Consider the following 55,192-nt stretch of genomic DNA (forward strand, 5'->3'; position numbering starts at 1 on the left):
GATTCAGGTTGAATCTATGCTGGAAGTTGCAGATAATAGCGGTGCAAGACGAGTTCAGTGCATTAAAGTACTGGGTGGCTCTCATCGTCGTTATGCATCAGTTGGCGACATTATTAAAGTAACGGTTAAAGAAGCCATTCCTCGCGGTCGTGTTAAAAAAGGCGACGTGATGAATGCGGTAGTTGTACGTACCAAAAAAGGCGTTCGTCGTCCTGATGGTTCGGTATTACGTTTTGACGACAATGCTGCAGTATTGTTGAACCAAAATAAAGCGCCGATTGCAACTCGTATTTTTGGACCGGTAACTCGTGAACTACGTGGTGATCAGTTTATGAAAATTGTATCACTAGCACCAGAAGTATTGTGAGGTAATCCATGTCAAAATTACGTAAAGGCGATACAGTTATCGTGATTGCTGGGAAAGACAAAGGCAAGCAAGGTACTGTACAAGCTGTAAAAAACGATCGTATTAAAGTTGAAGGCATTAACATTGTCACTAAACATCAGAAGCCAAATCAGGCAACTGGCGTTGAAGGCGGCATTCTTAAGCAAGAAGCTTTTCTGCATATCTCAAATGTCGCAATCTTAAATGCGCAAACCCAAAAAGCTGATCGTATTACTTATCAGTTCGGCGAAGACGGCAAGAAACAACGCCTGTATCGTTCGAACGGTGAAGTAGTGGCGACTGCGTAAGACACTAAGGGTGTAATGGTAATGGCAAGATTAAAATCTTTATATAACGAAGAATTAAAACAGCAAATCAAAGAAGAACTTGGTTTGGCGAATGTGATGCAAGTGCCAAAAATCACTAAAATCACACTAAATATGGGTGTAGGCGGCGCGTCTCAAGACAAGAAATTGCTTGAAGGTGCTGTGGCTGATATGACTGCTATTGCTGGTCAAAAACCTGTAGTCACCAAAGCGCGTAAATCAGTTGCTGGCTTTAAAATTCGTGAAGAATGGCCAATTGGCTGTAAAGTAACGCTACGCGGTGAGCAAATGTACGAATTTTTAGATCGTCTCATTGCCATTGCAATTCCTCGTATTCGTGATTTCCGTGGTTTTTCTCCTAAAGCCTTTGACGGACGTGGTAACTACTCATTGGGTATCAAAGAACAAATAGTATTCCCAGAAGTAGACTTTGATAAGATTGATCGTATCCGTGGTATGGATGTGACAATTACTACGTCAGCTCAATCTGATGAAGAAGGTCGTGCGTTGCTTAAAGCTTTCGGCTTCCCATTTAAATAAGGTAAAGACGTTATGGCAAAGAAGAGCATGATTAACCGCGAATTAAAGCGCGAAAAAATGGTTGCTAAGTACGCTGATAAGCGTATCAAGCTAAAAGAAACTATCAGTGATATGACTGCAAGTGACGAAACTCGTATGGAAGCGATGCTAGAGCTACAAGCTTTACCACGTAACGCATCACCAGTACGTCTGCGCAATCGTTGTGCTATCACGGGTCGTCCTCACGGTTACTTCCGCAAGTTTGGCTTATCACGCAATATGCTGCGTGAGCGTGTCATGCAAGGCGATGTGCCTGGTGTTCGTAAAGCAAGCTGGTAAGGGGTAACTATATGAGTATGCAAGATACCGTTGGGGATATGCTAACCCGTATTCGTAACGCACAAATGGCTAATAAAGTATCGGTAGCAATGCCGAACTCTAAGCTACGCAAATCAATCGCTGATTTGTTGGTTAACGAAGGTTATGTTGCTAGCGCTGTTGTTACTGAAGAAAACAACAACAAAGCAACTTTGACCATCGTATTAAAATACTTCGAAGGCAAAGCTGTAATCGAGACGATTCAACGTTTTAGCCGTCCTGGTTTACGTCAGCATCGCGGTAAAGACGCTATCCCTACTGTTAAGCAAGGTATGGGTGTTGCTATTGTATCAACTAGCCAAGGCATCATGACTGATCGTGCTGCACGCGCTGCTGGTATCGGTGGTGAAGTCGTCGCATTTGTAGCGTAAGCTACACGACGATAAAGTCTATTTGACGCTGTTAGGCTTCTTTCAATGTGGTAATGATAAATTATTTAACATTGTTAGGTGTCTAACGCGGTCAACTATGCTAAACTAACACGCTTTTTAGCCTGTTAGTTTTTTCGCTAATATAAAGAAGTTAATTTTCTAAGGAATATTCCTATGTCTCGTGTGGCTAAAGCCCCAGTGACGCTGCCAAACGGCGTAAGCGTTACTTTGAACGATCGGCAGGTCGAAGTTAAAGGCAAGAACGGCAATATGTCTTTACGCCTGCATGAATTGGTCGAGCTGAAACAGGAAGATGATGCAATCATTTTCTCACCTACAGTCGATTCAAAAGAAGCGATGATGCATACTGGCACCATGCGCTCTTTACTAAATAATTTAGTAATAGGCGTTAACGAAGGCTTTGAAAAACGTCTTCAGTTGATTGGTGTTGGTTACCGTGCTCAAGCTGCTGGTAATAAAGTAACGCTAAACGTTGGTTACTCACATCCAGTAGAATATACGTTACCTGAAGGTGTATCAGCTGAAACACCAACGCAAACTGAAATCGTTTTAAAATCAAACGATAAGCAGCAGCTTGGTCAAGCAGCAGCCGATATCCGCGGTTTCCGCCCACCTGAGCCTTACAAAGGTAAAGGTATTCGTTATAGTGACGAGCATGTGATTCGCAAAGAAGCCAAGAAAAAATAAGGTGAGTTGAAATGTTTGATAAAAAAGCAGCTCGTCTACGTCGAGCTAAGAAAACCCGCGCACATATCCGTTTTTTGGGCGTTCATCGTCTAACGGTTAATCGTACGCCAAGACACATCTATGCCCAGATTATCTCTCCGAACGGTGGTGAAGTGATTGCTCAGGCATCTACCTTAGACAGCAGCTTGCGTTCAGGCGCGACTGGTAACGCTGATGCAGCGACGTCTGTAGGCCAAATGATCGCAGAACGCGCAAAAGCAGCTGGCATTACTAAAGTTGCATTTGACCGTAGTGGTTTTAAATATCATGGTCGAGTAAAAGCTTTAGCTGAAGCTGCTCGCGAAAACGGATTGGAGTTTTAATCATGGCTAGAAATGATAAAAATGATAAAAATGAACAGACTGACGGTCTAGTAGAACGCTTAGTTACCGTTGATCGCGTTGCAAAAGTTGTTAAAGGTGGTCGTATTTTCTCTTTCACTGCGTTGACCGTAGTGGGTGATGGCAATGGTCGTGTTGGTTTTGGTCGCGGTAAAGCACGTGAAGTGCCAGCTGCTATTCAAAAAGCACTAGAAGCTGCCAAACGTAATATGATTACTGTTGAGCTAAATGATGCAACTTTGTATCATCCGATCAAAGCACGTCATGGTGCTAGTAAAGTCTATATGCAACCTGCATCTGAGGGTACTGGCGTAATCGCTGGTGGCGCAATGCGTGCTGTATTAGAAGTTGCTGGTGTCAAAGATGTTTTGACTAAATGTTATGGTTCTACCAACACTGCTAACGTTGTTCGTGCAACGTTTAACGGTTTACGTGATATGTCAACTCCAGAAAAGATGGCAGCAAAACGTGGTAAATCTGTAGACGAAATCTTGGGTTAACTTAGACTAGGTGAGTTACGATGAAAAAAATGAAAGTCACTCAATTCAAATCGGGTGCCCATCGCCTCAAGAGCCACAAAGCATGCTTGAAAGGATTGGGTTTACGCCGTATTAATCATTCTGTTGTAGTAGAAGATACTCCTTCAACTCGTGGTATGGTCAATCGCGTTAACTACTTGGTAAAAGTGGAGGAAGCGTAATGGGTCTTAGATTAAATGAATTATCACCAGGTGTTGGCGCAAAGAAAACTGCCCAACGTCGTGGTCGTGGTATCGGTTCAGGCCTTGGTAAAACTGGTGGTCGTGGTGTAAAAGGTCAGAAATCTCGTTCAGGTTCTAGCATACGCTCAGGATTTGAAGGTGGTCAAATGCCTTTATATCGTCGTCTACCAAAATTTGGTTTTACCAGTAAAATGGCTATGACGACTGCTGAAGTTCGTCTGTCTGAACTGAGCCAAATTGAAGGCGATGTCGTTAGTATTGAAACTTTGAAAGCTGCTAACCTTATCCGTCGTGACATGAAGCGTGCGCGCGTTATGTTGTCGGGTGAAGTCACTAAAGCTTATACTTTTAAAGGTATCAAAGTGACTAAAGGCGCTAAGCAAGCAATCGAAGCTGCTGGTGGTAGCATCGAGGAGTAGTAACGTGTCAAAGCAATCAATGTCATCGACTGGTATACCGCTTAATCCTTTTGCCTTTATACGTAAGTATGATGAGCTATGGACGCGTTTGTTATTCTTAATCGGCGCATTGATTGTTTATCGTTTTGGGTCGCATATCCCAGTACCGGGTATCAATCCGGTTAACTTGGCTGATCTGTTTTCGCGCAACGAAAATACCATCCTGAGCATGTTTAATATGTTCTCAGGTGGTGCACTAGAGCGTATGTCCATCATGGCACTTGGTATTATGCCATATATCTCAGCATCGATTATTGTACAGATGATGTCTGCGGTATTGCCATCGCTTGAAGCTCTCAAAAAAGAGGGTGAAGCGGGACGACGTAAGCTAAACAAGTATACCCGTCAAGGGACACTTGCATTAGCTCTAGTACAGTCATTAGGGATGTGTGCTGGCTTAATCAGCCAAAATCTTACTTTATCTTCTGGTCTGACTTTCTATATTCCAGCGGTTACTTCATTGGTAGCTGGTGCTATGTTCTTAATGTGGCTTGGTGAGCAGATTACAGAGCGCGGCGTAGGTAATGGTATCTCAATGCTCATTTTTGCGAGTATTGTGGCTGGTACGCCAGGTATGATTTCGCAGTCTATTGAACAGGTCAACCAAGGTCAAATGAACTTGATTGTCCTCTTTATCTTTGCATTGTTAGGTGTCGCGGTTACTGCGGGTATCGTCTATATTGAACGTGCTCAGCGCCGTGTTCCTGTCAATTATGCGCAAAAACAACAGCAAGGTCGCAAGATTTACGCTCAGCAGCAATCACATTTGCCGTTGAAACTAAATATGGCAGGGGTTATTCCTGCTATTTTTGCTAGCTCATTGCTATTGTTTCCTGCAAGTTTAGGGCAGTGGGTTGGTCAATCGCCTGATCCTACCTTGACGCAAAAGATATTGCAAAATATGGCATTGGTGTTGTCCCCAGGACAGCCGCTGTATCTCGTTCTATTTGGTGCAATGATTATCTTTTTCTGTTACTTCTACACGGCATTGGTATTTAGTCCGCGTGAAGTGGCTGAAAACCTTAAACGTAGTGGTGCGTATATCCCAGGTATTCGCCCAGGACAACAAACTCAGCGTTACCTCGATCATGTATTAAACCGATTGACCTTTATTGGCGCGATGTATATGACGGTTATTTGTTTAATGCCAATGGTCGTGCAGTCATCGTTTGGTGTGCCGTTTCAACTTGGTGGTACGTCGTTACTGATTATGGTGGTTGTGGTAATGGACTTCATCTCGCAGATTCAAGCGCATTTGATGACCCATCAATATCATGATCAGACGTTAATTCAATCGCCCACTCAACCTTAAATGAGCGGTACGATATCTCAAAGGAGTATGCTATGAAAGTTCAAGCATCAGTTAAAAAGATTTGTGGTAGCTGTAAAGTTGTGCGCCGTAAAGGCCGTGTACATATTATTTGTACCGCAGAACCTCGCCACAAGCAACGCCAAGGTTAATAATTTAAGCAAGTCAGTCTTAAATGATTGGCTTGCTTATTAAATTAATACTTGAAAAATGACGGCGGATGCGATATCATCCGCCACTTGCCGTAGTTTATGCAAAATCTTTTATGAAATGATCAATGAATAGATTGGTTTACCAACTCGAAGCAGCGATAATAATTATAAAAGCTTTAGTATTGACAGCAACAAATCTGAAAAATAACACCTTGTTTTAATGAATAAGGGTATTTTTCTTTAATGGAGAGAAATCAATGGCTCGTATTGCCGGCGTAAACATTCCGGATAATAAGCATGCTGTTATTTCACTAACTTACATCTTTGGTGTAGGTCGTACCACTGCTCAGAAAATCTTAGAAGCAGTTGGCATTGCCCCTAGTACTAAAGTCAGTCAGTTAGATGATACACAGTTAGATGCTATCCGTGCACAAGTTGCAGAATACATGACTGAAGGTGATCTTCGTCGTGAAGTGTCAATGAATATCAAGCGCTTGGTTGATCTTGGTTGTTACCGTGGCATCCGCCATCGTCGTAACTTACCAGTTAGAGGTCAAAACACCAAGAACAACGCTCGTACTCGTAAGGGTCCGACACGCCCTCTCAAAAGATAATTAACTTAGGAAGCTAAAAGATGGCAAAAGACACTCGCAGTCGCAAAAAGGTGGCTCGTCGTTCAGTATCGGAGGGCATTGCCCATATCCATGCGTCTTTTAATAACACCATTGTTACGATTACCGATCGTCAAGGTAATGCATTGGCTTGGGCCACTTCAGGTGGACAAGGCTTCCGTGGTTCACGTAAATCTACACCATTTGCAGCTCAGGTTGCAGCTGAAGTCGCTGGTAAAGCGGCTCAAGAATATGGTGTTAAGAACATCGATGTTTTGGTCAAAGGACCAGGACCGGGTCGTGAGTCTGCGGTAAGAGCACTAGGTGCATTGGGTTATAAAGTCAACAGCATCTCTGATGTAACCCCAATCCCACACAATGGTTGCCGTGCGCCGAAAAAGCGCCGCGTCTAATATTAAAGACGAAGCTTTTTATAATAGAAGCTTATAGGAGACATAACAATGGCCCGTTATATTGGACCAAAACTCAAATTATCACGTCGTGAAGGCACTGACTTAGGTCTTAAGTCTGGTGTTAAACCATACGACGTAAAAACGAAAAAATCGGCTCGTCCACCTGGTCAACATGGTGTTAGCCGTAACAAAAGTTCAGAATACTCTCTACAGTTACGTGAAAAACAAAAAGTTAAGCGTATCTACGGTGTACTAGAGCGTCAGTTTGCAAACTACTACAAAGAAGCTGCTCGTAAGCGTGGCGCTACTGGTGAAAACTTGTTAGCAATGCTTGAGAGCCGTCTTGATAACGTAGTATATCGTATGGGCTTTGGCTCTACGCGCGCTGAAGCACGTCAGTTAGTTAGCCATCGTACTGTTATGGTGAAGAAAGCTGGCCGTGATGAGTTTATTCGTGTGAATATTCCATCAATTCAGTTGCAAGATGGTGATGTCATCGCTATCCAAGAGAAGTCTCGCGAGCAATTACGTATTAAAAACGCAATTGAGCTGGCTACCCAACGTGGTATTCCAGAATGGCTAGATGTTGATCACAGCAAGCTGCAGGGCACGTTTAAAAAAGCGCCTGATCGTATTGATCTACCTGCTGAAATCAACGAAAGCTTGATCGTTGAGCTATACTCTAAGTAAGTAACGTACTGCTCGATGCTATTCACATGGCATTGAGCAATTAACGTTAATTAAACCAGTTTAATAAATCGAGGTGACATCATGATGCTAAATGCAACTGAGTTTCTAACGCCGAACGCCATCAACGTGGATACGGTTAATGAAACGATTGCGAAAGTCACGCTCGAACCGTTAGAACGCGGCTTTGGGCATACCTTGGGTAATGCCTTACGTCGCATCTTGTTATCTTCATTACCTGGCGCTGCAGTCATTGAAGCTGAGATTGATGGTGTTGACCATGAATACTCAACGCTTGAAGGACTACAAGAAGATGTGCTTGATTTGCTTTTGAACTTAAAAGGCTTAGCAATCACCCTTCATGACCAAAATGAAGTATTTTTGACCTTGGATAAACAAGGTCCAGGCACTATTACTGCTGCAGACATCACGTTACCGCACAATGTAGACATCATCAATCCAGAATTGGTATTGGGTACATTGAGTGACCGTGGTCATCTAAAGATGCGTTTGCGCGTAGTAATGGGTCGTGGATATGAGCCAGCAAACCAGCGCCGTGAAGATGGTGATACTAAAGCGATTGGACGCTTGAAGCTTGATGCAAGTTTTAGTCCTGTGCTTCGTGTTGCTTATCAGGTTGAGAACGCACGTGTAGAACAACGTACCGATCTTGATCGTCTTATCATTGAGCTTGAAACAAATGGCACTATAGATCCAGAAGAAGCAATTCGTAAAGCAGCCACTATATTACAACAACAGATTTCTATCTTTGTTGACCTAGAAGCTGAAGAAGCGCCTGAGCCTGTGAAAGAAAAAGAAGAGGTTGATCCGGTGCTATTACGCCCTGTGGACGATCTTGAACTAACGGTTCGCTCAGCCAACTGCTTAAAAGCTGAAAACATTTACTATATCGGTGATTTGGTACAGCGTTCAGAGACTGAACTTCTAAAAACCCCAAATCTTGGTAAGAAATCATTGACAGAAATCAAAGACGTACTAGCGTCTAAAGATTTGGAGCTTGGTATGCGCCTAGATAACTGGCCACCAGCTGATTTACGTGTTGATGATCGCTTTTCTTATCGTAGCCGTTAAACTTTAAGGATTTTTGACTATGCGCCATCGTAAGAGTGGAGTCAAGCTGGGTCGTACCGGCAGTCATCGTAAGGCAATGTTTCAGAACATGACCAACTCATTATTTGAGCATGAACTGATCAAAACAACTTTACCAAAAGCAAAAGAGTTACGTCGCGTTGCTGAGCCATTGATCACTATGGCTAAAGAAGACAGCGTTGCTAACCGTCGCTTGGCATTTAGCCGTATGCGTAGCAAAGCTATGGTAGGCAAATTATTTGGTACTCTTGGTCCTCGTTACCAAGCTCGTCCAGGTGGTTATTTGCGTATCGTAAAATGTGGTTACCGTGATGGTGACAATGCGCCTATGGCTTATGTAGAATTGGTTGATCGCGACTAATTTTATAATAACCAAAATATGTACATAAAAAAGCTCCAATTCAATTGGAGCTTTTTTTCGTTTAAATTTTTGTATGATCGTTAGGGAAGTGCATATTTAAACACTTACAGTATGTCTATATCTACAGCAATGAGCTTACATCAGCAGCACCTTGCCGAATGATTTCTGGCTGGCTACTGGTCATATCGACGATGGTCGTAAGTTTGGTGGTTTTAATGCCAGCATTAATGAGCCCATCTATCTGATTGCCTAATAATTCTTCGATCTCGAAAGGGTCATCTAATATATAATCACGATTCGGTAGTATTAATGAGCTGGTTAAAATAGGTTCATCCATCGCTTCTAATAAAGCTTGGGCAATAGCATTACTTGGAACACGAATACCAATGGTTTTTTTCTTTGCATGTGCCAGCTTCTTAGGTACATCTTTAGTCGCGTTTAAAATAAAGGTAATTGGTGCTGGTGTATGCGCTTTGAGCTGTTTAAATTGGACATTGTCTACTGCAGCATAATTAGCAATCTCACTTAGATCACGGCAAAGTAGGGTGAATTGATGTTTATCATCAAGTGCGCGTATTTGTTTTAGTTTCTCCAAGGCATCTTTTGCGCCCAAGCGACAGCCGAAAGCGTAACTGGTATCAGTCGGATAAATAATCAATTGATCTTTACGTAATAAATTCGCTACTTGCTCAATCAGCCGTGGCTGTGGATTTTCTGGATGAATATAAAATACTTGCATAATAATTCCTTATTTTATAATTATTAGAATTTGGTTATTGGGCAGATGGTGATGATAAAAATTTGTTTAAGATGAACTTTGCTTTTTGTACTTAACGTTAAAATACGGCTTTATTAAGTAGTATAGCGTAAAGTAAATATAAGTTTATGGGCAAGGCGTTAACGTAAGTATAGAATCGTTAACAATAGCCAGTCGTATAATAATTTTTGATAACAATAACAAAAAATCTTATATTGTAGGTTTTAGCTCAGATACGGCGCAGATAGTGAGTAAGGCTTGTAGCAAGGTTTTAGCATCAGATGGTAGGGTATCTGGCTTAGTAATATATGCTTTAACTTGTTGATAAACATCTTGAGCAAAAGTACTGCCACTGGTATCAAAATCTGCATATAAATTGTCTTGTGATACCTGAAAAGGTCGTCCACAAGCTAACGTAAACAAACACTCTATAGCTTGTGGCTTAACCTCAACACGTTCAAATGCTTGCTGCTGAGCCGCTGAGCGTCCGTCAGGTGCATACCAGTAGCCAAAGTCAGGTAGTTGTCTACGTCGTTCACCTGCCATACAAAAATGGCTCAGCTCATGCAATGCACTAGCAAAAAATCCATGAGCAAACTCAATTCTTGCGGGTTGATTGCTCTGGGCAGGAAAGTATTCGGGCTCGCCAGTGCTACGAACCAAGATAACCTGTTTGCTGATAAATAAATGATTAAATAGATTAATAAGCCAATCAGTCAGTGCTTGCTCAATACCTTCAAACGATAATTCATTTTGTAAATTAAGATCGGTTAGACTGTTTTGAATAAATTCGCATACTTTGATAGGCTCAATGATCTTTTTAGCAGAATGAATCAAATAGTTATTAGCCAAATATTGCCACTGTAATGACAGTTTTTTTAATGAGGCATCTGCCTCAAGATTGATACTGTGTTCAGTAGGATTTGTTTTCTGACTTTGTAATTCATTCAAACGGTGTAATAAATTTTTGGCATCAATAGTAGATAATAAATTGGAAAAATCAGGAGAAACGGTAGGCGATATCATAAATAAAACTTTAACCAAGTAAAGGATGATAGAGCAGGATGTCCTATCTCTTTAGGTAAACAATGACAAGGAAACTGCCAAAAAATATTAACATACTAGCGCTAGCGCAACACGGCGCTTTCCGTTAGTATGGCAGGCAATATTATACACCGTTTTTGATCAATGAGGCCGCGTATGTCAAGCACCCAAGATAACAAGCCGTCAGCGCTTCATGCTAGTAAAGTACAAGTGCCTACGTCAACCAGCATGCCTGATAACATCTCTTTAAATAAGTGGGAAGACACTGGCTTTGAATGGGCAGGTGAAGAAGCTCCCAGCTCTTTTGAGCGTCTTGCGACTATTTTAGCTAGTCAACATGAACAATCAAATATTGTGCTAAATACCACTCTGTATCGTCGTAACAATGTACTGCATTTGGCTTTCACATTGACTGGTGAAGTCTGGCTGACTTGCCAGCGCTGTCTGCAACCGATTGCTATTGATTTGAGTGATGAGTATGATATTGCGCTTCTGGATAATGAAAGCCAAATACGCCTAGTTAATGAAGAGCAAGATTATTTATTGTTAGACGAAATTGTCACTGAGCAATCGCCAGAGCGACTATTACCATTCAAAAAATTGGTAGAAGATGAAATTTTGCTCAAAACGCCAATGGCGCCAAAGCATGATGACTGTGAAATGAGTGTCGAGCAGTTTGGTGAAATACCTGAAGAAGAAGAAACTGAAAATCCTTTTGCTGCTTTAGCATCTTTGAAAGGTAACCTATAACGCTATAAACGGCATTGATAAAAGATATGTTCTATTATATTTTTGCCAGCTTTATGCCGAAGAGTGAAAAGCAGGGCTTTATTAATCCGTTAAACATGCGTATAATGTCCCGTTTATTGCATTCTAGCAATCTGCTACTGGCAGAGAGAAGCTAACCTTGCAGACTAACTATAGATTTTAGACGTAATCAACACTTTAATACGTGGCAATCTATTTAACTAATGATGCGTAAGACTTAGGTTGTTGTGATTATATAGCCTCTGTCAGTGTCGATTAAAGCTGAATTTCAAGCTTATCCCTTTTAAGTATAGGAGCTATATCATGGCCGTTCAAAAAAGTCGTAAAAGTCGTTCACGTCGTGACATGCGCCGTTCACATCATCGTATGGAAATCGCTGAAATAAGCGTTGATGCTACTACTGGTGAAAAACATCGTCGTCATCACATGACCAAAGATGGTTTTTATCGTGGTCGTCAGTTGTTTAAAGTAAGTCAAGACGCTTAATTTATTGTTATTTGATGGCTGCTAAAGATGATGGTTTTTATGACTGTCGATGTTCTTTATCAGGCTATTATTCAGCAATTGGTTTGAGCTAATGAAAGCCAAGTTATTTCGCTATCATATATTATGTGGCTAGATAACTTGGCTTTTTGCTATGGGTTTTTTAGTAATAGTTTTCATTATTAGTTTTTAGTACTGTTTATTGACTGTTAGCTGTTGACGGCCGTTTTAACGCATCAGTTATGAAACAGTAGCTATCTAGTATAAGTCCCATCAAAGGATTTATCGAAGCGAGACAAACAATTAATTTTTTAGCAGCTTTGTTAATTACCGATGTCAGTGTATAGTTTCATAAGAGTATGCTGTCTTAAAGGACTAGTGACAGTAACGGCTCTATAAAATTAATATCCTATTATAGTCTTTAACTCTACGATTAGCCCCATTCACGCTAGGGGTGTTTCCAATCAAATAAGGAATATTGGTTATGGGCTCTGTACCCGATATGATAAAAAAACAACCTACCCGTATTGCAATACTGTTTCCTGGGCAAGGCTCACAAGTCGTCGGTATGACAAGCGAGCTTGCTGATACCTATCCTGAAATTCTTGAAACCTTTACTGAGGCAAGTGAAGCACTTGGTGAAGATTTATGGGCAATCTGTCAGGATGAAGACAAGCTCAATCAAACTCAATATACCCAGCCCGCATTACTAACGGCTAGCATCGCTATTTGGCGTATCTTACAACAAAAAATATCAGATAAGCCTTGTTATCTAGCCGGTCATTCTCTTGGCGAATATAGCGCCCTCTGCGCCGCTGGTGTGCTGTCACTGGCTGACGCCGTAAAACTGGTACATAAGCGTGGTCAATTGATGCAAGACGCTGTCGTGGGTATTGATACGGCGATGGCAGCAGTACTGGGTCTAGAAGATCACCGAGTCGAAAATCTGTGTGAGCAAGCAACCGAGCATGTAGATAATGCGATTGTTGGTGCAGCAAATTTTAATAGCCCAGGGCAAGTTGTGGTTTCTGGTAATGCTGCAGGCGTTAATGCAGTCATTGATAAAGTACAAAATACGGGTAAAAAAGCCATTCCATTAAAGGTAAGTGTGCCGTCACATTGCGCTTTGATGGAGCCTGCTAGTAAAGCGTTGGCAGCAGAGCTTGCCGCCATTAAGTTTGATCAAGCAACGATTCCTGTGATTCAAAACCGTCATGCACGTGTTGAAACCAGTGCGGCAGGTATCAAAGAGGCGTTAACTGAACAATTAAGTCAGCCAGTATTGTGGTCAAAAACCATGCAAGAGCTGGCAGATAAACAAATTAATATTTTAATTGAGTGTGGTAGTGGTAACGTCTTGAGTAATTTGGCGAAGCGTCAAGCGCATCCAATTATGAGCTATCCGACTGACAAGCCCGCTCGTCTAGATAAATTGCTGGAGGTATTATCATGAGCCGTACGATCACATTAGTCACAGGCGCAAGCCGCGGTATCGGCAAAGCCGTCGCCAAACGCTTTGCTAAAGAAGGACATTTTGTCATTGGGACAGCCACCACTGAAAAAGGTGCTGCACAGATTGATGACTATCTAAATGATAGTGGCGGTATTGGTCGTGTTTTAGATGTACGCGATACTGCGCAGATTGACAAGCTGTTTGAAGAGATAGAAAGCGTTTATGGTGCTGTTCAAGTATTGGTAAATAATGCTGGTATCACTCAAGATGGCTTATTGATGCGTATGAAAGATGAAGATTGGGATAATGTGATAGATACCAATCTAACTTCTGTTTATCGTATGAGCAAACGTGCTATCCGCGGCATGATGAAAGCACGCCGTGGTCGTATTATCAATATTACCTCTGTGGTTGCTCAAATGGGCAATGCCGGTCAATCTAACTATGCGGCGACTAAAGCTGGCGTAGAGGGTTTTAGCCGTACGCTCGCGCGCGAAATTGGTTCACGTCAAGTAACCATTAACTGCGTCGCGCCAGGTTTGATCGAAACAGACATGACGGATGAGCTTGATGAGCGTTTATTGAACTCGATGTTAGATGCTGTACCTATTAGCCGTTTGGGTCAACCAGAAGATATCGCTGCTGCTGTACTGTTTTTAGCCAGTGATGAAGCCAGTTATATCACAGGTGCTGTTTTGCCGGTCAATGGCGGCATGTATATGTAGCAGTTTGCTATCAAATTTTTCCTACATGCGATAGCAATTAGTGCTGAATCCCAAGCGTTACATACTTATAATAAAAAACTGTGTGAACGAGTGTAAACTATAATAAAGGGTGCTATAATGTCGAATACTTTTAAGTCAAAGCCATGTATGATAGCAAGGCTTTACTAGATATTAGTACAGAATGTATAACTTGTTATAGTACACTCAGATGGCTATATGGATCTGATAATCCCATTTATATACAATGCTATAGTGGCTAACCACGTGATTATAGTAGTTTGTCAAAATAATAGATCAAAAAGGAGAAATCTACATGAGTAATGATACCGAGCAAAGAGTTAAAGCTGCCGTAGCTGAGCAACTAGGTATGAATGTTGAAGACATCAACAACGATGCTTCATTTATGGAAGACTTAGGCGCTGATTCACTGGATTTAGTTGAGTTGGTTATGTCATTTGAAAGCGATTTTGGCATCACAATTCCTGACGAAGATTCAGCAGAATTAACGACTGTTCAAAAAGCAATCGACTACGTACAAGCACAGCTATAATTAGCGACTTGCTCAATAGGTTCGATATGACCGCTTATCTTAATAGATAGGCGGTTTTTTTATGTTTGTCATTTCTCTTTATTATTACACTTATAACAACTAATTTAATATTAGCGTTAACATTAGCTACGCCAAATCAACATTACTCAACATACTCTTACTGTTTATCGCTCATGCCTTTGCTTATACTCATAATGGTAAGCAAAAAAGGGCGATAACCGAGATGCGTTATCATCGAAACAACAATGATGCATAATAATTAATAATATTTTAAGGAGCAGTTATATGGGTATGTTCAGTTTTGCAAAAGACATTGGTGATAAAATCTTTAATCGTGATGACGCCAAGCATGACGCTAAAGTAGAAACCAAAGCAGACGCTAATACACCAGTACAGAGTACTGAGCCTTCAGCGCAATCAGTAGCCAATATTTTACTTCGTCGTATTCAGCAGCAAAATCTAAATATTAGTGATTTAAAGATTAAGTATAATGGGTCAACCGATACTGCAGAAATTAGTGGTAAAGCTAAGACTCAAGCTGATCGTGAAAAAGCTATTATTGCCATCGGTAATGTACAAAACGTGGCTAAAGTCATTGATAATATCGATATTGAAGAGCAGTCACCTGAGTCGACTATGTACACTGTAAAATCTGGTGATAGCTTATCTAAAATTGCAAAAGATGTTTATGGTTCAACTGGCGATTATATGAAGATATTTGAAGCCAATAAGCCGATGTTATCTGATCCAGACAAGATTTATCCTGGTCAAGTACTACGTATTCCTAAATAGTTATCATTTTTTAAGTCATTATAAGTATCGAAACACTCATAGTATTTTGGATACTTAGAATATGGCTGAATAAAAACACCTCAAAATACGAGGTGTTTTTTTATGTATAAAATATAGAGTTAAAAATTAGGCTTCTAATTATTAATAAGTAAGATATCCAATTTATAACGCTGTTCGGCGATCGCCCAATCTATATGTTCGTCAAGCATCGTGTTATGCAGCCCCAGTTTTGCTTGTAATGCTTCGATGATTTCTTGATTACCAGTGGCATTGCCAAGACCGATAGCGATATTACGCAGAAAATTCACATAACCGGTGCGTCTAAGTGGGCTACCTTCGGTCTTTTTCATAAACTCTGCTTCTTGCCATTGCCACAATTCAAGCAAACTGCTGCTATCAAGCCGATGCCTTGGCGCAAAATCCTCTACGGGCGTCAGATTGGCATAGCGGTTCCATGGGCAAATAAGCTGACAGTCATCACAACCAAAGATACGATTGCCAATAGCGCGGCGGTATTTTTTATCAATAACACCGTCATGTTCAATCGTAAGATAAGAGATGCAAGCTGACGCATTAAGCTCATAAGGGGCGACAATGGCTTGAGTGGGACAGATATCAATACAGGCGCTGCAACTGCCGCAATGCTCTTTAACTGGCTCATCGTCAGGTAGTTCAAGGCTCATAAACAGCTCTCCGAGCACAAAGAACGAGCCGGCTTGTTTGTTTATGAGTAATGTATGCTTGCCAGTCCAGCCAAGACCTGCAGCATCAGCAATCGGTCGCTCAAAGATAGGAGCTGAGTCACTAAAAGGTCTAAAAATAAAATCTGTGTCAGCGCCAATATCTAGATGTCGCCATTCAGGAAGCATCGCCTCGATTTTTAACGCCAGCTGCTTAAGGCGACTGCGCATGGTTTTATGATAGTCGCGCCCTCTTGCATAGCGAGCAATGATACCTTGGTTAGGATAATCATTGTCAGTCACAGTACGTGGTGTTGGGGTTTGAGTGAGATAGTTCATACGCACACTAATAATGGTTTTTGCGCCTTCTACCAGTTGCTCAGGGTGCGCACGCAGATGATGATTGCTATGCATAAACTGTAATTGTGCTTCATAGCCTTTGGCCAACCACTGCTTTAACTGTTCAGTCTGCTTAACAAACAGAGGGTGATGTACCGATAAAAAGCCGCAATCTGCAAACCCTAACGATTGCGCTGTCTCTTTAATCCAGCATTTAATATCTGCTGTAGTAGTAAAATCATGCGTATTATTGATAGCAATCTTTTTAGCAGAGACGCTAGTAGGTAATGATGGCATCTGCGTTTGAGAGTTTGTTTGAGATTTATTGCTCATATCTGACGATCAATGATAATGTGAATATGGATATGATAAGCCAGTGAGCGAAGAGCGCAAGTATCAAAGTGAATAAATCCGTATAAATATAGATTTATATGGATTAAACCTAATTAATTGACATTAAAGTTAATAGCAGCAAATACATACATCAATTTTGGTTTGTATCAATAATAAATTATGAACTCAGCCAAATTTTATAAGAATAATCGAGGATTAATTATGCCAACGTTAAATGAATTGTCATCGAAAACTACCATTTCTACCATGCCTATCGCGCTATATAGCAGCAAGCAGCTCTATGCGATGGAACAAGCATGGTTTGCACAAGGCAATAACAGCTTTGCTCTAATGCAACAAGCGGCTTGGCAAATGGTGAAGCATATTGAGATACTTTATGAAGAAAAATGTTTGAATGAGCAATTAGCAAAGCAGGGCATTGCCTCTCGTCCTGTTAATCGTCCGTGCCGTGTCAGTGTTTGGGTCGGAAAAGGTAATAATGGTGGCGATGGGTGGCTTGTTGCGTATTATTTACAGCAGAGAGGCTGGCAAGTACAAGTCATTACGGTTGGCTTTGAGAAACAAGATTTTGTTATAAAAGATAATATAGAAAGTTCTAATGAAGATAATAAAAATCCAATTGCTGATACGACAAAGGCGTTACAGCTGGCACTATCTGCTGATTGTAAATATCGATGCTTTGAAAATATCGATGATAGAAGCATGAGCGCTTTGCCGGCGGATGTTTATATCGATGCGATATTTGGTATTGGATTCAATCGTGCAGCGAGCGCTATTTATCAGCAAGCAATTTGCGCTTTCAACGAAGCAGCAGAGCATGCTAAAGCATTGGTCATCGCGGTTGATATCCCAAGTGGCTTGGTTGCCTCTACTGGTCAGGTATTTGAGCGTGTTGCGATAGCCGCAGATGTGACCTTATGTCTGATCGCACGTAAATTTGGTCTGCATACCAAAGACGGGCTCGATTATAGCGGCGCCGTGATTGATATACCGCTGATACCTCATCTAGCAAATAATAACGCGCTTATTCCTATCGCCACCCTTATTAATTCGCCTTATCGATTAAAGCCACGCAGACAAAACAGCCATAAAGGCAGCTATGGGCATGTATTAATCATTGGCGGCAATCGTATTGATAACTCACAAGGCATGGGCGGAGCAGCCATATTATCGGCATCGAGCGCGATGGCGACGGGCAGTGGTAAAATAACAGTTGCCTGCCATAAGGCTTACCATGGGGCTTTATTAACCTCGCTACCAGATGCAATGAGCATGGATTTGCATGATACCAAAGGAGTAAAACGCCTAATTAAAGAAGCCAGTGTGATTGCTATTGGTATGGGCCTGGGGCGTGATGAAAAAGCAAAATTGCTATTTACTGAATATCTGCAGGCTGCAGTAGCCGAAGGTAAGCCTATAATCATTGATGCCGATGGTCTTTATCATTTGGCTTCATTGCATCGGGAAAACCATATGCTTATAGCCGAGCTAAAAACACATAGTAAAAATTATCAAGTGTGTTTAACGCCACATAGTGGGGAAGCTGCTAGATTATTAAATAAAACAGTAGCTGAGATAGAAAATGATAGATTGGCTGCAATAACAGAGGGTGCAGCAATTTATGGCGGTGATTGGGTGTTAAAGGGAGCAGGGTCGTTAATTCTGGAGCAGCAATCAGCGCAAGCGCAGGTTTATGTATGCGATGTGGGCAATGCTGGCATGGCGACCGCTGGTATGGGTGATGTACTTGCAGGTGTCATTACTGGACTATGGGCACAGGATGATTTAAAACATGAACTACGCAGTTTGCACCAAGCAGTCATTATCCATGGATTAGCAGGCGATGTTTTAGTCAACCAGACGAACAGTAACGATGATAATTTATTATTGGTGGGGCAGCGAGGTCTGCAAGCTCAAGATATGCCAGCAGCTATCCGTCATTTGATGCATCTCATAATAGATAGCCTTTAACGATTTAATTTCACCTTAGCTAAATGTGTTTAAACACCAAATTGAAGATTAGCCACAATACTGGGTAATGGCTTGTTGAACACGTTCACGCTTAAGCTCAATCTCACGACCATCTAGATATTGACGTTTGCCAGTGGCATCCATCTCATAAATACGTCCGCCCACATTTAGATTGGTTAAATTATTGCGTAACGATTGACAACGCTGGGCATTCGCTTGGGCTTCTTGCTCTTTGATGCGTGCTTCTAATTGGGCAACGCGCTGTTCTTCTGCGCTTTGCGGCGCACTCTGATTGGCTTCAGTTTTACCTGCCAGCTGTCCAGCATTGCTCTGTCTACCGTCACTACGAAACTCGATAACTTCGATATTCCTACCATTTTGCGGCGCATATTGGCTGTACTTGACTTCGCCATGTGCGCCAATAGATTTGTATACCTGAATGGCATGAGTGGCGCTCATTGGTAGCATGAACATACACGCAGTGCTGACACTGATAAGTAGTTTGGTAGCAGTGCTTATCGTAGACGCTTGTGCCATAGTAACAGCCCTCTTAATGGGTAAAAAATACAGCTATCGTTCAGTTAAGCATAAGGGTTAATAGAATCGATAACAATATAAATACATAATAGCTTGATTCTAGCAAATAATACTTATGAATGTACATTGTTTAATAACCAATAGTTGGGGATAGGGTTTAGAAGTTTTTCTTGACAATAGCTCACAAACCATCGAATATAATAGCAGTTGATTGGTCAGTGAGCGGCTTTTATGATATTGCCGTGGCACTTGAAAATAAGGACTACGGGTTGCTTATCGGTAGCTTGCTTAGCCTTATTATCTTTGTGACAATGATATAAAATAAATAGCGCTTGTAATAATGCTATTCAAATCTATATTTATTGTCTCCGGACTTATCTGTCTACAATGACTAAGATAAACTTATTATTACTGTATCTCGTAAGATTTTGCTGTTGCAAAAATAGAGTGTCATGTGTGTTTTTAACATCTCCTCATCAAACAGGTTATAAGATTTCGTAATCATATAACATGATATAAGCTATAAAATATAAGCTTTGAGATTTGTTCTATCATTCTGTATCCGTCTATTTGTCATTAGCGCAACCTTATATGCACTACAAATAATAAGCTTCTTTTATAGATGCACTCGCATCTTGTCACTGTATATCGATAAAACCCTGTCGCAAAGCTGACCTTAAATATATTGCTATGTTTGAGTAATATGCTGTCCTATAACACAGCGTAACTTAGACGTAGCGGGCACATATTCTTGCCACAAAAAAAGGTGACGACAGTGACGCAAACCACGCAAAGTCCGAATATGACTGGACATACCCAAACGGGTCATGCTGCCAAGAATTTCCCTGAAAAGCAGCAACGCCTTGCCGAAGGAAGCAATGAGCCTGTCATGCTATCTGGTGCTGAGATGTTAGTGCAAGCACTAACGGATGAGGGCGTCAAATACATTTTTGGTTATCCAGGCGGTGCGGTCCTTCATATCTATGACGCCTTATTTCAACAAGACAATGTTGAGCATATTCTGGTACGTCATGAACAAGCCGCAGGTCACATGGCAGATGCTTATTCACGAGTAACTGGCAACACGGGTGTGGTGCTAGCGACTTCAGGTCCTGGTGCGACCAATACAGTGACAGCTATTGCCACTGCTTTTATGGATTCTGTACCGATGGTGATCATCGCAGGTCAGGTGCCTAGTAGTCTGATCGGTGAAGATGCTTTCCAAGAAACCGATATGATTGGTGTATCACGCCCAATCGTGAAGCATAGCTTTCAAGTTCGCCATGCTAGCGAAATCCCAATGATTGTCAAAAAAGCCTTTTATATTGCCCAGTCTGGACGTCCGGGTCCTGTTGTCATCGATGTGCCAAAAGACATGACCGCGCCTAGCGAAAAATTTGCTTATGAATATCCAAAAGAGGTATTTATACGCTCATATCAACCGTCATTAAAAGGTCATAGTGGTCAAATCAAAAAGGCGGTTGAAACCTTACTTGCGGCTAAGCGCCCGATTATCTACTCTGGTGGCGGTGTAGTTTTAGGTAATGCCTATAAAGAGTTAACGGCGCTTGCCCATCGTTTAAACCTACCAGTCACCAATACCTTAATGGGTTTGGGTGCTTTCCCTGGCTCTGATGAGCAGTTCTTGGGTATGCTTGGTATGCATGGCACTTATGAAGCCAATATGACCATGCATCATTCTGACGTTATATTGGCAGTTGGGGCACGCTTTGATGATCGCGTGACCAATAACGTCAAAAAATTCTGTCCAAATGCGACGATTATTCATATTGATATTGACCCAACCTCTATCTCAAAAACGATCTTTGCTCATATTCCTATCGTTGGCGATGTGAAATCAGTGCTTACTGACATGATAGACATTATTGGCGAAGATAAAGAGTTAGACCAACCGGCGTTGTTGGATTGGTGGTCGCAGATTAATGAGTGGCGCAAGCGTCATGGTTTGCGCTATGACACCAGTACCGATAATGGTATTAAGCCACAAGCGGTCGTTCAAGCTTTAGATAAAGTGACTAATAGTAATGCGATTATCACGAGTGACGTGGGTCAACATCAGATGTTTGCCGCGCTTTACTATACCTATAATGAGCCACGTCAATGGCTGAACTCAGGTGGTCTTGGTACTATGGGCGTTGGCTTGCCGTATGCGATGGCAGCCAAACTTGCTAATCCTGAGCGTGATGTGGTTTGTATTACTGGCGAAGGCTCTATTCAGATGAATATCCAAGAACTGTCTACCTGTTTGCAGTATGATTTGCCAGTTAAAATCCTAAACTTGAATAATGCACAGTTGGGTATGGTAAAACAGTGGCAAGACATGCTGTATGAAGGTCGTCACGCACATTCTTACATGAATTCTTTACCAGACTTTGTCAAGCTTGCTGAAAGCTATGGTCACGTCGGTATCAAGATTACTGATCCTGCGACCATGGAAGCACAATTGGCTGAAGCCATGGCAATAAAAGACAGGTTGGTATTTATCGATGTTTACGTCGATCGTAATGAGCATGTATATCCGATGCAAATCGCTGGGCAAACGATGCGTGATATGTGGTTAACAAAAGGGGAGCGTACCTAATGCAACAACAACATCTGATTTCGGTATTGATGGAAAACGAAGCGGGTTCGTTGTCGCGTTTAGTCGGCTTGTTCTCACAACGTGGCTACAATATCGAAACGCTAAACGTCGCGCCTACTGATGATCCAAGTATTTCACGTCTGACAGTAACGACAGTCACGTCACCTGAAAAAATAGAACAAATCACCAAGCAATTGCATAAATTGATCGAAGTGGTTAAAGTGCTTAATCTCTCAGATACCGTACACGTCGAACGTGAGTTGATGCTAATCAAAGTACGTGCGACGGGCGGTGTACGTGAAGAGATCAAACGCAGTGCCGATATTTTTCGTGCACAGATCGTTGACGTCAATGCGAACTTATATACGATTCAAATCGTCGGCGATAAAGCTAAGCTCGATGGTTTTATTGATGTTATTGGTCGCGAACGTATCATGGAAGTAGTACGTTCAGGCGTCATTGGTATTGCTCGTGGTGACAAAACGCTAAGCCTATAATCAGCGTTTATGATCTTCAAAATATAGTATTTCAAACTTATTTATTCAACATCAACATAGCGCTTATCTCACCAATCACTTCGATAAGGTGACTATAATTTAAGTGTTTATTTATCCATGGTACGCCATGATTTAGGAAAAGGACTCTGTTTATGAACGTTTATTATGATAAAGATTGTGATCTATCAATCGTCCAAGGTAAAAAAGTCGCCATTATTGGTTATGGTTCACAAGGTCATGCGCACGCGCTTAACCTACAAGATTCAAACGTCGATGTGACCGTTGGTCTACGTGCTAACTCTGGCTCATGGAAGAAAGCAGAAAATGCTGGCTTAAAAGTTGCTGAAGTAGAAGAAGCGGTAAAAGCTGCTGACATCATCATGATTTTGACGCCTGATGAATTCCAAAAAGAGCTTTATAACGATGTGATCGAGCCAAATATCAAGCAGGGCGCGACACTGGCCTTTGCTCATGGTTTTGCGATTCATTATAACCAAGTTATACCACGTAGCGATCTTGACGTCATCATGGTGGCACCAAAAGCACCAGGTCATACCGTTCGTTCAGAATTCGCCAAAGGCGGTGGTATCCCAGATCTTATCGCTATCTATCAAGATGCGTCAGGTCAAGCCAAGCAATTAGCACTATCTTATGCTGCTGGTGTTGGTGGTGGACGTTCAGGTATTATCGAAACGACCTTTAAAGATGAAACTGAAACTGACCTATTTGGTGAGCAAGCGGTTCTTTGTGGTGGCGCAGTAGAGCTAGTAAAAATGGGCTTTGAAACCCTAACTGAAGCTGGCTATGCACCAGAAATGGCTTACTTTGAGTGCTTACATGAGCTAAAGCTTATTGTCGACTTGATGTATGAAGGCGGTATCGCTGACATGAACTACTCAATCAGTAACAACGCTGAATATGGCGAATATGTGACTGGTCCTGAAGTGATCAATGAGCAATCACGTGAAGCCATGCGTAATGCGCTAAAACGCATTCAATCTGGCGAATACGCAAAAATGTTCATCAGTGAAGGCGCAACCAACTATCCATCAATGACGGCTCGTCGTCGTAACAATGCAGAGCATCAAATTGAAATCACGGGCGCTAAGCTACGTGGTATGATGCCTTGGATCGGTGGCAATAAAATCATCGATAAAGACAAAAACTAATTTGCTATTGATGAATTAGTAAAGAAATCAGTCTAAAGAAGCCCATGTTATCAGTGATAGCATGGGCTTTTTATTTTTAGTAGGCGGTGTTTTATAAAGTATTTTTATCATCGCCAGTCTGTACTGGTTGAAAATCTGACTTCGCTGCCTAATATAGGCAAGCATTATCATATCTATTAACGGCTTACTCGGTTAAATAGGTATCGCTATTTTTATTCTTGCAATATAAATGCCAAGGATTCTTTTATTCTATAAATTACAGGTTGTCTGTTGTGCAAATATCTTATCCTGATTGGCTAACACCGCAATTCATATACATTACTCTGAGCGCTGTCGTTGCCGTTTTGATTTGGATCGAAGGGGAAATGCTCAAAAAAACCGGCGGCAAACTACCTAACTCTAAGTTCTTTCAAATCAGCTCAATTCTAGATACCTCATGGTTTTTCATCTCAGTAGTGATGTTATATACGATTGATTTGACACCACTAGCCGTTGCTGTACCAGCGGCTTACGGTCTTTATACGACCTTTGGCTGGATCTATGGCGCACGTTTATTAAAGCGTAAAGGCATTCCTGACTCTCCGAAAGACTTGGTCATACCTGCTAAATATATCGCTTATAGTCAGTCATTTTCGCTGATATTTTTTGCGCTATGTTTATTGGTATTGAGCTCACCGTGGTTGCCGATTGCTGTATAGTTTGCTTTTAATAAAGTAGCAAATATAATTCCTATCACTGGGATTTGTCGAAAGCGATATCTAAGTCCATAGTAAATCTTAAAAGGTAAGTAGTAAAAAAACATTCTATATCAACGTATTAAGTCTCAAATAATTAATAGTAATAATTATTTAAAATTGACTTGAATAGGTTACAAAAATCATCAATTTAAGCTGTTGCGCTTAAAAAAAGCTGTTATAATCAGCTTGTACTCAAAGGATTTCGGGTAAAAATATTAAGATCTCTATTAGAGGTTTCAATGATTTTACCCACGCATTCTGCAAGAAAAACTTAGGTATATATCAATTAATCGGTGATGACACACGTCTCGCCAACAGTTAAAGAGTTAGGAAAATTTATGTCAGATAAAGTTGAAGGCACTGTAAAGTGGTTTAATGAAGCTAAAGGTTTTGGTTTTATCGCGCAAGACAACGGCGGACAAGACGTATTCGCTCACTACAGCGCTATCCAAGGCGGTGGTTTCAAAACTCTAGCCGAAGGCCAAAAAGTGTCTTTCATCTTAGGTGATGGCAAGAAAGGCCCACAAGCTGAGCAAATCGAAGCTATCTAATCTCATTTGACATTGAGTAAGCTGTTCTTCAGCGCGCTTAATGACAGTAAGATTATCAATATGCATTGATGCCTTTGTTTGTTAAAACAATAAAAATACTGTTTAGACTTTAAAAAAGAGCAACCTCTGATCAGGTTGCTTTTTTTATGATCTTTTTTTGATTCAATTCTTATAATAACGAGATAGTATTGGTTTATATTAACAGTTATAAACGACTTAGATAGCTTGTAAAAGTCAGAAAAGAATAAGAATAATGATAAGAAAATGGTGTGACTAGGCGCTTATAAACTGTTTATTGTAGAATGGTGACAAATTTATGACGCATTATTCACGGCGTTGTCTTGACCTTAGGGCTGAGCTCACGCAAGATACATAGGTCTGATAATAACGGTTGGCTTAGCTTTGGCAGATTTTATAGATAGAGAGTGTGATGCCAGTATATTGTTTATGGTCTGATATTTTTTATTACATTATAGATGCTGACGCAGCAATCAACCTTGAGTACTATTTCGAACGACGATTTTAAAGAAATGAACCTTTGGTTCTTAACTGGCAATTTTAATTCATAACATTAATAAACGAGGAACGTATGAAAGCATTAGTAGCGGTCAAGCGTGTCATTGATTACAACGTAAAAGTTCGTGTAAAAGCTGATAATTCTGGCGTAGATTTATCTAACACTAAAATGTCAATCAACCCTTTTGATGAAATTGCAGTAGAAGAAGCGGTTCGTCTTAAAGAAGCGGGTGTGATTGATGAAATCATCGTTGCCTCAATTGGTCCAAAAGAGTCACAAGAGCAGATTCGTGCGGCTTTAGCACTGGGTGCTGATCGTGGCATCTTGGTAGTAACTGATGCAAAACCTTATCCTCTACAAATCGCTAAAATCCTGAAAAATATCGCTGAATCTGAAGCTACCGATATTATTTTACTAGGTAAGCAAGCGATTGATGATGATAATAACCAAACGGGTCAAATGCTAGCGGCATTGATGGGTATTGGTCAGGGTACATTTGCATCAGAAGTAAAAGTTGAAAGCGATAAAGTTAATGTAACGCGTGAAATCGATGGTGGTTTGCAAACGGTTGCGCTTGATTTGCCAGCGGTTATTACGACTGATTTACGTTTGAATGAGCCACGTTATGCAAAATTGCCTAACATCATGAAAGCGAAGAAAAAGCAGCTTGATGAAAAAACACCTGCTGATTTTGGTGTTGATATGGCATCTAAGCAAGAAATCATTAAAGTTGTACCACCTGCTGAGCGTAAAGCTGGTATCAAAGTGGGTTCAGTTGATGAGTTGGTCGATAAGCTAAGAAACGAAGCGAAAGTCATTTAATACTTTGCTAATGCCTATCTACTACAAAGCCATGACGTCCTAAATAAGTTTTATTGAACTTGGACATAATAGGGCTTTGTGTACCAACAACCTCATGAATAGATGATACGAATAAATAAAGGACAAAAACAATGGCAATTTTGGTATATGCAGAACACGACAATGCCAGTCTAAAAAAGGCAACTTTGAATACGATCGCTGCTGCTCAGCAAATTGGCGGTGATATTCATGTATTGATAGCTGGTAGTGGTGCGCAAGCCGCAGCTGATGAAGCGGCAAAAGCAGCAGGCGTCAGCAAAGTATTGCTAGCAGACAACGCAGCTTATGAGCATCAATTGGCAGGTAACTTAGCGCTATTGGTCGCTGATATTGCTGGTGAGTACAGTCATATTCTTGCACCTGCTACAACAACTGGTAAAAATTTCTTACCACGCGTTGCCGCATTACTTGATGTGAGCATGTTATCAGAAATCTCTGCTGTGGTAGATGCACAAACGTTTGAGCGTCCTATCTATGCTGGTAACGCGACTGCAACGGTTAAGACGACAGAAGATAAAGTGGTATTAACCGTACGTACCACTGCTTTTGATCCAGTAGCAAGTGAAGGTGGTTCAGCCACTGTTGAGACGCTTGACAATGTGCAAGAGCTTGGCAAATCAAGCTTTGTTAATGAAGAGATGGCTAAGTCTGACCGTCCAGAATTGACGTCAGCCAGCATCGTGGTTTCTGGCGGTCGTGCCCTAGCAAATGGTGAAAACTTCACTAAATATATCGAGCCATTGGCTGATAAGCTTGGCGCTGCTGTTGGTGCATCACGTGCCGCTGTCGACGCAGGCTATGTACCAAACGATATGCAGGTTGGTCAAACGGGTAAAATCGTTGCACCAGACTTATATATCGCAGCTGGTATTTCAGGTGCTATTCAGCATTTAGCGGGTATGAAAGATTCTAAAGTCATCGTTGCTATCAATAATGACCCAGAATCACCTATCGCTAGCGTTGCCGATTACTTCTTAGAAGCTGATTTATTTGCAGCTTTACCTGAACTGACCAGTAAAATCTAAGTACTTGTTAGTGAAAGTGAAATAAAAAAACCCGCTATCATTGATTGCGGGTTTTTTTGTATTCAACTTAAAAATCGTCTTGATGATTCAGTTAAATGATATTAGCTATAACTTCTTTGACGTAATGTCTCATACAAACATAGTGAGCCTGCAATCGCAACATTGAGGCTTTCTTGCCCATTGGGCTGTGGTAGAGCGATAGGGGTTGCGTACTGCATCAGCTCGTCACAAACCCCTTGACCTTCATGTCCCATAATCCAAGCGATTGGTTTTTTTAAATCATGCTGATAGATGACGGTATCAGTGTGCGAGCTGGTGGCAAATAGAGGGGTTTGCACATGGTCTAAAACCTCTTGTACACTTAATCCCTCATATATATTTAGGGCAAACTGGGCACCCATTCCTGCCCGTAATGTTTTTGGTGACCAAGCTTGCGCAGTAGCGCTGGTGCAAAGTATGTTTTTGATTCCAACAGCTGCTGCGGTGCGCAGTAATGTGCCGACATTACCACTATCTTGAACGTCATTGAGAATCAAGCAGTCATCATGAATCATAGATAGGCTAGGGGTTGGCATCTTAATCACTGCCATAATATCAATCCCAGTACCTAAGCTACGAATACTTTCATAAAGCGCATCCGACAAGGTTAATATAGGCGTATAAGTGGGCAAGCGAGTGAGAACTTGCTGCACCTCTGGATGATGGTGTGCGGACTCTGCTAGCAATATTTGCACAAATGGATAATCACTACGAAGGGCAGCATCAATAAGATGAATACCTTCAATGACAGTTTGTCCATGTTTGTTACGTTGGCGAGCTTGCGTCAATAACGCCTTTACTAGCTTGACCGTTGTATTCTTATCTGAGGTAATAAGCTCGGTGGGATTTGCTACCATAATAGATCGCTTAGAGAAAAAGTATAAAATATAGACAGCGCCTATAAAATGATTATAAATATGGCTTTATAGGCGCTGTCAAAATGTGCTTGTATGTCTTATTTATCAGTATGGTTTAAATGTAACTCTTTGATATAGTCGACTTCATTTTTACTGCCAAGTACTACAGGCACACGTTGATGAATGTCAATCGGCTCTATATCTAAAATGCGATTGACTGCATCCGTTGCCCCGCCACTAGCACGTTCAATTAATAAACTCATGGGATTGGCTTCATACATGAGACGTAATTTGCCTGCTTTATTGGCGTATTTGGTATCAAATGGATATGTGAATAAGCCACCGCGGCATAGAATGCGATGAACATCACCAACCATTGCGGCAACCCAGCGCGTATTGAAATCGCGACCACGTACGCCTGTCTCACCAGCGATAAGCTCATCGATATATTGCTGCATTGGCGCACGCCAGTAACGGTAGTTTGAGGCATTGATAGCATATTCGCTAGTATCGGCATCGATGGTGACATTTTCTTCTATTAATACATAGTCATTGGTATCTGGATCTAGGCTAAACATGACTACATTATCTGTGATGGTCAGCGCGAGAACGGTAGAGGTGCCATATAGTAAGTAACCGGCTGCTAGCTGCTGATTACCCGCTTGTAAAAAGTCGCTATTTTCACTAACTTGACCTTGACGCTGGTACGGTAAAATAGAGAATATGGTGCCGACAGCCATATTAATGTCGATATTAGACGAGCCATCGAGTGGGTCAAACAATACCAATAAACTGCCATCAACATTGGCAGGAGTAGCGTCATCAAGCTCTTCTGAAGCAACACCAGCACAATGGCTGTTTTGTGCCAATGCATCTAATAATAAATCGTTGGCCAATACATCTAACTTCTTCTGGTCTTCACCTTGCACATTTTGATTACCCGCTTCACCAAGGATGTCTGCCAAAGCGCCTTTTCTTAAGAGCTGTGAGATGGTCTTGCCGACGTCAGTGACGGTAGTGATAACGTCATTGAGGGCAGGAGTGGTGGCATTAGTGTTCAAATACTGTACTAAGGTTGTCATAGTGTTTCCTAGTGAATAATTCTGATAAAGAGTGGTATAAGCTAAGCATGGAATGCGTGTTTAAGAATTGATTACGTTATATTGATATGAGAGATATTGTTAAATACTGACTAAGGCGTCTTTGTCCTGACCTGAAAATCAGCTACACTAACACTATTATTATTCAATTATGGTTTAAGAGGCTGTCTTTTGATACGGTTGCCAAACGATGTACTGCTATTCTCTAAGATGAGAGCCGCATCTATTTTAATATTGCTTATATTACTGCGGTAAATTGTAGCAAATAAGCAGCAAAATGTCCTTGTCTGTATGCATGTCTGCCGTATTATCGAGTCAAAACCGTTAAAAAAACGAATGATAACTTATTATAAAATCATACAAACCCTTAATGAAGACGTGTCCTTATGTCAAATTCTATCGATAGCCAATCACTACCTACCGTCTCGCCGACAGACTACGCAAGATTTGATCCTGATACGATTCATGAAAAACTTGATGCGTCATTGAGTCGTCCGCAGCTCAATACTGATGGTAGTATTCGTCATTTTTTAGGTATCGAAGGTCTTAATAAAGCCCAGCTGCAGGCGATTATCGCTAAAGCTGAGTCATTTTTTGATGATAAGGGACAGCTGATTAACCGTCCTGAGCTTGAAGGCTATACGGTGATGAATCTGTTTTTTGAGCCATCGACGCGCACGCGTACCACGTTTGAGGTAGCAGAAAAACGTTTAGGTGCCAATGTATTAAATATCGATATCGAACGCTCTAGTACCAAGAAGGGAGAGAGCTTACGCGATACGTTATGGAATCTGCAAGCGATGACGGCAGATATCTTTGTGGTACGTCATTCAGCATCAGGTGCAGCACATTTTATGGCGACTGAAGTGACGCCAGATATTGCCATTATCAATGGTGGTGATGGCTGGCATGCGCATCCAACGCAAGGCATGCTTGATATGCTGACTATTCACCGTGAGGCGCCTCGTCCTTTTGAAGCGCTGTCGGTTGCAATCGTTGGCGATATCAAACACTCGCGAGTAGCACGCTCTGACATCAGTGCACTACAAACATTGGGTGTAAAAGACATTCGTGTCTGTGCACCTCGTACGTTATTACCAAAAGGGATTGAGCGTTTTGGTGTGCAAGTATATGAGAATATGAATGAATGCGTGACAGACTGTGATGTCATTATGGGCTTGAGAATTCAAAATGAGCGTATCGGCTCACCGCTACTCGCTTCATCGAGTGAATACTATAAGCACTATGGTATTACTCCTGAGCGCGTGGCACTGGCGAAGCCTGATGCTCTAGTTATGCACCCAGGACCGATGAACCGCGGTGTTGAGATTGCCTCAAGCGTTGCCGATGGTGCGCAATCTGTAATTTTAAAACAGGTTAATAACGGCATTGCTATTCGCATGGCGGTATTGTCACTGGCGATGGAAGGTCAGCGTGCGCATCAAGCGGCTGGTCATTAGTATTTAGCATAATATCTAGCTCGCCTGTTTTATTCTTATTTATTCCATTTTATTGATACGGTAATAACGCTCATGGTTCACATTACGAATTCAGATGTTCATATGCACGACTTACTTCCAAAAGTATTTAAAGAATCACTGTCACAAATCGCCACTGCTCAGTTAGCAAAGCTGACGAGCGAGCGCGAGACATGGATATTACCACCGTTAGTGGATTTGTGCGCCCGCTTACGTGAGCCGGGTCAACAGCAGCATGGCACGTTAGAGTCAGAAGGGCGTGCGGCCCGTGCCAATGGTTTTTTGCATGTGGTGATTCCCCCTGATACCAATCCTATTTTAGAGAACGGCTCATTGTTAAAAGGCTTACGTGAGCGTGCGCTCGATGATGGCGGCATCTATTTGCATATCTTGGGCGCGTTGACTGCTGGCTTAGAAGGTGAGCGCCCTTCCAATATTGCAGGACTTAAAAAAGGCGGCTGTATTGCGGTCTCCAATGCTCGTAGACCCTTTCAAAACGACTTAGTGCTCTTACGTACACTCGAGTATGCGGCGACTTTTGGCATGAAAGTATTCTTTTATCCTGATGAACCAAGCCTATCTGGTGATGGCGTGGCGCATGAAGGTTATATCGCTTCTTATCATGGTCTGCAGGGTATTCCTTGGATTGCAGAAACCGTCGCTTTATCAACGCAGTTACTTATGGTGGAAGAAACGGGTATAGCTGCTCACTTTAGTCAATTATCTTGTAAGTCGTCAATTGAGCTGATGCGCTGGGCAAAAGATAAAGGTTTACCAGTTACTTGTGATGTGGCAATGCATCAGTTGTATTTAACCGATGATAATCTGGAAGGCTTTAATGCTCAAGCATATGTATTACCCCCTTTGCGTAGTAATACCGATCAGCAAGCGATTCGCCGTGGTCTAAAAGATGGCACAATTGATGCAATTTGTAGTCATCATGAGCCATTAAACAGTACCGCGAAAAAAGCCCCATTTGCGGAAAGTACGCCCGGTATCTCAAATTTTGATACCTTTATGGCGCTGGCGTGCCAGCTGGTAAAAGATGAGGTGTTAACACTTGAGCAGCTAGTCGATAAAATCTGCTTAAATCCTGCGAAAATTGCGGGTATCAGCGAGCAATATGAGACTATCGGGGGCGCAGTACTGGTTGATCCCAATCTTGAATGGCAGGTGACTAGCGAATCCATGTTATCAAACGGCAAAAATACGCCATTCTTTAACCAAACACTGCAAGGGCGCGTTGTGGAGACTTTCTTTGGCTAATTTGCCTAGGCAGGATGATAGTCTAGAGTCTTCGTCAGAAGGCACGTCATCAAAAGATAACCATCCGTCTTCAGACCCACGACACAATGGGCCTCGCACGACGTCAAGCGAATCTATCAAAGCAGTAGCAATCTATGAAGTTGTAAAGGGTATTGGCGCACTACTAGGTGCATTGGCTTTATGGTCGTGGCATACCGACCTTGAGCATTGGCTTATTACGGCGACGGCTTCTTGGCAACAAGTATTTGGTCAGTTATTAGCGCCGCAAGTTGACAGTGCGGTACGTATTGCACAGATGGCAAGCAAAAACTGGTCGGTATTCTTATTATTGATTTTTGCTTATGCCAGTTTGCGTTTTGTCGAGGCATATGGCTTATGGCAAGATAAAACATGGGCTTACTGGTTTGGGGTACTGGGTTATGGAATATTTATTCCTATTGAACTCTACTATCTGATTGTGAGCCCGTTTGATTGGTTCAAACTTGCCATATTGGTGTCGAATATTATTATTGTGATTGTGGTTTATCGTAATATGAAACGAAAGGGTTTGATACAATAGGCGTTTTTATATAAGTAGGAGTCCACACGATCAACTCTTTGATGGTGTGAACTTTGATATTAAAGAAAAGTAAAAATGTATATCAATTAAAATATTAAGCTTTTTTGAGGACTGTTTATTTATTAATCTTCATCTTCACTTTTCCAGTCAGGCTCAATTTCACCAAAATTAGCTTGTCCTATAGTTTCTAGAACTTCAATGTCAGAAAATTCAATATTATCAAAGTCTTGAGAAAAGTCGCCAGTAAGAGTTAGTAAAATATCAGTATGATAATCTTCAATGGTAGTACAAACATTAGTTCCGATACCAACATAATCTTTATCTATCGAGTCTCGTACTGAAAAATCAAAGCTAGCCTCAACTTCAACTTTAACCGTTGTTCCTACTTTCAGAACTATTGATTCATCGTTTATGCTTATAACTCTAATTTTGACGAGTCCTTCTTGATCCTTATCTAGATAATGAGATATATAACCAGCAGAAGTATCTTCCCATTCAAAGCTTAAATATGAGCTGGCTTCAATCCAGATATCATAACCATCAATACTATCTATGATTGCCTGCTCAATTTCTTGGAGAACATAGTTGTTATTATCGAGTAGAGAGCCTTTTCTTATATTTTTAATAATACTTGCAACCTTGTTATGAGGCTGAAATTTTTCCAGTGCTTCTGCTAGTGAAGATACTAATGTGATCCTATTTGAACCTTCAGAGTAGTTTTTCCACCCATTATCTTCACTAACGGCAATAATATTTATGTCGTTTCTTTCAGCCCATCCTTCAAGAGCTAACAATGCAATAGCATCCGGAAACTCATTTTTTTATCTTTTTTATCTTCAAAAGGAGCTTCAGTAGAAAATTACATTCTCGTTAAAAGAGAAAGATCAGTGTATTTTTCTGAATCTACTATTTCAGCATCGATAAGCTCATAATATTCTTTTAATCTCGCTTCTGCTATTTCAGCTTCACTACCATCTATCGAAAGTAATTCTCGTGCGTTTTCTATAACATCAGATTTTATCTTTAACTGTTTATTCGCAGACCTCAACGTTTGCCCAATAGCAGTGCGAGTCTTTGTTATTTCTTGACCAATATGATTGATAGCTTCGTTATGTACTATATCGGTTTGAAGGACTCTTACAGGGCTTTCTTTAAACTGTTTCATCTGGGCAAGTAAACCTTCATCAAATTTATAACCCTCGCTCTTAAACGTAGAGTTATCAATAGTAATTGCACCAAAATCTAACTCTATTGCGTTCATAATATCTCCAAATTTTGTCATGTATTACTTGAACTATACTGTTTTTTCTCATCCGTACGAATGCTTTTGGCAACTTTGCCTACGCTTAACCCTTGTACCAGTATAGAGAATATAACGACTGCATAAGTTAGGGCCAGTAGTATATCGCGTTCAGATCCTGTTGGGAGTTGCAATACTAAAGCAACTGAAATACCACCTCGTAGTCCACCCCATGTTAGCACCTTCCAAGCCCCTGCTGGCAAGTCAAGCTGTCGATGAAAGGTTTTGGTGGTCATGCCGACCACAATAAATCGAGCAAGTAAGGCAATCACAATTGTTAAAGCGCCAGCGATAAATAAATTGGCTGAATAAGCAATCATCACCACTTCAAGACCGATTAATACAAATAAAATTGCGTTCAAAATCTCATCGATCAATTCCCAAAACAAATCAACATAATGGCGCGTTTTATCACTCATCGCTAGTGCTCGTCCGCGATTACCAAGCATCAGCCCCATCATTACCATTGCTAGTGGTCCCGATAAATGCCAATGACTGGCCAGCGCATAGCCGCCTATGACACCAGCAAGGGTCAGTAGAACCTCTTCTTGATAGCTATCGATGCTTTTGAGCATGTAATATAAAATCGCGCCAAGTACTAAGCCAAAAATAATACCGCCACCAGCCTCGACTGCCAAGGTGTGTACCACATAATTGGCGGTTGGGATATCACCGCTCGATAAAATACCGAGCAGCAGTACAAAAATGACGACGCCGATACCATCGTTAAATAGCGATTCGCCCGCGATCACCGTCTCTATGCTTTTTGGGGCGCCAGCAGAGGCTAAAATACCCATCACTGCAATAGGGTCGGTTGGAGATATCAAAGCGCCAAATAGTAAGCACCATAAAAAAGACAGCTCGAAACCAAACAGCGGCAACATTAGATATAGAGCACCTGCAATCAGCAGTGCTGATACTAAAGTACCTATGAACGCTAGAATACCAATAGGCAGCTTATAACGTTTTAGATCACCAATATTGACGTGCAAAGCGGCAGCAAATAAAAGCATAGAAAGCATGCCATCAAGTAAGACTTCAGTGAAATCAAGCTGGCCTAATAAACTGACTTCATAATCAATAAGCTGATCAAACCCTAAAAATCCTAAAAATATCGCCCCAATCGACAATAATATCGAGATAACCATTACACCGATAGTTGTGGGTAGGCCAATAAATCGATGATTAACGTAAGTTAATAGGGCAGTGATAGATAAAAATATCGCGCTAATTTCGAGTATGGTCAGGCTGCTCGTAGGGTCCATAAAAAAGTCTCAAGTGGGTAATAAGAGGTGTCAACTATGCTCTGCCTTGTTTCGATTGGGCTTGTAGTGCCTGACGAATATGGGCATCAAAATCACTGACATAATGGAAATAGTGATGCTGGGCGTTTTCACTCATAATAAATTTCTCTGCTTGTTGGCACATTGCGGTCAAATCATCAGCGAGTTGATGATAATTCAAATTATCCGCGCCGGCACGTTCAATCAATTTTATTTCATGTATGAGTGTTTGCTGCTGCGCCTCATTAACCCTAGCATAATTCAAGTCAATCATTGCCTGACATAGCGCCTTTAATACCATCAAATCTGCTGCTGCATAACGCCGTATCTCACCAAGTGAGCTATCAATAAAATCTGATATTTTAGGGATACGTGTAACAACGGCAAGGATGGCTGGCGGCTGATGGCTGATAGTATCTGGTGTATCTGTCTCATCTAACGGCTTATAAAAATGATACGGCGTCGGCGGTTGACAGCGCATCATAATGCTCAGACAGCTGGTCAGCGATTGAACACAGTTAACCGCTGTTTTTGGGTCATTGATACCTGGTGACAATGCGCGTACGGCAATTTCAGTCATTTGCCCTAAGCTATAAGCAATATCATTAGATTGCGTCAAGCGCTGTTCAAGACGTATACAACCAGCAAAACGTTGCCAAAACAGCCCATCAGGCGAACGTGGCACAAGCGCCAAATGCGGCGTTTTTGTTTTTTGTAGGTTAGTTGGATGGTCTGCCGGACGCTGATAAAAATAGCCAATCACATTTTTATCGGTGACAAAGTGACCGAGACTGCTATTTATTTCTACCACACCGCCATAATCTTGCGATAGGGTAATGAGCGATTCAAAATAAATCTGCTGCAAATAGCCCGAGTACGGTGGATAAATAGGCGTCGCAGACCAGTGATGAAATTGTTCGATATCATGATGCTCGATATTACGTTGGTGCTCGATATCGCAGCGGTCGCTGTACCAATAATGAATGTTTTTAATTGCCTCATTGCTGGCACCTTGGATCACATGTGATGCCTGAATGGCATGTACCATATGCTGTACAAAATAGACCAGTAGAAGGGCACAAATAATCGCCATAATAATGGCAAAAGTCACCGACAATTGCGGCACACCAAAACCAACATCGTATTTATGAATGGCTTTTAACACCAGCAAACTATAGCTAAACGTACCGATGAACGCGCCCAAAACGAACTGATTGGGCGTATCAGTCAAAAAATTACGGAGTAATCTAGGACCAAATTGTGAAGATGCCATTGATAATACAGCAATGGTAATCGAGAAAGTCGTGCCTGCCACGCCAAGTACCGCACCAGCAATAGTGGTCATAATAGCGCGCGCGGCGTCATCATCACCAGTAAAGGCAAAGGTAATCTCTCTGACCATGTCGCGATCAAAATGCTCATCGATCGTTACAAGGATAGGAGCGAGCAAGATGCCTACCAGCACACAGGCAGTCGGTATAAACCAGTAAGAGCCAATCAGCTGTTGCCACAAATTCGTTAGACGATCGGGTAAATTGGTAAGCGTTTTTAGCGACCATAACTGAAAAAACTGCCGCAGTCTTTTGAGACTTGACGTTGATAGACGGTTGAATAAGTTGTCTTCAGCATGTTTAGTCAACGTGAGCAGCTCCAAAAATGATCGTAGTATTTCTTTTGTTGCCAGCAGTTCTATAGAATCAGACTGCTGACAACAAAAGCTCTTAAAAACAAATTACCTGATTCACTACAAATAATCCATTAAAAACAGGATAAAAAATAAGCTCCATTTGGAACTTTTTTTATAGAGAGGTCTTGTTATTTAAACACTCAAATCGATCTTGGGTTATCGGCTTCAGTAATAATATCGCGTTTAGCATTAGAAAAATTAGCGTTTATTTGATTTTTATCGTCAATGTTGTCTTGTGGAATAAGAATTTCACGATTGTGCTCGTCACGCTCTATGTCGCTATCCTTATCATAAGCGACTGGTTCAAACTTCGGCATGTCATCCTTACTATCTAGAGGCTCTTGTAATAAATGACTGGAGGTAGCTGCGCTAGATTTCCTAAAAAACTCATTTTTCTCTTTTTGAAGCTTTTCGTTTTTATGGTTAGTGGATTTGTCATCAGAGGTTTTCTTACGTGGTTCACTATGGGCAAAAATAGCACCGAGCGGCACATTCAATTGTGCTTTGGCATAGGCTTCGGTATTTTCAAAGCGATTAACCAATAAGCTAAGCCAAGGTTTTTGGTCTTCTAGGCTCATCTCATCAAGTTCATCTTTGATAGGCAATGGATAAGGCAGGGTACGATAAAAATCCCACAAGGTCATTTTGCTCAAATCTCTTTTGAGTACATAGTGCTCATCTTCTGTCATGGTAATCAAGTTGCTGTCTTGCAGATAATTGATATAGGTATACCATTTTGGCAGCTCTTTACGTCCGAGGACATTGCGTAGCGCTTGTTCGCTCACCGCTTCGCCTTTTAAGTGATGGGTATAAACGAGATTTAACATATCAAGCAAGCTTAAAAATGGATGGCGCGGATAAACCTCTTTTGTCTCAAATATCGTTAGGGTATAGCTGATCTCAACCCCTAATAAAATCAGATTCCATGACAGATATATCCATAATAAGAAAATCGGCAGCGCAGCAAATGCGCCATAGATCGCTTCATAACTGGTAAAGTTCGCCATCACTGTACCAAATAGATGTTTCATCAGCTCAAAGACAATCGCTACAAAGACACCTGCAATCGCAGCATTTTTTGCTGGTACTCGCGCTTTTGGAATAAACCAATACATACTGATAAAACCAGCGATCGTAACTGCAATGGATACTATCTGTACCCAAAACGACCAATCAATACCATAGCCGCCAATTTGTCTATTTAACAAACTCAGGCTTTGTACAGCACTTGAGGCGATGAATGCCGTACCCAATACCAAGGGTCCTAACGTGACGATGGTCCAATAGCGCAGCATACTTCTCATGCCGCCAGAACGATCTTCTACGCGCCATATTTGGTTGAAAGCGCGCTCAATGGTGGTCAAAGTCATGATGGTAGTAAAAAGTAAGAACATCGCTCCAATGATGGTGAGGTTTGATGATTTTTCAGCAAAGTTATTGATATATTTACTGACTTGCAAGCTCGATTGTGGCAGCAAGTTGCTATAAATGACTTCATAAATCTGCGCCCTGACTGAAGCAAGTGCTGGCACTGAAGACAAAATCATCAGCAGTACGGTTAAGATAGGCACAATCGACAACAAAGTCGTATAGGTTAATGATGCAGCTTTTTGCTGACAATTATCCTCAAAAAAGTGCCGCGTCAAAAAACGTAAGAACTGAAACCAACGTTGGTGTAAAAAAGGTATTTTTTTTAATAGATTTTCCATAACGACCATCTAGCAAGGATAATAGAGTGCGGATAGTGTAGCAAACATGGTCTGTCTGAATCTGCGCGTTAATTGTGTCAATATGCATTAGATTGTATTGAGTAGTTAAGTAAAGTACTGCAGATGATTTGCTTGGCTGCTAGGTTAAGTATGCTGCCAAGTAGCAGGGTTTGTTTGCATGTCAGTGAATGACTCGGGCATAATGGGCAGTATCTATATTACTGTTAACGATTTTATAAGGAAGTTTTGCTAATGAGTCAGACCGCCCCTTATGTTTTGGTACTCTATTATTCAAATTATGGTACGACTAAGACATTAGCCTATGCTATCGCTCAGGGTATCGAAGAGGCGGGCATGACCGTGCGCATCCGTACGGTACCGACAGTCGCGCCTGAAACCACGGTAAGCAAGCCTGCGATACCGGACGACGGTGATTTGTATTGCACGATGGAAGATCTAAAAAATTGCAGCGGTCTGGCACTTGGTAGCCCAACCCATTTTGGTAATATGGCCGCGCCCATGAAGTATTTTTGGGACAATACCGTCACTATTTGGCTGGCAGGCAATCTACAGAACAAGCCGGCGTCAGTATTTACGGCGACAGGCTCTATGCATGGCGGTCAAGAGACGACACTACTGACGATGATGTTACCACTGTTGCATCATGGCATGATGATTGTGGGCGTGCCTTATGCTGAACCTGCTTTAAACCGTACCACGCGTGGCGGTTCACCCTATGGTGCCAGTCATGTGAGCGGCGCATCCCATGATCAGCCTGTATCTGCTGATGAACGCGAGCTTGGCATCGCTCAAGGGCGTCGTTTAGCGATTACGGCATCTGCATTAGCGCAAGCTAACTGGAGCCGTTAATGCGCTCATCTATTACTATTTGGTATGAACAATTAGGAAATATATACCTCTAATGGCTACTAACCTTTCTCATGACGACAGTCAACAGCAAATATCCGAAACAAGCAGTCAATCAACCCAGCTGTTAAAACCGATTATGCCTGTTCGTCAGCGCCTAATGGTGACATGGCTGGTTTGGTTAACCTTTCGATTGCTTGCTTTGCCTCTTTTGATCAATATCTTTAATCCTAGTCATCCTGATATTATCGGCGGTATTGCATGGCAAGCGCTATGGTTAGTACCAGCATTTGTCTTAACGCCATCGATACTACGCGGGCGCTCGCCTTATGCGCTATTAATAGACAGTATGTTTACTTTGGTATATTTAGGGGCAAGTGGGGTTGTATTGTTCACACGTGCTTATGGCAGTAGTTGGGCAGAAATCGCTGTTTATTTCATTGATTTCGTCCTGCTATTTGCGATTAATATCTGGCTGTTTATCTTATTAAAGCGCCTACCTTCGATGAATAATGTGGTTAAACAGCCACGCTCATAAGTCATTGATATCTATTACAATACTATTCATCTGTAGTGCTTAATAAAAAATTTACATTAAAAAATCGGCATGCTAAATAGCATGCCGATTTTTTAATGTTTTAAGCCGTAGAGTTGAGGCTCTTAGTTCACTTTAGACAATTCTAAATCCATCTTCTTACCATCATTAATCTGGCTTACTTTTACCGGTAAGTAATCTAAGCTTGGTGCCAACCAAAAGCTGGTCGAACGGCTATTGTCATCATGGATACGGTCGACACGCACCGTATCAAAGGTACCAGCAGGGACCGTTATCTTGGTATTACCAGATTTTTTAAACGGCGTTTTTTCGATTTTATCGTGTTTTGCCATGTAGTAATTGCCAGAGAATCTGCCATTTAATAAGTCTTGGCGAATTTGCACCTCAAGGCTCAAATCATCAAATGCTTGCTGCGCCATATTTAACGTGGTCGACTTACCTCTATAATTACTCACGACTTTTTTACCACGGGGATTAAAATCGAGTTTATGCGTACGACCGATACCCAGTAGTTTATAAGTGGTACTGGCTTGGGTTGGAATAACCGCATTACCGTTGATAGTAAAGGTACTATGTTGCGCAGCACTTGCGATACCGGCAACCCGTGCATCGACATTATATTTCCATGTGTTGCCTGACTTATCTAAAGCACGAGTGGCGGTACCTTTATACTTGTCTTCAATCGTAAACGTATAATCGGCGCTCGACGGTTGAATGTCTTTTGCACTGGCAATCGTTGGTGCAGCCATACTTAAAGCGCTGATAGCCGCTATGCTCGCTCCAGTGGTCAACGCGGTTAAGAATTTAACCTTACCGTTATTCTTGTCATTATAATCGGTTATGGATAGTTTTTTATTGGTAAATGAAAAACTCATGGACAGTCCTTAATAGATTGGTATCAAATAACTTATTTAAGTCGATTCGACCTTACTGTTAACTAATATTATATTTTCAATGCTTATAATGGTCATACTCTGTTACATTATCAAGAGGGAGAACTTACGCTGACGTTTGGCTCTTGTAGTTGATGTTACTATCTTAAGTAATGCTTGGCCTATGAGTAACTTGCTGTAAATTTAGTAAGAATAAGCGTATAGAATACTGGTCTTTTCTACTGGATTATTACTCACTTAGTGCCTTTATTGCATAATACTCCCAGAGATTTAGTATTGCTTATCGACAAACACCCTCTAATTAAGAAATTCTTGTAAATTTTTGGTCTTTACACTTGAAGCTACCTCGCTATGCCCCCACTTTTTGAAACAAGCTCAAGGCTTATCTTAATAAAAGCGTTTTTATAAGATGGCTTTTGAAGATAGGATGTTGAGACTAACAAACCAAATATATTTTTAACTTAAACAACCAATTATTGGAGACATATTGATGAATATTCGTCCTTTACATGATCGTATTGTTGTCCGCCGCATAGAAGAAGAAACAAAAACGGCTGGTGGTATCTTGCTTCCTGGTTCAGCGCAAGAAAAGCCTTCACAAGGTGAAGTGCTAGCAACTGGTAACGGTCAGATTCGTGACAACGGTGAAACTCGCGTGTTAGATGTAAAAGCTGGCGACAAAGTATTGTTCGGTCAATATGCTGGCCAAACCGTGAAAGTTGACGGCGAAGAACTATTGATTATGAAAGAATCTGATGTATTGGGTGTGTTAGAAGGCTAGTCCCTTTTGAGTATTATTATACTCAACGCATTTTGACAATATCATTGAAATATTTAATTGCATTCTCATACTTATAATAGTGGAGTAATTTAACATGGCAAAAGACGTAAAATTTGGCATTGATGCCCGTAAACAAATGATGGACGGCGTAAACGTTCTAGCAAACGCAGTACGAGTCACACTAGGCCCTAAAGGTCGTAACGTGGTAATCGATAAGTCGTTTGGCGCACCTACCATCACTAAAGATGGTGTTTCAGTTGCTAAAGAAATCGAGCTTGAAAACAAATTTGAAAACATGGGCGCGCAATTGGTTCGTGAAGTCGCTAGCCGTACCAACGATGTCGCTGGTGATGGTACAACGACTGCGACTGTATTGGCTCAGTCAATCTTGCAAGAAGGCATGAAGTCAGTTGCCGCTGGCATGAACCCAATGGATCTAAAACGCGGTATCGATAAAGCGGTACGTGCGGCTGTTGAGCAAATTCATTTGCTATCTACTCCAGCTGATGATTCAAAAGCGATTGCCCAAGTTGGTTCTATCTCTGCCAACTCAGACACCAAAATCGGTGAATTGATTGCGCAAGCGATGGAAAAAGTCGGTAAGCAAGGCGTTATCACGGTTGAAGAAGGTTCAAGCTTTGAAGATACCTTAGAAGTTGTCGAAGGTATGCAGTTTGACCGTGGTTATATCAGCCCGTACTTTGCGAACAAGCAAGACAGCCTGACTGCTGAATTTGAAAACCCATATATTCTATTGGTTGACAAAAAAATCAGCAACATCCGTGAGATCGTGCCATTACTTGAGCAAGTCATGCAGCAGAGCAAGCCATTGCTAATCATCGCTGAAGACGTAGAAAACGAAGCATTGGCAACTCTAGTTGTGAACAACATGCGTGGCGGCTTAAAAACTTGTGCCGTTAAAGCACCAGGTTTCGGCGATCGTCGTAAAGCCATGCTAGAAGATATCGCAACGCTAACTGGCGGTACGGTTATCTCTGAAGAGATTGGTCTAAGTTTAGAGACTGCTACTCTAGAGCAACTTGGTACTGCTAAGAAAGTCACTGTCGGTAAAGAAAACACTGTTATCGTTGATGGCGCTGGCAACTCTGCTGATATCGAAAACCGTGTTGAATCTATCAAACGTCAAGTTGAAGAATCAACGTCTGACTACGATAAAGAAAAGCTTCAAGAGCGTATGGCGAAACTTGCTGGCGGCGTTGCCGTTATCAAAGTTGGCGCTGCGACTGAAACTGAAATGAAAGAGAAGAAAGACCGTGTTGATGATGCGTTACATGCCACTCGTGCAGCGGTTGAAGAAGGCGTTGTCCCTGGTGGTGGTGTAGCCTTGGTTCGTGCAATGAATGCATTGTCTGAACTACGTGGTGATAACGACGACCAAAACGCGGGTATCAATATCTTACGTCGTGCAATGGAAGCGCCATTACGTCAAATCGTTACTAATTCAGGCGAAGAAGCGTCAGTTGTGGTTAACGAAGTGAAGAGCGGTACTGGTAACTACGGTTACAACGCAGCTTCTGGCGAATATGGCGACATGTTAGAGATGGGTATCCTTGATCCAGCCAAAGTGGCTCGTTCAGCGCTAGAAAATGCAGCATCTGTAGCCGGCTTAATGCTAACGACCGAAGTTATGATTACTGATTTGCCGCAAGGTGATGATGGTATGTCTGGCATGGGCGGCGGTGGAATGGGTGGTATGGGCGGCATGATGTAATTTTACGAGAGTTGTATAAGGTTGCTAGCTTATCAGTTTGTTAAAACATAAACTTGTTAATCAGTGACCTTATATAAATTATTCGCACTAAGAATAGGATTCATTATGACCATAACCGCTGAACAAGCGAGAGCCAATAGCAGTAATTCTAAACATGGCACTCAAGAAGTATTAAAAAGTGTTTACAGTAGTATTGAAGCATCCTCAAAAACTGGTTCAAAAAGTATATCTCAAATACTTAGTAAAGAAGCGGTCAGTGAAGTAGAGATTGAAGCTGCTTTAACTGATATCAAGTCTAAGGGCTATAATGTAGAAGTCGAGAACCACTCGTCTAATCATTATCATCTAAAGGTAACTTGGTAATAAAGCAGTTTTACAAATCGATTTTTGCTAGAAGTATGACTTTGTCATAACGTACTTGTTAAACCTAGTTCAAATAAAACCCCGATAGGCTGAGCTTATCGGGGTTTTTCATGTGTATCATAAAAGCATTAAATATTACTGATTCGCTGCATCCCGTCTAAACACCCACGTCTTATCATCCGAAACATCTGCACAGTAATAATAACCTGCCAAATCAAATTGCTTAAGCTGCTCAGCATTGGTCAGTTTATTATCCGCAGCATATTTCACCATCAGTCCACGTGCTTTTTTAGCATAGAAGCTAATCACTTTATATTGACCATTCTTTTCATCTTCAAATCGTGGCGTGATAATCTCCGCATTCAAGGCTTTTTTCTTTACCGCTTTAAAGTATTCATTAGAAGCTAAGTTGATCAATACTTTATCATCGCTATCAGCCATGCGCTTATTAATAATCTTAGTGATTTCTTCGCCCCAAAACTCGTATAAATTATCGCCACGCTCATTTTTAAGCTTGGTACCCATTTCAAGTCGATACGGCTGAATCAAATCCAGTGGCTTTAGCACGCCATAAAGACCGGACAAGATACCCAGATGTTCATTGACGTAAATGGCGGTGTCTTTATCCATGTGATACATATCAAGTCCAGTATAAACATCCCCATCGAACAAATAACCAGCTGGTTTGGCATTGTCATCCGTAAACAGTTCGTTATCACTCCAAGCCCAATCTTGATTGCGTTTAGCATTTAGCTGCGACAAATCATCAGAGATACTCATAAGCTCTTGTAAGTCAATCGGCTCCTTCGACTTCAATATCTTCATCAATGCTTGCGAGTGTTCAATCAACTCAGGCTGACTATAGTAGCTGCTAATATCCATTGGGGCAGTATCTGTTTCGTTCAAAGATTTGGCAGGAGAGAGTAAAAAATACATAATTATTCCTTATTATAGTGAAGTGATAAACACTCCATTAATGTTTCGAGCTTTTTCATTATACGATACCTACAGGTTTAACTTGACTTACGCGTGGCTGTTTTGTACTTTTAAGCCTCATCATGGACATATATCAACTATTATAGGCATTGTGATAACTCGTGTAAGCCAATAGCCTAAAGGCTTCAAGCTACTTAAAAATAAATAAAATTTTTTAATATAACAACAAAAGTTATGATAATGTTATAAATAGCTAACTTTTATTTTACTTGCGGGTCATCATTAGACAATGAAAGTTGGCAGGCGATATATCTATAATAAAACGGCATGATGGCAAACGAGCTATCATTTATTAAATTGATAATCTTTGGTTTTAAGTGTTAAACAAACCCTGACCAAAGATTTTTTTGTCCCCTGTGCTTTTTAGAGGTGCGTTAGGGTATTAAAAGTAGTCATTAGACGTAAGGAGACGGTATGAAAATTGGTGTTATTAGTGCAGAGAGCGCAAGCGAGAGTCGGGTGGCATTAACCCCAGACGCGGTAAAAAAGTTACGCAAACTTGGGTTTGAGGTTGTCATCCAGTCAGGTGCAGGTCAAGCGTCTTATTATGCGGATGAATTATATCAGGCTGCGGGTGCTGATATTGCCAATAGTAGCATTGACGTCGTCACACAGTCTCAGATTATCACTACCGTCAATGATTTGCCGACGTCAACGACTGCTAGTTTAACGTCTGGTCAAATTATTATCGGCATGCTTGATCCCTATCGTAATACCCAACTGGATACTTATGCTGCTAAAGGGGCTACCGCCTTTGCCATGGAGCTATTGCCACGCACCTTATCACGCGCACAGAATATGGACGTCTTGTCTTCACAAGCCAACCTTGCCGGTTACAAAGCGGTGTTGCTCGCTGCCAATGAATATTCGCGTCCGTTTCCGATGTTTATGACCTCAGCTGGTACGGTTAAGCCTGCCAAAGTCGTTATTCTAGGTGTTGGGGTTGCGGGTTTACAAGCGATTGCGACGGCGAAGCGTTTAGGTGCTGTCGTTGAAGCCAGTGATTTACGTCCGACCGCTCGCGAGCAAGTGGAGTCATTAGGTGGTAAATGGCTTGATGTCCCGATGAGTGCGGAGGAGGCTGAGACAGCTAAATCTACAGGCGGCTATGCGTGGACGCCATCTGAGCAATATATCAAAGACCAAGCTGCTATTGTTGATAAAGCCTTGAGCAATGCTGACATCGTCATTACGACTGCACAGATTCCGGGTCGTCAAGCGCCGCGTTTGGTACACCAATCAACCATTGCTAAGATGAAAGCTGGTTCGGTACTGATCGATATGGCTGCTGGCACTGGCGGAAACGTCGAAGGCAGTGTCCCTGATGAAACGATTACGACGTCAAATGGCGTGCGTATTGTCGGTGCAGCTAATATTCCCTCACAGTTGGCAGCACAATCTTCAGACTTATATGCCAATAACCTCGTTAATTTTATCACCACTTTAATTGCGCCTGCCGCTACAGATGACGCTACAGCAAACACAATGGCACTCAACTTAGACATGAAAGACGAGATTCAGGGCGCACTGGCGGTGACACATGACAATCAGGTACGTCTTGCTAAACGCTAAGTGCTAAATTTCAGGTCTTGATAATTTCATTATCGTACATTTGCCAGACACGAACAAATTTTAGGAGGATAAGATGATTGCCACTATTTTAGCGGCAGCGCCAGCCGGTGCGGCCATGAGTAGCACGCCATTCGTAGCGATTTTTACCGTATTTGTACTGGCTATCTTTGTCGGATACTACGTTGTTTGGGGTGTAACCCCTGCACTGCATACGCCTTTAATGGCTGTAACCAACGCTTTATCAAGTATTGTTATTGTCGGTGCAATGCTACAGACCGTCACTATTGATGGTTCGATATTTACGCCGACCAGTTTGCTTGGGGCTTTTGCGGTATTTTTAGCCAGTATCAATATTTTTGGTGGTTTCGCCGTGACTGAGCGTATGCTGTCGATGTTTAAGCCAAAAGTGAAAAAAGCAGTAGTAACAACGGATACTGGGGGTGACGCATGAGTGACTTATCAAATATGATTGCGGCTAATGCGGACTGGTTTTATCTGGTCGGTGCCATTCTTTTTGTTCTGACGTTACGGGGTTTATCTAGCCCAAAAACGGCTATTCGTGGTAATCGATTGGGTATGGTTGCCATGGCGATTGCCGTTGTAACAACGTTCTTCCTAGCAGAAGGTCCAGTGCTTTGGTTAATCATCGGTGCGATGGTATTGGGTGCTATCGTTGGTATGTGGAAAGCAAAGACGGTCGCCATGACCCAAATGCCAGAAACCGTGGCTTTGATGCACTCGTTTGTCGGTTTGGCAGCGGTGGCGATTGCATTAGCAACGGTACTGCATACTGAACAACAGCATGGCGCAGTTGCTCGTGTTGAGTTGTTTATTGGTTGTTTCATCGGTGCGATTACTTTCTCAGCGTCGGTCTTTGCCTTTGGTAAATTGGCAGCGAAGAGCTGGGCTAAAACCTTGGTTGGTAGTTGGGTCAAACCAGTACAAGCACTACTATTTATTGCAATGATTGCGTTCGGTGGTGTGTACTTTGTCACTGATTCATTACCCGCCTTCTATGCGATGGCAGTGATTGCAGTGATTTTTGGTTGGATGTGGATTGCGCCAATTGGTGGTGGCGATATGCCAGTGGTCGTGTCGCTATTGAACTCATTTTCAGGGTGGGCAGCGGCGGGTATTGGTTTTACTCTTGGCAACTCGATGCTCATTATCGCAGGTTCTCTAGTCGGTTCGTCAGGTGCGATTCTATCTTATATCATGTGTAAAGCCATGAACCGTTCATTACTTAACGTATTATTTGGTGGTATGGGTACATCAGCGGTCGCAGTTGGCGGCGATGATGGCGCGCCGAAGAATTACAAAGCAGGATCAGCAGAAGATGCTGGCTTCCTTATGGCAAATGCCAGTAGTGTGGTGATTGTCCCAGGTTATGGGATGGCGCAAGGTCGTGCACAGAATGCGGTCAAAGAATTGTATGAGCTGTTAAAAGAAGAAGGCGTTAATGTTCGTTTTGCCATTCATCCAGTCGCGGGTCGTATGCCAGGACATATGAACGTCCTATTGGCAGAAGCCGATGTGCCCTATGATGATATTTTAGAGATGGATGAGATTAACTCGGACTTCGCCAGTACGGATGTGGTATTAGTTATCGGTGCCAATGACGTGGTAAACCCATCTGCGAAAGATGATCCGACATCACCAATCTTTGGTATGCCAATTCTAGAAGTGACCAAAGCCCAAACAGTGATGGTCATTAAGCGTTCGATGAGTACAGGTTATGCCGGTCTAGATAACAGCTTGTTCTATATGGACAAAACCATGATGATCTTTGGCGATGCCAAGAAAATGGTTGAAGAGATGGTACGTAGTATCAACGGCGCTGGTCATTAATCTTTAAGATAGGTTTTACACATCATTTTTTAAACAGAAGCTTTCACATAAAAAAGTCACTGAGGTGGCTTTTTTTGCGTTAGAGTATTGCCCATCTAAAGCTATCTACAATGTATTTTCTCATTATCAATATTATAAAATAAGAAGGTTTCTTATGAATATGCTGCTGCGTTTCTTTATTATGGTAAGCCTACTCAAACAACAACTTAAACAGCAATCGACAAGCAATTACCTGAGTATTGAGACATTGACAGCACCAACTGTGCGTCAGTATCGGGTATTACCACATGACATGGGTTTTCGCGATCATTTGCCTAATTATCGCTATTTATCTTTTATTGAGCTAAATATCACCAAATGGCTGATGAACTGCTGTCATCAAAAAGGCATTAAAAATCTCGGCTGGATTATCGCTATGCAGGAGATGGTCTATCTTAAACAAATTAAGTTTCTAGATAAGATAACAGTCAATAGTATGCTTGTCGGTTGGGATAAAAAATATGTCTATTTTGAGCATCGATTTTTTGTTAAAAGCCAGCTGATGGCAGTGGGTATGACCAAGTTTGTTTTAACCAATAAGCAAGGTAAGTGCGCAACTGAGGTGCTAGATATGACGGGTGAGCATCTTACAGAAGTTATTGAGTCATGGAATCAGCATCAAGTGGCGATTAAAGCTGCCAAATCTACTGAGTTAACTAAATCAACAAAGGCTGCGTAACCAACTTGCCTATAATCCTATGATGAATTTTGGTAGGATAGCGCATATATATTTTATAATGCTATTTTATAAAAATAATTGAAAACATAAGGAGCTACTATGACCCCGCAGAAGTTAAAATGGACAGACAGCTTAGATATCGCTATTGAGCTTTATGAAAAATTCCCAGAAACCGATCCGCAGTATATTCGCTTTACGGATTTGCATCGCTGGGTGACGGAGCTTGAAGGCTTTGATGATGATCCGCAACGCTCCAATGAAGGTATCTTAGAAGCGATTCAGATGAATTGGATCGACGAAGCTGACTAGATTGACCTTTTTACTATTTTTTAATAACAAACATAGCTTTAATAAACATAATCTCAAATGAAAACAGGACATATTGTCTCATGACTGCACCAATCCAAGAGCTAACCGACGTACAAACTTGCACAGGCATCAGCGTACGCACCACCAACACCGATGAAATCAGCCATGAAACGGCAAAGTTAGGCAAGCTATGGCAAAGTTTTTACAAAAATCACGTGAGCCAACTTGAAAAGGGTCAGGATATCTATGGTATTTATCATAACTATGAGAGTGATGATGTAGGCGCCTTTGATGTGGTCGCGAGTTGGAAAGTGAGCAGTCAGCAAGATGGGCAAGAAAATTCAGACAATGACGACATTGCTAATACTGTCAAAGCTACTAAGAATAAAAATGCAAGCAACTTAACAACGGTCACTATTCCTGCAGGAAAATACATGGTGTTTTCTGAATACGGTAACATGCCTAACACCGTGATGAATGCATGGGAAAAAGCCTGGACGTATTTCAATGATCCAAGCTGTGAGCATACTCGAACTTATAACGTCGACTTTGAGCGTTACGTTGAGGGTAAGTTAGAATATGGTCAAGTCGAGCTGTATATTGGTATTGAGTAAAGTAATTAATATCTATAATGAAAAAGCGCCATCTGTATGAGATGGCGCTTTTTTACTTCTGCTATTTATGATTAATTAAGTAGTAAATTTTCCAAGATCCCTTCATAAATCTGCGCCAATTTTCCTAAGTCATCTACTTCAACTTTTTCATCAACTTGATGAATAGTGGCATTACGCACACCAAGTTCGACCACTTGCGCACCGGTTGGTGCAATAAAGCGTCCATCTGATGTGCCGCCAGAAGTTGATAATGTCGTATCGGTTCCAGTCACAGATTTAATCGCTTGCTGGCATGCTGAGACCAATTTACCTTCAGGCGTCAAAAAAGGCTGACCAGATAATTTCCAATGAATATCATAAGCTGCTTTGCTATCAGCGAAATATCTATCAAAGATAGCATGTGTTTTCGCTTTTAGTTCATCTTCAGTCGTTTCTGTCGAAAAGCGGAAGTTAAATACAGCCTCTAAGGTTTCAGGAATGACGTTGGTCGCGCCCGTTCCACTATTGATATTAGATATTTGTAGTGAAGTCGCAGGGAAGTAATCATTGCCATTATCCCAAGTAGCATTGGTCAGTTCTGCGAGTGCCGACATAGCCGCATGAATGGGATTTGAAGCAAGGTGCGGGTAGGCAACATGACCTTGTTTACCAGTGACGGTAAGTACTGCGCCGAGTGAGCCACGACGACCATTCTTGATGATATCGCCTAAGGTATCGGTACTGGATGGTTCACCAACCAAGCAGTACGTAATTTTCTCATTGCGCGCTTCTAGCGTTTCTACTACCTTGACTGTGCCGTTAATAGAAGGGCCTTCTTCATCTGAGGTGATTAAAAAAGCAATAGAGCCATTGTGCTCAGGATGATTGGCAACGAAACGCTCAGCGGCGACGGTAAAAGCGGCAATGCCAGTTTTCATATCCGCAGCACCACGTGCCCATAAATAGCCATCTGCAATAGTTGGGGTAAATGGCGGATAAGTCCAGTTTTTTTCATCGCCTGTTGGGACGACGTCAGTATGACCGGCAAAGCAAATCACCGGATTGGTAGTACCACGGCGCGCCCATAAATTTTTAACCTCAGCGTGTTCGCCTTTTGCCTGTCTATCACCGTAATACATAAATTCACATTCAAAGCCTGCTTGTGTCAGCCGTTCAGACAATATGTCTTGGCAGCCATCATCATCTGGGGTGACAGAAGGACGTTCAAGTAAGGCGATACTTAAGTCCAATGTTGCTTGTTGATGAGTTGCTTGCTGATGAGATTGAGAAGTTAAGTTTTTATCAGAATCTGACATGGGAAGCCTTTTTTATTATAGAGGGATAGATAGGATGGTTAGATGTAGCTGGTAAGAGAGTCTTTATGAACATTACAGTACTTAAATAACGTCTTCAATAAAAGGTACTAAGCCATCACGGCGCATCCAAGTCGCGATAGAATAACGCTGACGATGGGCGATTTGCACTTGATGCCGTAAGTCACTATCGAATAGTACAAGCCTATTAGCGACAGGCATTACATTATGATGGACACCATGTTTATCAACGATTTCTAGCGCGCCGCCGTCATTCGCTGTCCAATCATCATTAAGATAAAACACTGCCGAGATAACGCGTTCATTACGTCCAGCCGGATTATCACTATGCCATAGATAGCCAAAACCTACTGGATAACAAGCATAATGCGCCTCGCTATGGCGAATACCAGCGTACAAGCTTTGATTGAATAAGTTGGCAAGCGCATTGATACTGTGTAGATAATAAAATCCTGCAAAAAAGTCTTTGGTAATCCAGCGTATTTTATCACCGCGAATATCACTGATACGAATACCCGCCGTTAGCTGAGCATCACGATAGTCAATAAAGCCACTTTCCGCTTGCAGTGCTAATAAGGCTTTTCGTTCAAAGACATCATCAATAATCAGCCAACCATCATCAACAAACGTATCCAACTGTTTATCTGTCAGCTTGTGTTCCCAGTTAACCTCAAAATCAGAGGATTGTAATAAATGCTGGGTCGGCAGCGCCTGATTATTATAGTTAGTAGAATGTAAAGATAACAGTGGCGGATTCTCCTTACCTATTGGATTATCAACCACCAACGTCGTTACATCAAGATTGCTAATAATCTTCGTCATTTTGTCTCGCTATCGTCCATTATCTGTCATTACACCGTCAATCTATACCTTTACCCGACCAATCTATGCCTTTTTACCAAAACCATCGTTATCTTTTAGCCATCCTATGCTACCATAGATGCAATTTTTCTTATTTAAACTTTTGAACTTATGAATTATAAACACGCCTATCATGCTGGTAACTTTGCCGATGTTGTTAAACACATTCTATTGGTACAACTACTGAATCAAATGGGGCAAAAAAACAAACCTTTTTATGTGCTTGATGCTTATGGCGGTCGTGGACTATATTCGCTCGGCAGTGAAGAGGCGCGCAAGACTGGTGAAGCCAAAGGTGGTATCCAAGCCTTGGTAAAAGCCGATGTCGAAAAAGCACCAGCTGCCATCAAAGACTATATGGAAGGTATTAACCAAGCCCGTTTTACCTATGATAAAAAAGTCTATCCGGGTTCGCCGTGGTGGATTGCTCATCATGTTGAAAAAAATCCAGATGCTGGCGTGCGCGGTGAAGCGTTTGAAGCCAAAGCCAGTGAATATGATGCACTAAATTATCAGCTGCATAAGTTGCCAATTGGTATTCATCATCGCAATGCTTTTGAAGGTATCGCTGCCGTGATTCCGCCAAAAGAAAAGCGTGGCTTGATATTTTTAGATCCTCCTTATGAGCAGGAGCATAAAGACTTCACGCGTCTGATTGATTTGTTGGTGCATTCTTATAACAAGTGGCCACAAGGCACTTATGCGTTATGGTTCCCAATTAAGAACATCGACGCGGTTGAGCTGTTCTATAAAAAGCTCAAGCGCACTGAGATGAGACGTCAGCTGGTTTGTGAGCTAAATATTTATCCTAAAGATATCGCTGTCGGTCTGAACGGTACAGGGCTACTCGTGATCAATCCGCCATGGCAGTTTGATAACCAAGCGCGTGAGATACTACGTTTCTTACAGCCTGTATTAAAAGTTGCTGATGCACCAGATTTAACACCTGATAGTGCAACCACCGTCCGCTGGTTGGTTGGCGAATAAGGATATTGTTATGACGACTGATCAATCATCACGTAGCCTTGAAAAAAATAGTCTTGCAAAGGGTAGTCTGGTCACTGATAAAGTGATGAATGACGGTTTGATCAAAGAGCCCTTATTACAAGATAGCGCTGCCACTCAACCGCCTTTTGTGGATGAGCATGATTTCGATATTCGCTTGGCGGATAATGAGAACTATGATGGGCTGACGTTTGAGGTGATTGAAGCAGAAGTCGCTGAAGGTAAGCGGGTGGTCAGTCGCGGTGTTTATTTAGCGCCCAACTTGATCACCACTTTATCGCTGCTGTCAGGCTTTTATTCTATTTTAGCCAGTACCCAAGGTGAGTTCTATAAAGCCTCTTTAGCGATTTTCTTATCGGCTATTTTGGATGGTGCAGATGGTCGGGTAGCGCGTATGTTAAATGCGCAAAGCCCCTTTGGTGAGCAGTATGATTCGCTTGCCGATATGTTAGCTTTTGGTGTTGCACCGGCAATCTTAATTTATAGCTTTGCTTTGCAGCCATTAGGTCGTATTGGGCTTGGCTGTGCGTTTGTCTTTACTGCCTGTGCCGCCTTCCGTCTAGCGCGTTTTAACGTTCAGATTGGTGAGGTCGATAAAAAATACTTTGTTGGTTTGGCCAGTCCGCTTGCCGCTATTTTGGTCACAGCAGCTGTTATGGTTGCCGTTGATCACAATCAATGGATCGGACAATACGATACGCTTGTAATGTTTTTATTTGCTGCTTGGGTCGTTATTTGCGGTTTACTGATGGTTAGCAATGTCAAATACTATAGTTTTAAAGAGTTTGATAAGAAGAAAGTCCCTTTCGTGGTGCTTATCGTTGGTGTATTGGTCATGAGTATCGTGTTATATGATATTCCAGTCGGCATTTTAGCGATTGGTGTTATTTATGCCTTGTCAGGTATTTTTAGCACCTTACAAGCCAAAGCGACCAGTTAATACTATAGCTTTTTATAGTATTAACTTAAGAAACGCAAAAAAACCGCTTATTTTTTAATAGGCGGTTTTTATTTGCGTGCTAGTTTTTGATTCTATTGGGCACTGAAATATAGCTCTGATAGAGATAACCACAACAAGTGAAAAGTTAAAATAAAACAACACAAATAGCTATTGATTGGGTTCAATATTAAAGCCTTATGCAATCTATATAAAGTTTATACGATGAGCCTTCCTATAACGCCATTTGATAATTAAGCCGAGGTTATTATGCTGAACTTACCTATTTTTAATCGCCTATTACCTGTTTCAAGGACCTTAAACAATTTGTTAAGAGGTTTGATGGCAAGCGCTTTATTTTCATTGTCATTTGTTTCAGTTTCTACATATGCCACTACTAGTAACTCAGTAAGTACAATATCTCGTGCTGAAGCTGCCAATCCAGCTAATTTTAAGCATCTAAATATCAATGGTAGTGCAGTAACTTCCGCATCAGCACCATGCTCTATTGAAAAAGGGCTGATTGCTTGTGGTCTTGAAAAGCTTAAGCTAATCAATAGTAGTATTAACGAAGTAGATGCGGATTATGATTTGGCACAAGCTTTTTACTATCCATCAAAATCGCAGCCTAAGACAGCGGTTGTTGTCATTACCCGTTCTGGCCTCATGGATGATAGTGTGAGTGCAGAACGTTACCGTATTAGTTTTACCTTAAAAGGCAAGCCGTCTGATTTAAATTGGCAATGGGTACAGTATGGGGTGCAATATCAATGTGTTCGCGGTAATAAAGTAGGGAAATGGACGAAAAGTCTTTGTCCTTAATGGAATCTTGCATTGAATGCCAAGCCTAGTGTTTTCAACCAAATAAAAATAAACCTTGAGATCCCCTTGACCCTCTACTAAAACAGCGTATACTGCCACCCAGTCGGAGAGGAAGGCGGGTTGAAGTGATTTACCGCTTAGACAATTTAGCCAACCGAAAAAATTACTTTTAAGTTAACTCAAATTAAAATAATTTACTTCTTGACTTACTAATTAAAGCGTCTATAATACGCACCTCATTAAGACGAACCGGAATCAGCTACTGTGTGATTACACAATAACTAACCAGTTAACTTAAAGAAACAAATTAAGAAAAGAAGTTGACAGACTATTAAAACATGATATGATGGTCAGCTCGCTAAATAGGATAAGCCAGATTGGTTTAGCATATTTAGTTAGAATACTTTAACTGGACGACAGTTAGAG

At 41.6% G+C, this 55,192-nt stretch carries 63 protein-coding genes (1 of these 63 only partly in view); 48 read left to right on the forward strand and 15 right to left on the reverse strand.

What is annotated here, in order from left to right; genetic code table 11:
• From rplN to rplQ, 17 genes are all read left to right on the forward strand, one after another.
• A protein-coding gene (gene rplN, locus FQ082_RS09550; RefSeq protein ID WP_010196702.1) for a 50S ribosomal protein L14 crosses the window boundary here: on the forward strand, positions 1–367 show its 3' portion. It extends 2 nt beyond the left edge of the window; only the last 367 of its 369 coding nucleotides appear in the window; the start codon is cut by the window's left edge — 1 of its three bases falls inside, at position 1; the stop codon is at positions 365–367.
• Between the two features lie 8 nt (positions 368–375).
• Positions 376–693, forward strand: coding sequence for a 50S ribosomal protein L24 (rplX, locus tag FQ082_RS09555; protein ID WP_011512857.1), 318 nt, complete (start codon positions 376–378; stop codon positions 691–693).
• A 21-nt stretch (positions 694–714) separates the two neighbouring features.
• On the forward strand, positions 715–1,251 hold the full coding sequence (gene rplE / locus FQ082_RS09560; protein WP_011512858.1) for a 50S ribosomal protein L5: 537 nt from the start codon (positions 715–717) through the stop codon (positions 1,249–1,251).
• A gap of 12 nt (positions 1,252–1,263) precedes the next feature.
• Positions 1,264–1,569: a 30S ribosomal protein S14 gene (gene rpsN, locus FQ082_RS09565; RefSeq protein WP_011279798.1), complete on the forward strand. Its 306-nt coding sequence runs from the start codon at positions 1,264–1,266 to the stop codon at positions 1,567–1,569.
• Positions 1,570–1,580: 11 nt separating this feature from the next.
• The gene (gene rpsH / locus FQ082_RS09570) at positions 1,581–1,979 is read left to right on the forward strand and encodes a 30S ribosomal protein S8 (RefSeq protein ID WP_011512859.1); all 399 of its coding nucleotides are present in this window, start codon (positions 1,581–1,583) and stop codon (positions 1,977–1,979) included.
• Between the two features lie 174 nt (positions 1,980–2,153).
• Complete coding sequence (gene rplF, locus FQ082_RS09575) at positions 2,154–2,687, forward strand: 50S ribosomal protein L6 (protein ID WP_011512860.1); 534 nt, start codon at positions 2,154–2,156, stop codon at positions 2,685–2,687.
• An 11-nt stretch (positions 2,688–2,698) separates the two neighbouring features.
• Positions 2,699–3,049, forward strand: a complete 351-nt coding sequence (gene rplR / locus FQ082_RS09580; RefSeq protein WP_011279801.1) for a 50S ribosomal protein L18 — start codon at positions 2,699–2,701, stop codon at positions 3,047–3,049.
• 2 nt (positions 3,050–3,051) lie between these two features.
• Positions 3,052–3,567: a 30S ribosomal protein S5 gene (gene rpsE / locus FQ082_RS09585; protein ID WP_010196711.1), complete on the forward strand. Its 516-nt coding sequence runs from the start codon at positions 3,052–3,054 to the stop codon at positions 3,565–3,567.
• A gap of 20 nt (positions 3,568–3,587) precedes the next feature.
• A complete protein-coding gene (gene rpmD, locus FQ082_RS09590) occupies positions 3,588–3,767 on the forward strand; it encodes a 50S ribosomal protein L30 (RefSeq protein ID WP_011512861.1) in 180 nt (59 codons plus the stop codon).
• Positions 3,767–4,207 carry a 50S ribosomal protein L15 gene (gene rplO, locus FQ082_RS09595; protein ID WP_011512862.1) on the forward strand — a complete coding sequence of 147 codons (441 nt, stop codon included), beginning with the start codon at positions 3,767–3,769 and terminating at the stop codon, positions 4,205–4,207. The genes rpmD and rplO overlap by 1 nt, the downstream gene beginning before the upstream one ends.
• A gap of 19 nt (positions 4,208–4,226) precedes the next feature.
• Positions 4,227–5,558 carry a preprotein translocase subunit SecY gene (gene secY, locus FQ082_RS09600; RefSeq protein ID WP_011512863.1) on the forward strand — a complete coding sequence of 444 codons (1,332 nt, stop codon included), beginning with the start codon at positions 4,227–4,229 and terminating at the stop codon, positions 5,556–5,558.
• Positions 5,559–5,590: 32 nt separating this feature from the next.
• Positions 5,591–5,707: a 50S ribosomal protein L36 gene (gene rpmJ, locus FQ082_RS09605; RefSeq protein WP_010196721.1), complete on the forward strand. Its 117-nt coding sequence runs from the start codon at positions 5,591–5,593 to the stop codon at positions 5,705–5,707.
• 257 nt (positions 5,708–5,964) lie between these two features.
• Entirely contained in the window at positions 5,965–6,321 is a 357-nt protein-coding gene (gene rpsM / locus FQ082_RS09610; protein ID WP_011512864.1) for a 30S ribosomal protein S13, read from the forward strand.
• Between the two features lie 20 nt (positions 6,322–6,341).
• Entirely contained in the window at positions 6,342–6,731 is a 390-nt protein-coding gene (gene rpsK / locus FQ082_RS09615; protein ID WP_010196728.1) for a 30S ribosomal protein S11, read from the forward strand.
• A 48-nt stretch (positions 6,732–6,779) separates the two neighbouring features.
• Positions 6,780–7,421, forward strand: a complete 642-nt coding sequence (rpsD, locus tag FQ082_RS09620) for a 30S ribosomal protein S4 (protein WP_011512865.1) — start codon at positions 6,780–6,782, stop codon at positions 7,419–7,421.
• Positions 7,422–7,502: 81 nt separating this feature from the next.
• Complete coding sequence (locus FQ082_RS09625; RefSeq protein WP_011279808.1) at positions 7,503–8,510, forward strand: DNA-directed RNA polymerase subunit alpha; 1,008 nt, start codon at positions 7,503–7,505, stop codon at positions 8,508–8,510.
• A gap of 19 nt (positions 8,511–8,529) precedes the next feature.
• Positions 8,530–8,889, forward strand: a complete 360-nt coding sequence (gene rplQ, locus FQ082_RS09630) for a 50S ribosomal protein L17 (RefSeq protein WP_011279809.1) — start codon at positions 8,530–8,532, stop codon at positions 8,887–8,889.
• A 121-nt stretch (positions 8,890–9,010) separates the two neighbouring features.
• On the opposite strand, the gene FQ082_RS09635 is transcribed toward rplQ, so the two are convergent.
• Positions 9,011–9,628 (reverse strand): L-threonylcarbamoyladenylate synthase, encoded by a 618-nt coding sequence (locus FQ082_RS09635; RefSeq protein ID WP_149492927.1) that lies wholly within the window; start codon positions 9,626–9,628, stop codon positions 9,011–9,013.
• A gap of 228 nt (positions 9,629–9,856) precedes the next feature.
• Positions 9,857–10,672 (reverse strand): elongation factor P hydroxylase, encoded by an 816-nt coding sequence (locus FQ082_RS09640; RefSeq protein WP_149492928.1) that lies wholly within the window; start codon positions 10,670–10,672, stop codon positions 9,857–9,859.
• Positions 10,673–10,846: 174 nt separating this feature from the next.
• On the opposite strand from FQ082_RS09640, the gene FQ082_RS09645 reads away from it, so the two are divergent.
• The 6 genes from FQ082_RS09645 to lysM all read left to right on the forward strand — a co-directional run bounded on the left by FQ082_RS09645 (position 10,847) and on the right by lysM (position 15,461).
• A complete protein-coding gene (locus FQ082_RS09645; protein WP_149492929.1) occupies positions 10,847–11,440 on the forward strand; it encodes a YceD family protein in 594 nt (197 codons plus the stop codon).
• Positions 11,441–11,761: 321 nt separating this feature from the next.
• Positions 11,762–11,944: a 50S ribosomal protein L32 gene (rpmF, locus tag FQ082_RS09650; RefSeq protein WP_011512869.1), complete on the forward strand. Its 183-nt coding sequence runs from the start codon at positions 11,762–11,764 to the stop codon at positions 11,942–11,944.
• A gap of 481 nt (positions 11,945–12,425) precedes the next feature.
• Complete coding sequence (gene fabD, locus FQ082_RS09655) at positions 12,426–13,394, forward strand: ACP S-malonyltransferase (protein ID WP_149492930.1); 969 nt, start codon at positions 12,426–12,428, stop codon at positions 13,392–13,394.
• Positions 13,385–14,119, forward strand: a complete 735-nt coding sequence (fabG, locus tag FQ082_RS09660) for a 3-oxoacyl-ACP reductase FabG (protein ID WP_226939375.1) — start codon at positions 13,385–13,387, stop codon at positions 14,117–14,119. The genes fabD and fabG overlap by 10 nt, the downstream gene beginning before the upstream one ends.
• A 313-nt stretch (positions 14,120–14,432) precedes the next feature.
• On the forward strand, positions 14,433–14,669 hold the full coding sequence (gene acpP, locus FQ082_RS09665; RefSeq protein WP_011279816.1) for an acyl carrier protein: 237 nt from the start codon (positions 14,433–14,435) through the stop codon (positions 14,667–14,669).
• A 285-nt stretch (positions 14,670–14,954) separates the two neighbouring features.
• The gene (gene lysM, locus FQ082_RS09670; protein ID WP_011512872.1) at positions 14,955–15,461 is read left to right on the forward strand and encodes a peptidoglycan-binding protein LysM; all 507 of its coding nucleotides are present in this window, start codon (positions 14,955–14,957) and stop codon (positions 15,459–15,461) included.
• A 134-nt stretch (positions 15,462–15,595) separates the two neighbouring features.
• On the opposite strand, the gene queG is transcribed toward lysM, so the two are convergent.
• Positions 15,596–16,813 carry a tRNA epoxyqueuosine(34) reductase QueG gene (queG, locus tag FQ082_RS09675; RefSeq protein ID WP_149492931.1) on the reverse strand — a complete coding sequence of 406 codons (1,218 nt, stop codon included), beginning with the start codon at positions 16,811–16,813 and terminating at the stop codon, positions 15,596–15,598.
• 222 nt (positions 16,814–17,035) lie between these two features.
• Here queG and FQ082_RS09680 point away from each other — a divergent pair, with 222 nt between their 5' ends.
• Positions 17,036–18,805: an NAD(P)H-hydrate dehydratase gene (locus FQ082_RS09680; RefSeq protein ID WP_149492932.1), complete on the forward strand. Its 1,770-nt coding sequence runs from the start codon at positions 17,036–17,038 to the stop codon at positions 18,803–18,805.
• A 48-nt stretch (positions 18,806–18,853) separates the two neighbouring features.
• Here the strand turns inward: FQ082_RS09680 and FQ082_RS09685 are convergent, their stop codons facing one another.
• Complete coding sequence (locus FQ082_RS09685) at positions 18,854–19,342, reverse strand: DUF4124 domain-containing protein (RefSeq protein ID WP_149492933.1); 489 nt, start codon at positions 19,340–19,342, stop codon at positions 18,854–18,856.
• A gap of 889 nt (positions 19,343–20,231) precedes the next feature.
• On the opposite strand from FQ082_RS09685, the gene FQ082_RS09690 reads away from it, so the two are divergent.
• The 7 genes from FQ082_RS09690 to FQ082_RS09720 all read left to right on the forward strand — a co-directional run bounded on the left by FQ082_RS09690 (position 20,232) and on the right by FQ082_RS09720 (position 27,301).
• Entirely contained in the window at positions 20,232–21,944 is a 1,713-nt protein-coding gene (locus FQ082_RS09690) for an acetolactate synthase 3 large subunit (RefSeq protein ID WP_011512876.1), read from the forward strand.
• Positions 21,944–22,441 carry an acetolactate synthase small subunit gene (gene ilvN / locus FQ082_RS09695; protein ID WP_020442822.1) on the forward strand — a complete coding sequence of 166 codons (498 nt, stop codon included), beginning with the start codon at positions 21,944–21,946 and terminating at the stop codon, positions 22,439–22,441. The genes FQ082_RS09690 and ilvN overlap by 1 nt, the downstream gene beginning before the upstream one ends.
• Positions 22,442–22,593: 152 nt before the next feature.
• Complete coding sequence (gene ilvC, locus FQ082_RS09700; protein WP_011512878.1) at positions 22,594–23,610, forward strand: ketol-acid reductoisomerase; 1,017 nt, start codon at positions 22,594–22,596, stop codon at positions 23,608–23,610.
• 272 nt (positions 23,611–23,882) lie between these two features.
• Positions 23,883–24,308: a hypothetical protein gene (locus FQ082_RS09705; RefSeq protein ID WP_133105423.1), complete on the forward strand. Its 426-nt coding sequence runs from the start codon at positions 23,883–23,885 to the stop codon at positions 24,306–24,308.
• Between the two features lie 377 nt (positions 24,309–24,685).
• Positions 24,686–24,898 carry a cold-shock protein gene (locus FQ082_RS09710; RefSeq protein WP_010196799.1) on the forward strand — a complete coding sequence of 71 codons (213 nt, stop codon included), beginning with the start codon at positions 24,686–24,688 and terminating at the stop codon, positions 24,896–24,898.
• A gap of 589 nt (positions 24,899–25,487) precedes the next feature.
• Entirely contained in the window at positions 25,488–26,237 is a 750-nt protein-coding gene (locus FQ082_RS09715; protein ID WP_149492934.1) for an electron transfer flavoprotein subunit beta/FixA family protein, read from the forward strand.
• Positions 26,238–26,368: 131 nt separating this feature from the next.
• Positions 26,369–27,301: an electron transfer flavoprotein subunit alpha/FixB family protein gene (locus FQ082_RS09720; RefSeq protein ID WP_149492935.1), complete on the forward strand. Its 933-nt coding sequence runs from the start codon at positions 26,369–26,371 to the stop codon at positions 27,299–27,301.
• 101 nt (positions 27,302–27,402) lie between these two features.
• On the opposite strand, the gene FQ082_RS09725 is transcribed toward FQ082_RS09720, so the two are convergent.
• Together FQ082_RS09725 and FQ082_RS09730 are read right to left on the reverse strand one after the other, a co-directional pair.
• On the reverse strand, positions 27,403–28,197 hold the full coding sequence (locus FQ082_RS09725) for a TrmH family RNA methyltransferase (RefSeq protein ID WP_149492936.1): 795 nt from the start codon (positions 28,195–28,197) through the stop codon (positions 27,403–27,405).
• A 98-nt stretch (positions 28,198–28,295) separates the two neighbouring features.
• Positions 28,296–29,279 (reverse strand): class 1 fructose-bisphosphatase, encoded by a 984-nt coding sequence (locus tag FQ082_RS09730; RefSeq protein WP_149492937.1) that lies wholly within the window; start codon positions 29,277–29,279, stop codon positions 28,296–28,298.
• A gap of 404 nt (positions 29,280–29,683) precedes the next feature.
• Between FQ082_RS09730 and FQ082_RS09735 the strand changes: the two genes are divergently transcribed.
• The 3 genes from FQ082_RS09735 (at position 29,684) to FQ082_RS09745 (ending at position 32,600) form a co-directional block, all read left to right on the forward strand.
• Entirely contained in the window at positions 29,684–30,757 is a 1,074-nt protein-coding gene (locus FQ082_RS09735) for an aspartate carbamoyltransferase catalytic subunit (RefSeq protein WP_149492938.1), read from the forward strand.
• Between the two features lie 102 nt (positions 30,758–30,859).
• Positions 30,860–32,041 (forward strand): dihydroorotase, encoded by a 1,182-nt coding sequence (locus FQ082_RS09740; protein WP_011512885.1) that lies wholly within the window; start codon positions 30,860–30,862, stop codon positions 32,039–32,041.
• The gene (locus FQ082_RS09745; protein ID WP_149492939.1) at positions 32,034–32,600 is read left to right on the forward strand and encodes a DUF2127 domain-containing protein; all 567 of its coding nucleotides are present in this window, start codon (positions 32,034–32,036) and stop codon (positions 32,598–32,600) included. The genes FQ082_RS09740 and FQ082_RS09745 overlap by 8 nt, the downstream gene beginning before the upstream one ends.
• A 122-nt stretch (positions 32,601–32,722) precedes the next feature.
• Here FQ082_RS09745 and FQ082_RS09750 read toward each other — a convergent pair whose 3' ends face one another.
• The 5 genes from FQ082_RS09750 to FQ082_RS09770 all read right to left on the reverse strand — a co-directional run bounded on the left by FQ082_RS09750 (position 32,723) and on the right by FQ082_RS09770 (position 38,579).
• Positions 32,723–33,394 carry a hypothetical protein gene (locus FQ082_RS09750; RefSeq protein ID WP_149492940.1) on the reverse strand — a complete coding sequence of 224 codons (672 nt, stop codon included), beginning with the start codon at positions 33,392–33,394 and terminating at the stop codon, positions 32,723–32,725.
• 65 nt (positions 33,395–33,459) lie between these two features.
• Positions 33,460–33,861 (reverse strand): PIN domain-containing protein, encoded by a 402-nt coding sequence (locus FQ082_RS09755; RefSeq protein ID WP_149492941.1) that lies wholly within the window; start codon positions 33,859–33,861, stop codon positions 33,460–33,462.
• 17 nt (positions 33,862–33,878) lie between these two features.
• Positions 33,879–35,165 (reverse strand): cation:proton antiporter, encoded by a 1,287-nt coding sequence (locus FQ082_RS09760; protein WP_149492942.1) that lies wholly within the window; start codon positions 35,163–35,165, stop codon positions 33,879–33,881.
• A gap of 34 nt (positions 35,166–35,199) precedes the next feature.
• A complete protein-coding gene (locus tag FQ082_RS09765; RefSeq protein WP_262498197.1) occupies positions 35,200–36,822 on the reverse strand; it encodes a DUF2254 domain-containing protein in 1,623 nt (540 codons plus the stop codon).
• Between the two features lie 188 nt (positions 36,823–37,010).
• Complete coding sequence (locus FQ082_RS09770) at positions 37,011–38,579, reverse strand: YihY family inner membrane protein (protein ID WP_188018941.1); 1,569 nt, start codon at positions 38,577–38,579, stop codon at positions 37,011–37,013.
• A 252-nt stretch (positions 38,580–38,831) separates the two neighbouring features.
• On the opposite strand from FQ082_RS09770, the gene wrbA reads away from it, so the two are divergent.
• Positions 38,832–39,449 carry an NAD(P)H:quinone oxidoreductase gene (gene wrbA / locus FQ082_RS09775; RefSeq protein ID WP_020442831.1) on the forward strand — a complete coding sequence of 206 codons (618 nt, stop codon included), beginning with the start codon at positions 38,832–38,834 and terminating at the stop codon, positions 39,447–39,449.
• A 52-nt stretch (positions 39,450–39,501) separates the two neighbouring features.
• Positions 39,502–39,984, forward strand: a complete 483-nt coding sequence (locus FQ082_RS09780; RefSeq protein ID WP_020442832.1) for a hypothetical protein — start codon at positions 39,502–39,504, stop codon at positions 39,982–39,984.
• 122 nt (positions 39,985–40,106) lie between these two features.
• On the opposite strand, the gene FQ082_RS09785 is transcribed toward FQ082_RS09780, so the two are convergent.
• Positions 40,107–40,877, reverse strand: coding sequence for a DUF3108 domain-containing protein (locus tag FQ082_RS09785; RefSeq protein WP_149492945.1), 771 nt, complete (start codon positions 40,875–40,877; stop codon positions 40,107–40,109).
• Between the two features lie 505 nt (positions 40,878–41,382).
• On the opposite strand from FQ082_RS09785, the gene FQ082_RS09790 reads away from it, so the two are divergent.
• From FQ082_RS09790 to FQ082_RS09800, 3 genes are all read left to right on the forward strand, one after another.
• The gene (locus FQ082_RS09790; protein WP_188018942.1) at positions 41,383–41,676 is read left to right on the forward strand and encodes a co-chaperone GroES; all 294 of its coding nucleotides are present in this window, start codon (positions 41,383–41,385) and stop codon (positions 41,674–41,676) included.
• Between the two features lie 94 nt (positions 41,677–41,770).
• Positions 41,771–43,408, forward strand: a complete 1,638-nt coding sequence (gene groL / locus FQ082_RS09795; protein ID WP_149492947.1) for a chaperonin GroEL — start codon at positions 41,771–41,773, stop codon at positions 43,406–43,408.
• Positions 43,409–43,513: 105 nt separating this feature from the next.
• Positions 43,514–43,771: a hypothetical protein gene (locus FQ082_RS09800; RefSeq protein WP_149492948.1), complete on the forward strand. Its 258-nt coding sequence runs from the start codon at positions 43,514–43,516 to the stop codon at positions 43,769–43,771.
• Positions 43,772–43,906: 135 nt separating this feature from the next.
• Here FQ082_RS09800 and yaaA read toward each other — a convergent pair whose 3' ends face one another.
• Complete coding sequence (yaaA, locus tag FQ082_RS09805; RefSeq protein WP_149492949.1) at positions 43,907–44,707, reverse strand: peroxide stress protein YaaA; 801 nt, start codon at positions 44,705–44,707, stop codon at positions 43,907–43,909.
• Positions 44,708–45,181: 474 nt separating this feature from the next.
• Between yaaA and FQ082_RS09810 the strand changes: the two genes are divergently transcribed.
• The 6 genes from FQ082_RS09810 (at position 45,182) to FQ082_RS09835 (ending at position 49,828) form a co-directional block, all read left to right on the forward strand.
• Positions 45,182–46,339, forward strand: a complete 1,158-nt coding sequence (locus tag FQ082_RS09810; RefSeq protein WP_149492950.1) for a Re/Si-specific NAD(P)(+) transhydrogenase subunit alpha — start codon at positions 45,182–45,184, stop codon at positions 46,337–46,339.
• A 115-nt stretch (positions 46,340–46,454) separates the two neighbouring features.
• Positions 46,455–46,790, forward strand: a complete 336-nt coding sequence (locus tag FQ082_RS09815; RefSeq protein ID WP_198010341.1) for a proton-translocating transhydrogenase family protein — start codon at positions 46,455–46,457, stop codon at positions 46,788–46,790.
• Positions 46,787–48,187: an NAD(P)(+) transhydrogenase (Re/Si-specific) subunit beta gene (locus FQ082_RS09820; protein WP_149492951.1), complete on the forward strand. Its 1,401-nt coding sequence runs from the start codon at positions 46,787–46,789 to the stop codon at positions 48,185–48,187. The genes FQ082_RS09815 and FQ082_RS09820 overlap by 4 nt, the downstream gene beginning before the upstream one ends.
• 154 nt (positions 48,188–48,341) lie before the next feature.
• Positions 48,342–48,905 (forward strand): acyl-CoA thioesterase, encoded by a 564-nt coding sequence (locus FQ082_RS09825; RefSeq protein ID WP_149492952.1) that lies wholly within the window; start codon positions 48,342–48,344, stop codon positions 48,903–48,905.
• A 99-nt stretch (positions 48,906–49,004) separates the two neighbouring features.
• Entirely contained in the window at positions 49,005–49,214 is a 210-nt protein-coding gene (iscX, locus tag FQ082_RS09830; RefSeq protein WP_011279849.1) for a Fe-S cluster assembly protein IscX, read from the forward strand.
• 80 nt (positions 49,215–49,294) lie between these two features.
• Positions 49,295–49,828: a GyrI-like domain-containing protein gene (locus FQ082_RS09835; protein WP_149492953.1), complete on the forward strand. Its 534-nt coding sequence runs from the start codon at positions 49,295–49,297 to the stop codon at positions 49,826–49,828.
• 71 nt (positions 49,829–49,899) lie between these two features.
• Here the strand turns inward: FQ082_RS09835 and dapE are convergent, their stop codons facing one another.
• Together dapE and FQ082_RS09845 are read right to left on the reverse strand one after the other, a co-directional pair.
• On the reverse strand, positions 49,900–51,123 hold the full coding sequence (gene dapE, locus FQ082_RS09840; RefSeq protein ID WP_149492954.1) for a succinyl-diaminopimelate desuccinylase: 1,224 nt from the start codon (positions 51,121–51,123) through the stop codon (positions 49,900–49,902).
• An 81-nt stretch (positions 51,124–51,204) separates the two neighbouring features.
• Positions 51,205–51,963 (reverse strand): 2OG-Fe(II) oxygenase, encoded by a 759-nt coding sequence (locus FQ082_RS09845; protein WP_149492955.1) that lies wholly within the window; start codon positions 51,961–51,963, stop codon positions 51,205–51,207.
• 150 nt (positions 51,964–52,113) lie between these two features.
• Between FQ082_RS09845 and FQ082_RS09850 the strand changes: the two genes are divergently transcribed.
• From FQ082_RS09850 to FQ082_RS09860, 3 genes are all read left to right on the forward strand, one after another.
• A complete protein-coding gene (locus FQ082_RS09850; RefSeq protein ID WP_020442843.1) occupies positions 52,114–52,989 on the forward strand; it encodes a 23S rRNA (adenine(2030)-N(6))-methyltransferase RlmJ in 876 nt (291 codons plus the stop codon).
• A gap of 10 nt (positions 52,990–52,999) precedes the next feature.
• Positions 53,000–53,947, forward strand: a complete 948-nt coding sequence (gene pssA, locus FQ082_RS09855) for a CDP-diacylglycerol--serine O-phosphatidyltransferase (RefSeq protein WP_149492956.1) — start codon at positions 53,000–53,002, stop codon at positions 53,945–53,947.
• Positions 53,948–54,286: 339 nt separating this feature from the next.
• The gene (locus FQ082_RS09860) at positions 54,287–54,766 is read left to right on the forward strand and encodes a hypothetical protein (protein ID WP_149492957.1); all 480 of its coding nucleotides are present in this window, start codon (positions 54,287–54,289) and stop codon (positions 54,764–54,766) included.
• Positions 54,767–55,192 lie beyond the last annotated feature (426 nt).

Origin of the sequence: Psychrobacter sp. ANT_H56B (genome assembly GCF_008369245.1) — a bacterium.
Classification (GTDB): domain Bacteria; phylum Pseudomonadota; class Gammaproteobacteria; order Pseudomonadales; family Moraxellaceae; genus Psychrobacter; species Psychrobacter cryohalolentis.

Excerpts from the sequence above, each read along its gene's own strand:
- FQ082_RS09680 (WP_149492932.1), top strand. The coding sequence starts at position 17,036 with ATGCCAACGTTAAATGAATTGTCATCGAAAACTACCATTTCTACCATG.
- FQ082_RS09850 (WP_020442843.1), top strand. The coding sequence starts at position 52,114 with ATGAATTATAAACACGCCTATCATGCTGGTAACTTTGCCGATGTTGTT.
- queG (WP_149492931.1), bottom strand. The coding sequence starts at position 16,813 with ATGAGCAATAAATCTCAAACAAACTCTCAAACGCAGATGCCATCATTA.
- FQ082_RS09810 (WP_149492950.1), top strand. The coding sequence starts at position 45,182 with ATGAAAATTGGTGTTATTAGTGCAGAGAGCGCAAGCGAGAGTCGGGTG.
- rplX (WP_011512857.1), top strand. The coding sequence starts at position 376 with ATGTCAAAATTACGTAAAGGCGATACAGTTATCGTGATTGCTGGGAAA.
- rpsD (WP_011512865.1), top strand. The coding sequence starts at position 6,780 with ATGGCCCGTTATATTGGACCAAAACTCAAATTATCACGTCGTGAAGGC.
- rpsN (WP_011279798.1), top strand. The coding sequence starts at position 1,264 with ATGGCAAAGAAGAGCATGATTAACCGCGAATTAAAGCGCGAAAAAATG.
- FQ082_RS09710 (WP_010196799.1), top strand. The coding sequence starts at position 24,686 with ATGTCAGATAAAGTTGAAGGCACTGTAAAGTGGTTTAATGAAGCTAAA.
- groL (WP_149492947.1), top strand. The coding sequence starts at position 41,771 with ATGGCAAAAGACGTAAAATTTGGCATTGATGCCCGTAAACAAATGATG.
- rpmD (WP_011512861.1), top strand. The coding sequence starts at position 3,588 with ATGAAAAAAATGAAAGTCACTCAATTCAAATCGGGTGCCCATCGCCTC.
- rplQ (WP_011279809.1), top strand. The coding sequence starts at position 8,530 with ATGCGCCATCGTAAGAGTGGAGTCAAGCTGGGTCGTACCGGCAGTCAT.
- rpmF (WP_011512869.1), top strand. The coding sequence starts at position 11,762 with ATGGCCGTTCAAAAAAGTCGTAAAAGTCGTTCACGTCGTGACATGCGC.
- FQ082_RS09815 (WP_198010341.1), top strand. The coding sequence starts at position 46,455 with ATGAGTAGCACGCCATTCGTAGCGATTTTTACCGTATTTGTACTGGCT.
- FQ082_RS09645 (WP_149492929.1), top strand. The coding sequence starts at position 10,847 with ATGTCAAGCACCCAAGATAACAAGCCGTCAGCGCTTCATGCTAGTAAA.
- acpP (WP_011279816.1), top strand. The coding sequence starts at position 14,433 with ATGAGTAATGATACCGAGCAAAGAGTTAAAGCTGCCGTAGCTGAGCAA.
- rplE (WP_011512858.1), top strand. The coding sequence starts at position 715 with ATGGCAAGATTAAAATCTTTATATAACGAAGAATTAAAACAGCAAATC.
- rpsM (WP_011512864.1), top strand. The coding sequence starts at position 5,965 with ATGGCTCGTATTGCCGGCGTAAACATTCCGGATAATAAGCATGCTGTT.
- rpmJ (WP_010196721.1), top strand. The coding sequence starts at position 5,591 with ATGAAAGTTCAAGCATCAGTTAAAAAGATTTGTGGTAGCTGTAAAGTT.
- FQ082_RS09690 (WP_011512876.1), top strand. The coding sequence starts at position 20,232 with ATGCTATCTGGTGCTGAGATGTTAGTGCAAGCACTAACGGATGAGGGC.
- wrbA (WP_020442831.1), top strand. The coding sequence starts at position 38,832 with ATGAGTCAGACCGCCCCTTATGTTTTGGTACTCTATTATTCAAATTAT.
- FQ082_RS09740 (WP_011512885.1), top strand. The coding sequence starts at position 30,860 with ATGCACGACTTACTTCCAAAAGTATTTAAAGAATCACTGTCACAAATC.
- rpsK (WP_010196728.1), top strand. The coding sequence starts at position 6,342 with ATGGCAAAAGACACTCGCAGTCGCAAAAAGGTGGCTCGTCGTTCAGTA.
- FQ082_RS09860 (WP_149492957.1), top strand. The coding sequence starts at position 54,287 with ATGGCAAGCGCTTTATTTTCATTGTCATTTGTTTCAGTTTCTACATAT.
- pssA (WP_149492956.1), top strand. The coding sequence starts at position 53,000 with ATGACGACTGATCAATCATCACGTAGCCTTGAAAAAAATAGTCTTGCA.
- secY (WP_011512863.1), top strand. The coding sequence starts at position 4,227 with ATGTCATCGACTGGTATACCGCTTAATCCTTTTGCCTTTATACGTAAG.
- FQ082_RS09725 (WP_149492936.1), bottom strand. The coding sequence starts at position 28,197 with ATGGTAGCAAATCCCACCGAGCTTATTACCTCAGATAAGAATACAACG.
- FQ082_RS09625 (WP_011279808.1), top strand. The coding sequence starts at position 7,503 with ATGATGCTAAATGCAACTGAGTTTCTAACGCCGAACGCCATCAACGTG.
- rplO (WP_011512862.1), top strand. The coding sequence starts at position 3,767 with ATGGGTCTTAGATTAAATGAATTATCACCAGGTGTTGGCGCAAAGAAA.
- FQ082_RS09780 (WP_020442832.1), top strand. The coding sequence starts at position 39,502 with ATGGCTACTAACCTTTCTCATGACGACAGTCAACAGCAAATATCCGAA.
- FQ082_RS09640 (WP_149492928.1), bottom strand. The coding sequence starts at position 10,672 with ATGATATCGCCTACCGTTTCTCCTGATTTTTCCAATTTATTATCTACT.
- rplF (WP_011512860.1), top strand. The coding sequence starts at position 2,154 with ATGTCTCGTGTGGCTAAAGCCCCAGTGACGCTGCCAAACGGCGTAAGC.
- fabD (WP_149492930.1), top strand. The coding sequence starts at position 12,426 with ATGGGCTCTGTACCCGATATGATAAAAAAACAACCTACCCGTATTGCA.
- ilvC (WP_011512878.1), top strand. The coding sequence starts at position 22,594 with ATGAACGTTTATTATGATAAAGATTGTGATCTATCAATCGTCCAAGGT.
- FQ082_RS09770 (WP_188018941.1), bottom strand. The coding sequence starts at position 38,579 with ATGGAAAATCTATTAAAAAAAATACCTTTTTTACACCAACGTTGGTTT.
- FQ082_RS09825 (WP_149492952.1), top strand. The coding sequence starts at position 48,342 with ATGAATATGCTGCTGCGTTTCTTTATTATGGTAAGCCTACTCAAACAA.
- ilvN (WP_020442822.1), top strand. The coding sequence starts at position 21,944 with ATGCAACAACAACATCTGATTTCGGTATTGATGGAAAACGAAGCGGGT.
- FQ082_RS09635 (WP_149492927.1), bottom strand. The coding sequence starts at position 9,628 with ATGCAAGTATTTTATATTCATCCAGAAAATCCACAGCCACGGCTGATT.
- FQ082_RS09820 (WP_149492951.1), top strand. The coding sequence starts at position 46,787 with ATGAGTGACTTATCAAATATGATTGCGGCTAATGCGGACTGGTTTTAT.
- rpsH (WP_011512859.1), top strand. The coding sequence starts at position 1,581 with ATGAGTATGCAAGATACCGTTGGGGATATGCTAACCCGTATTCGTAAC.
- FQ082_RS09760 (WP_149492942.1), bottom strand. The coding sequence starts at position 35,165 with ATGGACCCTACGAGCAGCCTGACCATACTCGAAATTAGCGCGATATTT.
- iscX (WP_011279849.1), top strand. The coding sequence starts at position 49,005 with ATGACCCCGCAGAAGTTAAAATGGACAGACAGCTTAGATATCGCTATT.
- FQ082_RS09785 (WP_149492945.1), bottom strand. The coding sequence starts at position 40,877 with ATGAGTTTTTCATTTACCAATAAAAAACTATCCATAACCGATTATAAT.
- rpsE (WP_010196711.1), top strand. The coding sequence starts at position 3,052 with ATGGCTAGAAATGATAAAAATGATAAAAATGAACAGACTGACGGTCTA.
- FQ082_RS09735 (WP_149492938.1), top strand. The coding sequence starts at position 29,684 with ATGTCAAATTCTATCGATAGCCAATCACTACCTACCGTCTCGCCGACA.
- FQ082_RS09685 (WP_149492933.1), bottom strand. The coding sequence starts at position 19,342 with ATGGCACAAGCGTCTACGATAAGCACTGCTACCAAACTACTTATCAGT.
- lysM (WP_011512872.1), top strand. The coding sequence starts at position 14,955 with ATGGGTATGTTCAGTTTTGCAAAAGACATTGGTGATAAAATCTTTAAT.
- FQ082_RS09730 (WP_149492937.1), bottom strand. The coding sequence starts at position 29,279 with ATGACAACCTTAGTACAGTATTTGAACACTAATGCCACCACTCCTGCC.
- FQ082_RS09835 (WP_149492953.1), top strand. The coding sequence starts at position 49,295 with ATGACTGCACCAATCCAAGAGCTAACCGACGTACAAACTTGCACAGGC.
- FQ082_RS09720 (WP_149492935.1), top strand. The coding sequence starts at position 26,369 with ATGGCAATTTTGGTATATGCAGAACACGACAATGCCAGTCTAAAAAAG.
- rplR (WP_011279801.1), top strand. The coding sequence starts at position 2,699 with ATGTTTGATAAAAAAGCAGCTCGTCTACGTCGAGCTAAGAAAACCCGC.
- FQ082_RS09845 (WP_149492955.1), bottom strand. The coding sequence starts at position 51,963 with ATGACGAAGATTATTAGCAATCTTGATGTAACGACGTTGGTGGTTGAT.
- FQ082_RS09715 (WP_149492934.1), top strand. The coding sequence starts at position 25,488 with ATGAAAGCATTAGTAGCGGTCAAGCGTGTCATTGATTACAACGTAAAA.
- dapE (WP_149492954.1), bottom strand. The coding sequence starts at position 51,123 with ATGTCAGATTCTGATAAAAACTTAACTTCTCAATCTCATCAGCAAGCA.
- FQ082_RS09800 (WP_149492948.1), top strand. The coding sequence starts at position 43,514 with ATGACCATAACCGCTGAACAAGCGAGAGCCAATAGCAGTAATTCTAAA.
- yaaA (WP_149492949.1), bottom strand. The coding sequence starts at position 44,707 with ATGTATTTTTTACTCTCTCCTGCCAAATCTTTGAACGAAACAGATACT.
- FQ082_RS09755 (WP_149492941.1), bottom strand. The coding sequence starts at position 33,861 with ATGAACGCAATAGAGTTAGATTTTGGTGCAATTACTATTGATAACTCT.